At 42.8% G+C, this 47,636-nt stretch carries 48 protein-coding genes and 1 other annotated feature; of the genes, 31 read left to right on the top strand and 17 right to left on the bottom strand.

The window, feature by feature from the left end; all coding sequences use genetic code 11:
* Window positions 1-175 precede the first annotated feature (175 nt).
* On the bottom strand, window positions 176-1,054 hold the full coding sequence (gene htpX, locus EV213_RS08800) for a protease HtpX (RefSeq protein WP_133580157.1): 879 nt from the start codon (window positions 1,052-1,054) through the stop codon (window positions 176-178).
* Window positions 1,055-1,192: 138 nt separating this feature from the next.
* Between htpX and EV213_RS08795 the strand changes: the two genes are divergently transcribed.
* Window positions 1,193-1,843: a DUF1836 domain-containing protein gene (locus EV213_RS08795; RefSeq protein ID WP_166639226.1), complete on the top strand. Its 651-nt coding sequence runs from the start codon at window positions 1,193-1,195 to the stop codon at window positions 1,841-1,843.
* A gap of 159 nt (window positions 1,844-2,002) precedes the next feature.
* Here EV213_RS08795 and vrrA read toward each other — a convergent pair whose 3' ends face one another.
* From vrrA to EV213_RS08770, 5 genes are all read right to left on the bottom strand, one after another.
* On the bottom strand, window positions 2,003-2,542 hold the full coding sequence (gene vrrA, locus EV213_RS08790; protein ID WP_133580155.1) for a VrrA/YqfQ family protein: 540 nt from the start codon (window positions 2,540-2,542) through the stop codon (window positions 2,003-2,005).
* A gap of 188 nt (window positions 2,543-2,730) precedes the next feature.
* A complete protein-coding gene (locus EV213_RS08785; protein WP_133580154.1) occupies window positions 2,731-2,988 on the bottom strand; it encodes a stage VI sporulation protein F in 258 nt (85 codons plus the stop codon).
* A 134-nt stretch (window positions 2,989-3,122) separates the two neighbouring features.
* Window positions 3,123-3,740 (bottom strand): YpmS family protein, encoded by a 618-nt coding sequence (locus EV213_RS08780; RefSeq protein WP_133580153.1) that lies wholly within the window; start codon window positions 3,738-3,740, stop codon window positions 3,123-3,125.
* Between the two features lie 26 nt (window positions 3,741-3,766).
* Window positions 3,767-4,603 (bottom strand): SGNH/GDSL hydrolase family protein, encoded by an 837-nt coding sequence (locus EV213_RS08775; protein ID WP_133580152.1) that lies wholly within the window; start codon window positions 4,601-4,603, stop codon window positions 3,767-3,769.
* Window positions 4,604-4,820: 217 nt separating this feature from the next.
* Complete coding sequence (locus EV213_RS08770; RefSeq protein WP_133580303.1) at window positions 4,821-6,671, bottom strand: monovalent cation:proton antiporter family protein; 1,851 nt, start codon at window positions 6,669-6,671, stop codon at window positions 4,821-4,823.
* A 1,032-nt stretch (window positions 6,672-7,703) separates the two neighbouring features.
* On the opposite strand from EV213_RS08770, the gene EV213_RS08765 reads away from it, so the two are divergent.
* From EV213_RS08765 to EV213_RS08715, 12 genes are all read left to right on the top strand, one after another.
* Window positions 7,704-8,522, top strand: coding sequence for an ABC transporter ATP-binding protein (locus EV213_RS08765; protein WP_133580151.1), 819 nt, complete (start codon window positions 7,704-7,706; stop codon window positions 8,520-8,522).
* Between the two features lie 9 nt (window positions 8,523-8,531).
* Window positions 8,532-8,894: a YmaF family protein gene (locus EV213_RS08760; RefSeq protein WP_133580150.1), complete on the top strand. Its 363-nt coding sequence runs from the start codon at window positions 8,532-8,534 to the stop codon at window positions 8,892-8,894.
* A gap of 832 nt (window positions 8,895-9,726) precedes the next feature.
* Entirely contained in the window at window positions 9,727-10,152 is a 426-nt protein-coding gene (locus EV213_RS08755) for a hypothetical protein (protein WP_133580149.1), read from the top strand.
* 28 nt (window positions 10,153-10,180) lie between these two features.
* The gene (spoVAC, locus tag EV213_RS08750; RefSeq protein ID WP_133580148.1) at window positions 10,181-10,654 is read left to right on the top strand and encodes a stage V sporulation protein AC; all 474 of its coding nucleotides are present in this window, start codon (window positions 10,181-10,183) and stop codon (window positions 10,652-10,654) included.
* On the top strand, window positions 10,651-11,664 hold the full coding sequence (gene spoVAD / locus EV213_RS08745; RefSeq protein WP_166639225.1) for a stage V sporulation protein AD: 1,014 nt from the start codon (window positions 10,651-10,653) through the stop codon (window positions 11,662-11,664). Before spoVAC ends, spoVAD begins: the two co-directional genes overlap by 4 nt.
* 9 nt (window positions 11,665-11,673) lie before the next feature.
* Window positions 11,674-12,021 (top strand): stage V sporulation protein AE, encoded by a 348-nt coding sequence (spoVAE, locus tag EV213_RS20695; protein ID WP_166639237.1) that lies wholly within the window; start codon window positions 11,674-11,676, stop codon window positions 12,019-12,021.
* A 65-nt stretch (window positions 12,022-12,086) separates the two neighbouring features.
* On the top strand, window positions 12,087-12,935 hold the full coding sequence (locus tag EV213_RS08740; protein ID WP_133580147.1) for a DUF421 domain-containing protein: 849 nt from the start codon (window positions 12,087-12,089) through the stop codon (window positions 12,933-12,935).
* 103 nt (window positions 12,936-13,038) lie between these two features.
* Complete coding sequence (locus tag EV213_RS08735) at window positions 13,039-14,415, top strand: PAS domain-containing sensor histidine kinase (RefSeq protein WP_133580146.1); 1,377 nt, start codon at window positions 13,039-13,041, stop codon at window positions 14,413-14,415.
* A gap of 162 nt (window positions 14,416-14,577) precedes the next feature.
* Entirely contained in the window at window positions 14,578-15,351 is a 774-nt protein-coding gene (locus EV213_RS08730) for a CAP domain-containing protein (RefSeq protein ID WP_133580145.1), read from the top strand.
* 181 nt (window positions 15,352-15,532) lie between these two features.
* The gene (locus tag EV213_RS08725) at window positions 15,533-15,925 is read left to right on the top strand and encodes a hypothetical protein (RefSeq protein ID WP_133580144.1); all 393 of its coding nucleotides are present in this window, start codon (window positions 15,533-15,535) and stop codon (window positions 15,923-15,925) included.
* 157 nt (window positions 15,926-16,082) lie between these two features.
* Window positions 16,083-18,143, top strand: a complete 2,061-nt coding sequence (locus EV213_RS08720; protein WP_133580143.1) for a sensor domain-containing protein — start codon at window positions 16,083-16,085, stop codon at window positions 18,141-18,143.
* 1,309 nt (window positions 18,144-19,452) lie between these two features.
* Window positions 19,453-19,860 carry a hypothetical protein gene (locus EV213_RS08715; protein WP_133580142.1) on the top strand — a complete coding sequence of 136 codons (408 nt, stop codon included), beginning with the start codon at window positions 19,453-19,455 and terminating at the stop codon, window positions 19,858-19,860.
* Between the two features lie 158 nt (window positions 19,861-20,018).
* Here the strand turns inward: EV213_RS08715 and ppc are convergent, their stop codons facing one another.
* On the bottom strand, window positions 20,019-22,793 hold the full coding sequence (gene ppc / locus EV213_RS08710; protein ID WP_133580141.1) for a phosphoenolpyruvate carboxylase: 2,775 nt from the start codon (window positions 22,791-22,793) through the stop codon (window positions 20,019-20,021).
* A gap of 242 nt (window positions 22,794-23,035) precedes the next feature.
* On the opposite strand from ppc, the gene EV213_RS08705 reads away from it, so the two are divergent.
* From EV213_RS08705 to EV213_RS08690, 4 genes are all read left to right on the top strand, one after another.
* Window positions 23,036-24,106 (top strand): AI-2E family transporter, encoded by a 1,071-nt coding sequence (locus EV213_RS08705; protein WP_166639224.1) that lies wholly within the window; start codon window positions 23,036-23,038, stop codon window positions 24,104-24,106.
* A gap of 108 nt (window positions 24,107-24,214) precedes the next feature.
* Window positions 24,215-24,523, top strand: a complete 309-nt coding sequence (locus EV213_RS08700; protein WP_133580139.1) for a hypothetical protein — start codon at window positions 24,215-24,217, stop codon at window positions 24,521-24,523.
* Window positions 24,524-24,770: 247 nt separating this feature from the next.
* Window positions 24,771-25,400 (top strand): peroxiredoxin family protein, encoded by a 630-nt coding sequence (locus tag EV213_RS08695; protein WP_133580138.1) that lies wholly within the window; start codon window positions 24,771-24,773, stop codon window positions 25,398-25,400.
* Window positions 25,401-25,449: 49 nt separating this feature from the next.
* Window positions 25,450-25,983, top strand: a complete 534-nt coding sequence (locus tag EV213_RS08690; RefSeq protein ID WP_133580137.1) for a TraR/DksA C4-type zinc finger protein — start codon at window positions 25,450-25,452, stop codon at window positions 25,981-25,983.
* Window positions 25,984-26,038: 55 nt separating this feature from the next.
* Here the strand turns inward: EV213_RS08690 and EV213_RS08685 are convergent, their stop codons facing one another.
* The 4 genes from EV213_RS08685 to EV213_RS08670 all read right to left on the bottom strand — a co-directional run bounded on the left by EV213_RS08685 (window position 26,039) and on the right by EV213_RS08670 (window position 29,387).
* Entirely contained in the window at window positions 26,039-27,028 is a 990-nt protein-coding gene (locus EV213_RS08685) for a class I SAM-dependent methyltransferase (protein ID WP_243740044.1), read from the bottom strand.
* A 184-nt stretch (window positions 27,029-27,212) separates the two neighbouring features.
* On the bottom strand, window positions 27,213-27,878 hold the full coding sequence (locus tag EV213_RS08680) for a TraR/DksA C4-type zinc finger protein (RefSeq protein WP_133580135.1): 666 nt from the start codon (window positions 27,876-27,878) through the stop codon (window positions 27,213-27,215).
* 56 nt (window positions 27,879-27,934) lie between these two features.
* Window positions 27,935-28,309, bottom strand: a complete 375-nt coding sequence (locus EV213_RS08675; RefSeq protein WP_133580134.1) for a hotdog fold thioesterase — start codon at window positions 28,307-28,309, stop codon at window positions 27,935-27,937.
* Window positions 28,310-28,454: 145 nt separating this feature from the next.
* The gene (locus tag EV213_RS08670) at window positions 28,455-29,387 is read right to left on the bottom strand and encodes a 1,4-dihydroxy-2-naphthoate polyprenyltransferase (RefSeq protein ID WP_133580133.1); all 933 of its coding nucleotides are present in this window, start codon (window positions 29,385-29,387) and stop codon (window positions 28,455-28,457) included.
* Between the two features lie 339 nt (window positions 29,388-29,726).
* Here EV213_RS08670 and EV213_RS08665 point away from each other — a divergent pair, with 339 nt between their 5' ends.
* From EV213_RS08665 to menE, 5 genes are read left to right on the top strand one after another with little or no spacing between them, the layout of a single operon-like run.
* Window positions 29,727-31,118, top strand: a complete 1,392-nt coding sequence (locus EV213_RS08665; protein ID WP_133580132.1) for an isochorismate synthase — start codon at window positions 29,727-29,729, stop codon at window positions 31,116-31,118.
* Window positions 31,115-32,842, top strand: a complete 1,728-nt coding sequence (menD, locus tag EV213_RS08660) for a 2-succinyl-5-enolpyruvyl-6-hydroxy-3-cyclohexene-1-carboxylic-acid synthase (protein WP_133580131.1) — start codon at window positions 31,115-31,117, stop codon at window positions 32,840-32,842. Before EV213_RS08665 ends, menD begins: the two co-directional genes overlap by 4 nt.
* Before the next feature lie 5 nt (window positions 32,843-32,847).
* Window positions 32,848-33,714, top strand: a complete 867-nt coding sequence (gene menH / locus EV213_RS08655) for a 2-succinyl-6-hydroxy-2,4-cyclohexadiene-1-carboxylate synthase (RefSeq protein ID WP_243740043.1) — start codon at window positions 32,848-32,850, stop codon at window positions 33,712-33,714.
* The gene (gene menB / locus EV213_RS08650) at window positions 33,678-34,490 is read left to right on the top strand and encodes a 1,4-dihydroxy-2-naphthoyl-CoA synthase (protein ID WP_133580129.1); all 813 of its coding nucleotides are present in this window, start codon (window positions 33,678-33,680) and stop codon (window positions 34,488-34,490) included. Before menH ends, menB begins: the two co-directional genes overlap by 37 nt.
* Window positions 34,491-34,508: 18 nt before the next feature.
* Window positions 34,509-35,984, top strand: coding sequence for an o-succinylbenzoate--CoA ligase (gene menE / locus EV213_RS08645; protein WP_133580128.1), 1,476 nt, complete (start codon window positions 34,509-34,511; stop codon window positions 35,982-35,984).
* Window positions 35,985-36,177: 193 nt separating this feature from the next.
* On the opposite strand, the gene ytzI is transcribed toward menE, so the two are convergent.
* Window positions 36,178-36,336 (bottom strand): YtzI protein, encoded by a 159-nt coding sequence (gene ytzI / locus EV213_RS08640; RefSeq protein WP_133580127.1) that lies wholly within the window; start codon window positions 36,334-36,336, stop codon window positions 36,178-36,180.
* Between the two features lie 279 nt (window positions 36,337-36,615).
* On the opposite strand from ytzI, the gene EV213_RS08635 reads away from it, so the two are divergent.
* Window positions 36,616-36,927, top strand: a complete 312-nt coding sequence (locus EV213_RS08635) for a hydrolase (RefSeq protein ID WP_133580126.1) — start codon at window positions 36,616-36,618, stop codon at window positions 36,925-36,927.
* 120 nt (window positions 36,928-37,047) lie between these two features.
* On the opposite strand, the gene EV213_RS08630 is transcribed toward EV213_RS08635, so the two are convergent.
* A complete protein-coding gene (locus EV213_RS08630; protein ID WP_133580125.1) occupies window positions 37,048-37,911 on the bottom strand; it encodes a DUF6612 family protein in 864 nt (287 codons plus the stop codon).
* 199 nt (window positions 37,912-38,110) lie between these two features.
* Between EV213_RS08630 and EV213_RS08625 the strand changes: the two genes are divergently transcribed.
* The 5 genes from EV213_RS08625 to EV213_RS08605 all read left to right on the top strand — a co-directional run bounded on the left by EV213_RS08625 (window position 38,111) and on the right by EV213_RS08605 (window position 42,293).
* Window positions 38,111-38,686, top strand: coding sequence for a hypothetical protein (locus tag EV213_RS08625; protein WP_133580124.1), 576 nt, complete (start codon window positions 38,111-38,113; stop codon window positions 38,684-38,686).
* 20 nt (window positions 38,687-38,706) lie between these two features.
* Entirely contained in the window at window positions 38,707-39,180 is a 474-nt protein-coding gene (ytkD, locus tag EV213_RS08620) for an RNA deprotection pyrophosphohydrolase (RefSeq protein WP_133580123.1), read from the top strand.
* Between the two features lie 152 nt (window positions 39,181-39,332).
* Window positions 39,333-40,523: a methionine adenosyltransferase gene (gene metK, locus EV213_RS08615; RefSeq protein ID WP_133580122.1), complete on the top strand. Its 1,191-nt coding sequence runs from the start codon at window positions 39,333-39,335 to the stop codon at window positions 40,521-40,523.
* A 286-nt stretch (window positions 40,524-40,809) separates the two neighbouring features.
* Entirely contained in the window at window positions 40,810-41,421 is a 612-nt protein-coding gene (locus tag EV213_RS08610) for a ThuA domain-containing protein (protein WP_133580121.1), read from the top strand.
* Window positions 41,422-41,438: 17 nt separating this feature from the next.
* On the top strand, window positions 41,439-42,293 hold the full coding sequence (locus EV213_RS08605) for a MurR/RpiR family transcriptional regulator (protein ID WP_133580120.1): 855 nt from the start codon (window positions 41,439-41,441) through the stop codon (window positions 42,291-42,293).
* Window position 42,294: 1 nt separating this feature from the next.
* On the opposite strand, the gene EV213_RS08600 is transcribed toward EV213_RS08605, so the two are convergent.
* Window positions 42,295-42,807, bottom strand: a complete 513-nt coding sequence (locus EV213_RS08600) for a gamma carbonic anhydrase (RefSeq protein ID WP_133580119.1) — start codon at window positions 42,805-42,807, stop codon at window positions 42,295-42,297.
* A 115-nt stretch (window positions 42,808-42,922) separates the two neighbouring features.
* Between EV213_RS08600 and EV213_RS08595 the strand changes: the two genes are divergently transcribed.
* On the top strand, window positions 42,923-43,729 hold the full coding sequence (locus tag EV213_RS08595) for an alpha/beta hydrolase (protein ID WP_133580118.1): 807 nt from the start codon (window positions 42,923-42,925) through the stop codon (window positions 43,727-43,729).
* 25 nt (window positions 43,730-43,754) lie between these two features.
* The gene (locus EV213_RS08590; RefSeq protein ID WP_133580117.1) at window positions 43,755-44,837 is read left to right on the top strand and encodes a tetraprenyl-beta-curcumene synthase family protein; all 1,083 of its coding nucleotides are present in this window, start codon (window positions 43,755-43,757) and stop codon (window positions 44,835-44,837) included.
* A 114-nt stretch (window positions 44,838-44,951) separates the two neighbouring features.
* On the opposite strand, the gene mnmM is transcribed toward EV213_RS08590, so the two are convergent.
* Both mnmM and mnmL read right to left on the bottom strand, forming a co-directional pair.
* On the bottom strand, window positions 44,952-45,512 hold the full coding sequence (gene mnmM, locus EV213_RS08585) for a tRNA 5-(aminomethyl)-2-thiouridylate-methyltransferase MnmM (protein WP_133580116.1): 561 nt from the start codon (window positions 45,510-45,512) through the stop codon (window positions 44,952-44,954).
* Window positions 45,512-46,486, bottom strand: coding sequence for a tRNA modification radical SAM protein MnmL/YtqA (gene mnmL / locus EV213_RS08580; protein WP_133580115.1), 975 nt, complete (start codon window positions 46,484-46,486; stop codon window positions 45,512-45,514). Before mnmL ends, mnmM begins: the two co-directional genes overlap by 1 nt.
* Before the next feature lie 162 nt (window positions 46,487-46,648).
* Between mnmL and EV213_RS08575 the strand changes: the two genes are divergently transcribed.
* Entirely contained in the window at window positions 46,649-46,912 is a 264-nt protein-coding gene (locus EV213_RS08575) for a DUF2524 family protein (protein WP_133580114.1), read from the top strand.
* A gap of 105 nt (window positions 46,913-47,017) precedes the next feature.
* Window positions 47,018-47,245 (top strand) — a binding site (T-box leader).
* On the opposite strand, the gene EV213_RS20965 is transcribed toward EV213_RS08575, so the two are convergent.
* Window positions 47,221-47,636 (bottom strand): hypothetical protein (locus tag EV213_RS20965; protein WP_208112733.1); only part of this gene is annotated, 416 nt, incomplete at its 5' end. Its footprint overlaps the feature before it by 25 nt.

Raw genomic sequence — 47,636 nt, 5'->3', positions numbered from 1 at the left:
ATGAGCACCGGACAAGTCAAAGCAACGAAGAAAGCGAGCGTTTCTCATCAGCCTGAAAAGCTGCTTTGTACGTCTTTAACAAGACCAAAGCAGCTTTTTTTCTATGCAACATCCTAATACAAAAACAAGGGAAGCTCATCTGAGGATGGCTTCCCTTGTTTAACATACTTTTTTCTTAACGTTCTTCGAGGCGTTGAATACGTTCCTCAAGTGGAGGGTGACTAGAAAAGAGCTTCATGGCACCTTTGCCGTTAATTTTTAATGTCGCAACAGACGTGTCTTCTGAACGAACACGATCCGAGTAAGCTTGTAGTGAACGCAGGGCATGAACCATTTTGTCTTTGCCCGCAAGATCTGCGCCACCTTTGTCTGCATGGTACTCACGATAACGAGAGTACGCAAGAACGACAATGCTGCCAAGAATCGAGAACAAAATTTGAAACACAATAATCGCAATGAAGTGGATTATCGGTGAAAATTCTTCGCGAATTTGAGACACTGCCCAAGCAGCCACTCTTGCCAAAAAGACGACAAAGGTGTTCACAACCCCCTGGAGGAGTGTCATGGTGACCATATCACCGTTTGAAATATGAGCCACTTCATGTGCAAGGACGCCTTCAACGGCGTTGTCATCCAATTCATAAAGCAATCCAGCTGATACTGCCACAAGGGAGCGATTTTTAGAAGGCCCGGTTGCGAACGCATTGACTTCTGGTGAGTCGTAAATGCCGACCTGTGGCATTTTTGAAATACCTGCCGTTTGCGCCAAGCGATGCACGCGCTCGACAAGATCTCGTTCCTGAGCACTAAGGTTTGGATCTTCTGGTTTAAGAACACGTACGCGCATAGCGAATTTCGCCATCCATCTTGAGATGGCAAGAGAAATAAAAGCCCCGGTAAAGCCTACAATAGCACTGAAAATTAACAATGTCGTGAGATTCAGACTGCCATCCATATTGATATAGCTGCCTACACCTAATACATTAAGCACGACAGAGATGGTCACGATAACAAGAATATTCGTGAGAACGAAAAGCATAATTCGCTTAAACATCTTTGATTGTTGAGCCTCCCTAGTTTATAATGGCATTACTAATTTCAGGTTCATTTGAACCTTTATGTTACTTAGTCCTATTATAATCATTATAGGTTTACAATTCAATCATTATCCATTAAGAAAGAGGTTTTTTATGTGCATGTTTGGTCTAGAAAAACAGTTGCAGCTTTACTCATCGGGGACGTCGAAACATATAAAGCCAGTAGACAAGGGAAATATGATGACCTTCCCCAGCTTGCATCGCTGCTTAAGAAACTAGAAGAAAAAAAAGTAAATTCTGTCGGCTTGTCCCTAAAAGAAATTGTCATGTTAGGCAATATGGTACATGACGTCGACATGAAGGAAACCTCAGTTCGAAATTGGTTAAAGCGGGATGCGAAGGAGCTTATTGGTACTCCGTGGCTTGGACGAAAATACTCAGGAGATCAAGCCGTTCTTCTCCTTTTGATTGAAGATTTACGTGGTGCTTTAGACTTTGCATCCATTCGAAAGGTGCTTGAGAAGGTGTTTAACCGCTTAGATAATCGCAACGATGACCTCGTGCCTCCTGTCGATTTTTATCTCATATATGCAGAGGTGTTCAGAAAAGCTGCGACCCTCCAAGAAGGATCTGATTTGCTTCAGCAAGCGTTTAATCAAAGAATTACAACACTTAGTAAACATTCTTGCCACATGTTCGATGAACCTGTTCAGCCTGTGATATGTTCCTCGTTGGAAGTGATGATTCATGCGTGTTTGGCAAGTCATTTTAAACATTCTGCCAGAATTCTTGCAGAACAGCTTTAACGTATGGTCGTGATTGCTAAAGGCCATGAGTCTCTTCATTTGTCGCAAGACTATACTTCCCAGCAAATGAGATTGAAGATGTCATTTCTTTAAAAAACACTTAAGAAAGAAAATCGTTATGGAGGGACCAACCCGACTTCTCTCAGTAAGTGAGTATAATTATACGTAAAGCTTTGGTGTCGATGGCTTTTCTACCTCTTTGCTATACTCCTCTTCATAGGAGAATTGTGAGACTGATTCGTTGTCACTATTTGAAAGAGGCTCTTTCGTTTTTTTAGCAGTAGTAGCTGATACTGACGGTTCTTGATTACCTGATTCTTCAGTAGCCGTCTCATCACCGCTGCCTTTCATGTCAGTAAATGCCTTCATCATTTTAAACATCGCAGGCAAGTTTTTAAGCATTGGCCCATATTGCTGTGCTTGCTTGACAATCGGTGCTGCTGATTCTGCGAGCTTTAACATGTTTTGCATATTTCCCATGGCGCCTTCAATTCCACCACCGCCACTTACATTGCTGATCAAGCTTTGCAAAAATCCACCGCCGGCCGCAGCGGGAGGTGCTTGAACAGGTGGTGGAAATGGCATTCCTCGATTGGCCATAGGAGGCATAAAGGATTGCGGAGAAAAGCCAGGTCCACGATGAGAGGGTGGTTGAAAGGGAGGACGCACATTAGGATGATTGGGGGGGTAACGGAACATTTTAACCCATCTCCTTCATCTCGAATACCCATTGCTGAGGTCGTTGTATTGTATGCGGAGCGATAAGGGAATGTGTCTATGGGTTGGTTGTGTGACCGAATCTCCGTCTAGAGGGTAGGAGGGCATGAAGAAATCCACAGTAAGAACGGATCAAAAAACGGCAAAGAGCTATCTCTGCCGTTTTTCGTTTACTTTTTATCCATCATTTTTGAAAGTGATGAAAAGTCCAATGGGACATTGTCTTTAAGGATGGCCTGGACGAGCTTATCTTCTTTTTGTTTGGAAACAGGTTTGTTCGCGATTAAAGAAACTTGTTGAATCACCTGGCGAACGGTTTTTTCATCTCTCAAGTTTGCGTGTTGCAGGGAATCTGCCAGTTTTAAAAGATCATTCATTTTGACACCAGTTTTCTTCTCGACGGAATCAAAGAACGGATTTTGAGCCATAAGTCTTCCTCCCGTTGTTCATAGTTAGATGGATGCCGGAGCATCACATTTATCCTATGTGCAGGAAGGAAGGAGTGTGCGCCACAACACTATCAAAACGGTTGAATGTGTATACGCACGCTGGCATTCGACAATTATGACTGTTCTTGAATGAGCTTACGAGGCACTTTAATTTCGATTTTGATTTGGTTGTTTGGGAGGTCGAAATTTTTCACTTCAAATGAGACGCCACCAGTAGAAGTGAATTCGGTCAGCTCAACGGTAACAACTTTATCCTTGGGACGAATCGTTACCCAATCAGGAAGTGCATAATGTCGCTGCACATATTCCAATACCGTTTTTACTGGCAAAGGAAGCTCTCCTACTTGCAGCCGCGATTGATGGAGCTCTAAATCGCCATTTGGAAGTACTTTAGGAGTGAATGCCAACAATAAATCGACGTCTTGACCAAACGCTTTAATCGATCCGTAAAGTCTGACATCCTTTTCCTCTAACCGAATTGTATATGGAATAATTGCATTTTTTGTTTGCTCTTCAAGAAATGTGTCAATGACTTCGTTTAAGTCTGTTTTTGATGCCTCAATGGTAAATGGATAACTATCTCGTTCTGCAACTGGAGAGGCTGAGGTATCATGCGGAACGGTAATCGGTCCAAATATAGCCCATATGAGAAAAGCAACAATGGCAACATTAACACCAGCCAAAGCGATAAAGAGCCATTTCCAGAGCGATTTTTTGTTGAGAGATTTCATACGCAAAGACCCCTTCTGTCGATTTACTACTCGTCTGATGTATCTAGTGCTTGTTCTACGTACGTATCGACGCGGGTCGCAATTCGCTTATAGCCATCCACATTCGGGTGAAAATTATCTTCGTATAAGAGATTGTCAGAGGTATCTAGGAAGATGTCTCTGATCGGGATAAAGGTAATATTATCAAACTGTTGAACAATTGAACGGCTTTCCGAGTCCCACGTTTTCACAATTGTGTTCATTTCATCGATATCCTTAAAGAATTTGGAGAACGGATTGTACATTCCAATTAAGAAAATAGGTGCAGCTTTATTTATTTTACGTGTTTCTTTTAAGATCGTCTCAATTCGCTTCCCGTAAGGCTCTGTTTCAGCCATAAATGGTGTAATTGTAAGGGACATAATATTATTGTACATAATTTTCACGAGATCATTGCCGCCGATTGTAATGTAAATTTGATCAGCAGACGTTAATGCCTCTCTGTATTTCTCGCGGTCCAAGCGCTTAATTAACTCGTCGGAGCGTAACCCTGTGACACCAAGGTTCGTGATATTAATTGAATTGAAATTCCCAGAATGTAATAAGTCCTTTTTTAAAAACCGTAAATAACCGCCACGACCAGTTGGGTCTCCAACTCCCTTCGTTAAAGAATCCCCCATTGCAACGATTTTAATGTCGTCTGCAAAAAGATTAAGCACAGGTGGGTCAAGCAGTGGTTGATGAACTTCCCTGACCTGTGCTTTTTGTACTTGGTTTACGTTGTCAACAGGAGTGGAGGGCTGTGTATAAACCAATGCACTGCTGATCGCAATGGCTAGGAAGACAATTAAAATGGAAACAATCATGCTTTTTTTGTTTTTCATATGCCACCCTCCTGCCTTCAGATCAATTTAACTATACTATGGTCAATGCAAGTAGTGCGAATACATCAATTGAGCACTTGTTCTTAGGCCATTGACCTCGTATCTATACTGTACTCATTATACAAGCAAATGTTGATATATAGGATTTAATTACAATAAAAGGTAACAAAAAAGAAAACAGCCTGTATGTGTAATACAGACTGATTTCCCTAATTTATTATGTCAAAACCTCTCTTAGATCATCGACACTATCCTCAGAACCGGTCACGATGAGACGATCTCCTCTTCTAAGCTTCGTATCGCCATGGGGGACAATCGATTCTTCACCTCTAAAAATTCGAACGACGATCGTATCACCGAAAAACGGGAATTTTCGTAGCTCAACGTCATTAAAAGCTTCGTTTTGCAGATGTATCTCAGTAAGACCTTCTTCAGTTGTCGTAAATATGCTTGCTGCATGAGGCGCAACAATTAATGCACGTAGCATTGTCTTTGTGGAAAAATACGAGGAAAATACTTTTGCCCCTTGGTTAATAAGTTCATCGCTTTTGGCAGGCTCCTCAATACGTGCCACCACATGGTCAATGCCCGCAGAAAGTGCTCGTTGCGCAATCTCCATGTTCACATCGTCTCTTCCCGTTGCGGCAACAACAATGTGACTGTCGTACATATCAATGTCTTCCAATGTGTTGTGCTCATAATCTTTTATAAAGTGAACCTTGAAGTGAGATTTGGCCATCTTCTCAGCTTCTTGGCGCTGCTGCGACTGCTCGGTATGATACAAATGAACGTCATACAAGCTTTCCTCTAGCTCTAAGGACAACGGCAGAGTGAGCTGGTTCGCACCGAACACAGAAACGCGTTTTTTTTGTTGCATCTCATGCTGCTTCGGAAACACCTTGTTAAACAAAATTGGTGACAAAATACATGCAATGACAGCAAGAAGAATTAAGGCAGATGACATTTGTGTCGTAATCACACCAATTTCCTCCCCAATCGTGGCCGCTGCGACGACGAGTGAAAGGGTAGAGGTTAAAAGGAAACCAGAGCCTAAAACAGTTTTCATGTCATACCATTTTTTCATCACAAGCACAGGAATGATTTTTGAAATAAGCAAGGCTAAAAGCAGCATTGGAATTAGTATAAACACGCTCGGATCGGAGAACAGCTCGATTAAATCCAATTTCACACCGACCATCACAAAGAAGATGGGGATGAGAAAACCATAGCCAAAAGAATCAAGTTGACGAACCATTTCCCGATTAGGAGACAGCAACGAGACGAGCACACCAGCGAGAAAAGCGCCTAGGATGTTTTCTGCTCCAACGCTTTCTGATAAGCCAACCAAGACGATAATGAGCGTAAATACAGCCCTTGTTCCAATTTGAATCGTACCCGTAGATAAGGTTTCGAAAAATGTACGGTGACGAAAAAATTTGCCGACAAAGTAAAGCAAAATGCCTGCTGCAAACAAAATTAATAGCAAAAAGATGTTGCCACCTTCTTGATAAAAGGAAACGAAGACAGCGAGGAAAATCATTGTCACAAGATCAGCAATAACAGCAACGAGCAGGATGATCTGGCCAATGCTATCCTTCATAATCCCCGTTTCTTTTAATGTAGGAACAACTACACCTAATGAGATGGTTGAAATAACGAGCGTCATAAAGAAGGCATTGTCTGTAAATCCGAACCAAACAAGCATCAGTGATAGCAAATAAGAAATACCGAAAATAAAGACGAAAACAATTGTCGCCACTTTGAAAGTGTTTGGTTCTTCTTTTCCACTCGGCAGCTTTTTTGGTTTCTTTTTCTTAAGGAAAATAGAGAAATCTATTTCAACACCACTCAGGAACATTAAAAAGATGAACCCTAGTGTTGATAATATTTCAATCCACTGATCTTGCTGTACCAAGTCAAAGCCGCTTTGTCCGATAATTAAACCGATAATGATTTCAGCGACAACGATTGGAATGATCGTTAATTTGAATTTCTTTAAAAGGATTGGCGTGATAAAGGCAGCTAAAACGACGATGATTAATGAGGTGACTGATGGATCATGATTCATAATGATGAACTGAGCTTGAAGAAACTGTGGTCTCCATGCAACAGTAAATGTCACTTCCTTTCTTTGATATAGTTGTAAATATTGCTCTAGGCTAAAAAGAGTATAAAGAGGTCATGTCGACAATGCAATCATTAACCATCAAAATGTTTGTTTTAATAAATTTGGCAACTTCCGCAGTGCAAAAATCAGATCCATTCGATCTTATGATGCACTTATGGAGGTGAAAAGAAATCACGACCGCTTCGTCAAAATACTTCGCTTTCACCCTAAAGGGTACAAGTGCATCATCGACTCAAAAAGACTTCGTCGTGATTTCTTTGCCGCAGGAGTCTGCGTATTTTGACTACGCTGATGTTTGTTTCTGCGTAAATTGTTTTTTGTCTCGGTCTCGTATAACGAGTAAGAAAGCATGTTAATGCGTGATTGCTTACCAGACAAGACAAGTAAGTGCATCGTTTCATGCAAAGTTACATCACCTTGTGCAGTATTGATGAAACAGTGGACTTATGTTTAGATAACTTGGGTAGTGCGAAATCAACTTCAACGCGGGTTGTGTTTGAGTGCACGCTAGGTGAAATAGATCAATTGACATCTTGAGAACAATTCCTGCTGTATTCAATAATTATTAAGGTGTCAATGCTCGCAATACTGTTTCCCAAAAGATCGCCTTTACGTAAGTAAGCGGATCTCTACGTTCTGAATAAATAGATTAGTCCTTTTTAATTCATGTCACAAAAAAATGAGTTTATCATGAAAAGCCTGCCACTAGCGAGACTCCTACGGGAAAAGCGAGCTAAGCGAGACCCCACAGAGAGCGCATGCGATCGAGGAGGCTCGCAGTTCGCCCGTGGAAAGTGAGCGTATGGCAGCTTGTATAAAAAGCAACCAAAACAATGACCTTCAGGTTTAACAAGTTTTATCTAAGTGTGTCTGCCTAATGTAAGGTGCGTAAGTTGAGTAATTAGTGAAGGAAACAGGCTAGTTTTAGGGAAGTAGTTAAGAAATTCAGCAAAGTAAAGGCAGGAGACAAAGATGAGCATATTTTCATTAGACACGATTAACTGGCAACGTAACGGACGTCAAATTCTTAAAGACGTATCTTGGAGAGTTGAGAAGGGTGAAAAGTGGGTCGTTTTTGGAAAGAATGGATCGGGTAAAACAGCCCTGTTAAATATTATTAGCGGGAATATGTTCCCTTCATCCGGAGACGTTAAGGTGTTCGGCGAGACATTCGGTAAATTCCCCCTTTGGGAAATTCGCAAGCGAGTAGGCTGGGTAAGCTCTGCATTACAGGAAAGACTCAAGAGCCATGAAAGCTGTCTCGATATTGTAGTAAGTGGGAAATTTGCCTCTATCGGCATATATGAAGAAGTGACGCAGCAAGATAAAGAAAAGGCAACAGCCCTGCTAACGTCATTGTCGATGGAAGCTTTTGCGACACATGCCTACATGACACTGTCACAAGGGGAGAAGCAGCGGATATTACTTGCAAGAGCACTCATGGCAGATCCAGAGCTGTTGATTCTCGATGAACCTTGCACAGGATTAGATATTCCATCACGTGAAAGTTTGCTGCAAGCTGTTGAGGATTTAAGTCGTGAAAGCGACCTAGTCGTATTGTATGTAACACACCACACGGAGGAAGTCTTGCCGTTTTTTGAAAAAGCGTTACTTATGCACAATGGAGAAATACATAAGAAGGGGCAAACCGAGGACGTGTTTACTTCAGGTCACCTTTCAGCTGTGTTGGATTTGCCGGTCGAGGTAACAAAAACCAACGGACGTTACTATACTGTGCTAGAGAAGGCAGAGTTCTCCAGGTCATGGAAGACCGGAAAAACTGACATGTAGGAGGCTTTTATGCTGGCAAAAGCGCATGCCCATTATTTTGGGGTGTACTCGACTGTGGATGCTGGACATTTTCATGGCGTGAATACGTTTGTATTTGAAGCGAATGGCAATGCAGAAGATGGTCATGTTCATACGTATACAGGTGTTACGAGCTTCGCTAACGGACATTTTCACGCCTTTTCAGGAACGACTGGTCCTGCCATTCCTGTTGGCGCAACATCTCATATTCATAAAATTAAGGGCTGCGTGCGTCATACGTTTGCCAATGACAAGGAAGGGATGTTTGGGGGCATTGTGTATAGCAACCAACCAAAGCTTGTTCATCGCCACTGCTACGAGGGTTATACAGGCTATCCATTAGGGGAAAGATAACCCACAATGTAAAAGACATAACTCAACTTCCGAACATTACATTTGGCAGACAGGACTAGATATAACTGAGGAAACAAGAAATTCATTGTTGTGGTTGCTTTCTATACAAACAGCCATATGCTCGCTTGTACCATAAAGGGTAGACCAGCGCGAGCTGAAGATCCCGGAGGAAAGCCGCTTTTTGATTTCTGAGGAAGCTGAAGCCGTGCCCGTGGAAAGCAAAGTATTTTGACGAAGCGGTCCTGATTTTCTTGCCCCCTAAAAGGCATAAGGGCAACATCAATGCGAAGCTTTCTTCCATTCAGGGACGGGGGATTTATGTACTGCGAAAGTTGTTTTCATAAGCAATAACCCTAACGCTACGAGCATCGTGTAGCGTTTTTTTATTTGGAAAGATTGAAGTCCTTTAGGTACTAGGGCGTGTCTGAGAACTCAGAAGGGAGCAGATGTTGCCGAATTTTTGTTCCACGCAAGGCGCTTTTTCGCAGGCGTACCGGACGTACGTCAAGAAAAAGGAACGCAGCAGGGGACGAAAAGGCGGTGACAGATGCCTCTTAGCGAGTTTTAAGACACGCCCTAAAATTGAGCGCGAAACAAAAATAGTAAAGTGACAAAAAGAGGCGTGTTCAAGCTAGTGAGAGAAGGCAATGATACGTGTTCGATAGAGCCTCAAAAATGATATAGACCTTTACAATATCCTGCATGTAAAAAATGTCAGTTTAAGGTTTGCTTGATCCACACAAAATAACCTCATCTTAGTAGAAAGAACGCTGATCCATTCAAAATTTGTTAAGAGGAGGTATGAATAGTGGTCTTCAGGATTGTTGTTCTCATGTTTTTAATCGTCGTATTAGGTGCTTGTCAAGGAGGAAACCAAGCACAGGATACAGATCGTCTGCTCCATCTAAGCAGCGAAGCATCAACTGCGGTGACTCAACAAGTGTCACATGACATTGAGGAATGGTTAAAGAAAAATCCTGAAATTAAGGCTGTTGAGGCGGTAAATGGTGAAAAAGAAATGGTGCTTGCGTACGATGTTCACCATGAAAAGCGATTCCAAATGAGCGAAATTGAATCAAAGCTCAAAAAGCAATTGAGTGAAAAAAAATCATCTTTAGAAGTGACCATGTCAAGCGACAAAAAGATACTCTCTGAAGTCATGGAATTAAAAAAAGACATGGTGAAAAAAAATCTTACTAAAAAAGAAATAAATCATCGCGTCAAAAAAATCATTTCATTAAGTTATGAAACCGCATGAAAAATGATTGGAAAAAGGAGTGAAAGAGATGGCGAAGAACGAGGTTTCACCTCAACAAAAAGCGTATCAGGCATACGAAAAAGACCGTGAGCTTAAGCGACCAGTAGTAGCGAATTGTTTAAAGGCTTTCTTCTTTGGAGGATTAATTTGTCTTATCGGTCAAGCCATTAGCCTCTTTTTTGTAACGTACTTTGATTTTACGGAACAGACCGTTGGAAATCCAACTGTGGCTGTCCTTATCTTTATCTCAATGCTTCTTACAGGATTCGGTGTGTATGATCGCATCGCTCAAGTGGCCGGAGCAGGTTCAGCCGTTCCAGTGACGGGATTTGGGAACGCTATGATTTCCGCAGCAATCGAACATCGCACAGAAGGGTATGTACTTGGCGTTGGTGGCAACATGTTTAAGCTTGCTGGATCAGTCATCGTTTTTGGGGTTTTCTCAGCCTTTGTCATTTCCATCATAAAAACGATACTTATCACGTTGGGAGTGATTGGATGAGGCAGGGACAGTACACCATTTCCTTTAATCATCCACCTGTCATCCATTCGACTGGTGTGGCTGGAGGTCCGTTTGAAGCAAGAGGCAATCTCGTTGATGCTTTCGATTATCTATATGAAGATTTGTATATTGGCGAGTCTTCTTTTGAAAAAGCACAAAAAAAATTGCTGCAAACATCCTTTGAAATCGCGATTGAAAAAGGCGGGTTAGTGAAAGAAGATATCCAGCATATCGTTTGTGGAGATTTACTTAATCAAATTACATCGAGCAGCTTTGCGACACTTGCTATGGATAGGCCATACATTGGTGTGTTTGGGGCGTGTTCAACCTCAATTGAAGCGCTGGGACTTGCAGCAATGTTTATTGATGGTGGATACGCGGATACTGTCCTCACAGGCACAGCAAGCCATAATGCAGCGGTTGAGAAGCAATTTAGGTACCCAACAGAATATGGTGGTCAAAAACCTCCTACAGCACAATGGACGGTCACCGGAGCAGGGTCTGCTGTCCTGAAATCACAAGGGAATGGGCCAAGAGTTACCTCTGTCACCTTCGGTCGTGTCGTTGATATGGGTTTAAAGGATCCGTTTAATATGGGTGGGGCAATGGCTCCAGCAGCTGTGGATACGATTCAACGACACCTCGCGGACACCGGACGTACACCTGCGGATTATGATCTTATTGTGACAGGCGATCTGGGGCAGATTGGTCGGGCGACCTCACTCGATTTACTAAGAGATCAAGGGCTAGAGCTGATGGATGAAACGTATGTCGATTGTGGACTGCTTATGTATAGCAAAGATCAAAAGGTGCAGGCAGGCGGAAGTGGCTGTGGATGCTCTGCCGTTGGTATTTATGGTCATTTTATCAATGAAATGAACCAAGGCAGGCTACAGAGAATTTTAGCAGTGGCCACAGGCGCGTTGCTTTCCCCACTTTCATATCAGCAAAAAGAATCGATTCCATGTATAGCACATGCAGTCACCATTGAGCGACAGGGGGTGCAATAAGGAATGGAAATGTTTTTTTGGGCGTTTTTAATTGGGGGATTAATTTGTGTCGTGGGCCAGCTGCTCATGGATGTGGGCAGGCTAACACCTGCGCATACATTAAGTTTGCTAGTTGTCGTAGGTGCGATTCTTTCAGCATTTGGTCTATATGATCGTTTAATTGATTTTGCAGGAGCTGGAGCTACTGTCCCCATTATGAGCTTCGGAAATTCGCTCGTAAAGGGAGCGATGGAAGAATCTGCACAGCATGGGATTGTCGGGGTCATTAGTGGGATGTTTGAAGTGACAAGCGCTGGTATCTCAGCCGCAATCATTTTTGCATTTATCGGCTCCTTACTATTTAAAGCCAAAGGATAAGATTCGTTGGGGCGTGGTTATGCCGCGTTCCAATCCTACTGTGTAACAAAAAGGAGCGCTAAAGCATGCCTGATTGGTTAACGATCATACTCCGCTCTGTATTGATCTTGCTGGGGCTGTTTATGACAACAAAGTTGTTAGGGAAAAAACAACTATCGAAGCTCTCTTATTTTGAATATATCGTAGGCATCACGCTTGGTGATATTGCTGGAAGTCTCAGCATGGATAGCGGAATTCAAATACAAGACGGCATTTCTGCATTTATTATTTGGGCTTTTGTCCCATTATTAATGGATAGATTGGCACTTAAAAGCCAAACCTTCCGTGATTTTGCCGATGGTAAACCTTCTTACTTCATAGACCATGGTGTTTTGCTGGAGGAACAATTGAAAAAGGAAAAATACACAACAAATGAATTGCTTGAGCAATTACGTAAGAAAAATATATTCGACTTAAACCAAGTAGAAACAGCGATTTTAGAACCATCAGGTGACTTAAGCGTTCAGCTAAAAGAATTGGATCAGCCATACACCAAGCGTGATGCAAACCGACATTCTGAAAAAACCGGCTCACCTATAACCATTATTAGTGATGGTCATATTCAGCAAAGAGCATTAGCGAAACTGCATCTCACTGAGGACTGGGTTCATCGCGAATTAAGAAATAAAGGAACAAACCCAAAAGATGTTTTTTTAGCACAGCTTAGCGATGATAGGAGCTGGTATATAGATTTTTATAAAGACAGCCAATCACACCAGGCCCAGTTTTTACACAGATCTATTCAACAAGCTATTATCGAACTCGAGCGATATACTAGCGAGAATTCGCAACCCTCTCATTATCATGACACAATTCAACGATTAAAAAGGATGGAAGCAGAAATCGCCCACTCCAAGTATAGTGAAAGAGAATGACCGTAAAAATTATGATACAATAGGAAAAAAAGGGGAAGCGGACTTTTACTGTGAAAAAGTCCATACTTTTCTATATGTTTTCAGTTTAAGGGGGAATGGCATCTTGGATCAATCGTACATTCCGTATACAATACCTGACACTCAAGAAATATTACGCAATCTTGAAGGGATGCTGTATGTTGTAAAAAAGCAAGCGGATGGCAAATTCGTATACTTACTAGCAAAAGGTAAACTGACAGAAAAAAAAGAGTTTTTGCAGCATATGGCAAACAAAACAGTAGACGAGGTTGTTCCTAAATCCATGCTGCCAACATTAATAAAGCACTATCATACGGCATTTATGGGTCATAAAATCACGTTTTCTACAGAGATCGATAATGAAACCTTTGTGACTACACTTAGACCGAAAGAAGGAAGCACAGATTCAATCATCATCGGAACCGTATTTATGGAAACTAAAGATGCCCCAGATGATGTAACTTCCGGGTTGCTTGATTACGCTTTAGACGCGGTGGTTGTTCTGGACGCTTCATCATTAAAAATACATAGTGCAAATCATAAAGCATGTAAACTCCTAGGACAATCGCTCGATGAGCTTACAGTCTCCTATTTAATGGATTATTTTCCGAGCGATATGCGTGATACGTACACTTCATTTTTTGAAGATTTTCAATCAGAAGAGTTCGAAGGTGAATTAACGATTTTTAATAAGGGAGAACAGATGCTGATTACGTATCGGTTGACACCGTTTGAAAAGGTTGGTCTCTATGCAGTAACGTTTCGTGACTTGAACGAAACAGAGGCGTTGCGGCAAAAGCTTGAAAAAGCAGAAAGTATGCAGCTCATAGGAGAACTTGCTGCAGGAATTGCCCACGAAATCAAAAACCCCATTGCTTCATTGCAAGGGTTTTTAAAGCTTCTTCAGCCAACAGTAAAAAAAGAGCAGGCGCATTACATTGAGATTATGAATGAAGAGTTAAAATCCTTAGAGCAATTCTCTACCGAATTACTCGAGCTCGGTAAACAAAAAAACATCTTAAAAAGACATATCCATCCACAATCAATGCTGGACATGGCCATTAGTCTAATGCGTGGCCAGGCTAGAGAAAAAAATGTTCGCTTAAAAACAAAGCTAGAAGCCGCTGATATTATGACGTATGGAGATGAAAAGCAACTCAAGCAAGTATTTATTAACCTTATAAAAAATGCGATTGAAGCTACGCCAGAAGGTGAAAATGTAAGTATTTACTCGACCTTTGATCAAAATAATTTTTCAGTATTTATCAATGATGAGGGAGAGGGTATGTCAGAGCATACGATTAAAAACCTTGGTCAGCCTTTCTACACGACAAAAACTGCAGGTAGTGGTCTTGGCTTAATGGTCGTGTTTAATATCGTGAAAACACATGGAGGGACGATTAAAATTACTAGTGACCAAGGGATCGGTACGCAAATTTCTCTGACGTTCCCAATAGAGTGATGAAGACATCCACGAAAGATCAAGAATTGCGGTTTCGAAGGGTTAGAATGACGAAGGAATAATTTCCATAAATGTGGTATTTATTACCGAGACAAAAACCGACATGAATCCACCTCCAACCTCCGAAACATATCAGTGAAAATACTTTGGAGGTGGACGAGCATGAAAAGTTTGGTTATTGCATCACTTTGTACATCATTATTTGGCGCAACAGCACCAGGGAATGACGCTCCTCAGCAGGATCCTAATCAGGTATCCGCAAACATTCAATCCATTTTAGAGGAAAAAGGATTTTCCAATATTCAAACAAATGGAATTGATGTTGAAAAGCTCCTACAAGAGTTGAACATCAATATGAATACAAAAGGCAATCCGCCTGAGTCAGACGAAAAGGCTCCTGAACAACAGGGTGTACAAGAGCAGCCAGGTAAAGCAGAACAAGCCGAAAAACCTGAAGCAGCTCCAGCAGAGGAGCAGCAACCTACTGTAAAAGCTCCTGAAAAAAATGATGAATCACAATCATCAGATGATAAACAATCATCAGAAGACAACGGGCTACAGGCACAAGAGCAACAAATGCTTGATCTTGTGAATAACGCTCGTGCTGAACAGGGACTTGAGCCACTTCAAGCAGACCCAGAATTAACAAAGCTTGCACGATTGAAAGCACAAGATATGATTGATAACAGCTATTTTTCCCATCAGTCTCCTACGTATGGTTCTCCATTTGATATGATGAATCAATTTGGTGTTGAGTATCAAACTGCAGGGGAAAACCTTGCTGGAAACCAAACTGTTGAAAAAGCTCATGAGGCACTAATGAACTCTCAAGGTCACCGTGAAAACATCTTGAAGAGCGACTATACGAATGTTGGTATTGGCGTCGTTGAAGGCGGTCCTTACGGGACAATGTACGTTCAGCTTTTCAAAGGATAAAAGTATAAACCTCAGGCATCTGCCTGGGGTTTTTATTATTTAGGCGTCTCCATTGAATTGAATCGAATGACCCCCTATACTTGTGAAAGTGTGTCATTGTTCAAGGGGGAAGGTATTTATTTTTTATTGCAAGGATGAACATGTAAGTTGGGACAAGTATCTTGAACCAGTCATTGATCGAGTGGCTGATAGAGCAAACGCCGATATTTCGATTACTATTGAGGATCATCATCCAAAAAGTTTTTGTATTGGTGGCATGTATGATGAGACGAACCACCACATCACGTTATATAAAGAAGGCATTAAAGAACAGTGCACGCAGACGTTTAAAAGTTTAGATTGGTTTTTAAAATATGCAGCTGTCATTTGTGCTCATGAATTAGGTCATGCGACAGATCCGATGCTACAGTCACTAGTGCATGAATACGATAGTACAGAGAATGAGCATGTGAGAAAACAAATTCTTCATAAAATTGAATGCAACGCTTGGGATTTTGCTCAAACGATCCTGACTGACATTCATCCTCAGATCATCAGGGATATTCGTTTACAATCACTTGCTATGTTTAATTGATACCAAGATGATCTTTAAAGCGATTAAGCGCTTTTAAAAGAAACATTTTTCATTTTTTGCATAAAAACGTATGATGGGTAATCTTGTGGAAGATGTGCCTTTATACCTAGCTAAAAGTAGGCTATACTGAAGGCATGTCAAAAATAGAGGTGCTCTGATGACGAACGAAGAGTATATCGTCCTTCAAGATATATTGGACAGCGTTCTTTTTCAAAAAACAAATCAAGGAATGATGATTACGACACTGCAAGGTGAGATTCTTGCTGTTAATCGTCTGTTTGAGGCGCTAACTGGATATCGAGAAGAAGAAATCATCGGTAAAAAGGCGGCTATTTTCAAAACCGAAAAAAACCACAATTTTTGGAAGCAAGTGAAGGAAACCGGGAGCTGGGATGGGAAGCTCATAAGCTATAAAAAAAATGGGACATCCTATGAAAAAGGCCTTAGTATCCGCACGATTTATACGCAAAAGGAAAAGCCTTTGTATTATATAGGGATGTTCTCTGATGTAACCAAAGAAAGTCGAGCAGAAAAACGCCTTCACTTGCAAGCGAAGGTGATTGAACAAACCGTTGAAGGCGTCATGATCACTGATCATAAGTTGCGGATCCTTTCAATTAATCCTGCTTTTACTAGAGTAACGGGATATACGGAAAATGAAGTGTTAGGAAAAACGCCTCGTTTTCTTCAATCAGGAAAACAGGAAAAGTGGTTTTATGAGCGCATGTGTCAGTCTCTTAAAGAAAATGGTGAATGGCAAGGGGAAGTCTGGAATAAAAGCAAAAATGGTACGATTTATCCTGAGTGGTTGTCTGTTAGCGTTGTCACTGACGAGAATGGGAAGCCAACTCATTATGTATCGATTTATTCAGACATTAGTCATCGTAAACAGGCGGAAGACCGCCTTTATAAGCTAGCACACTATGACATGCTGACGGACCTACCGAATAGGCGAACGTTTGAGAACCGACTCAGTCAGGCTATTCAACTTGCCTCACAAGAAAAAACACGTGTTGCTTTGGTATTTATTGATTTGGATCGGTTTAAGCAAATTAATGATACATTTGGTCACGCTGCTGGAGATGAACTACTGCGTCAAGTCGGTCAGAGAATGGAAAAAACAGTTCGCCCGGATGACGTTGTAAGCCGATGGGGTGGTGATGAGTTTACAATTATACTGGAGAACTATGATCACCTTCATCAAATTACGGCGATGGCAGAGGCGATTCATTCAAGCATGTCAGAACCTTTTCACATTCAAGGTGGGGAAACCCTAGTCACACCAAGCATTGGAATCTCAGTGTATCCTGAGGACGGTCAAGATACTGAAATGTTGTTAAAAAAAGCAGATACAGCGATGTACATGGCCAAAAAAGAAAAAAATACATACAAATATTTTACGCAGGAAATGCAAAGTTTGGATGCGCAGCTTAGTGATACGCGCCAAAGAATTCGTACAGCAATGGAAAACAATGAGTTTTTCTTAATGTATCAACCTCAGATCGCCTTAGCTACAGGGAAGCTGTCTGGACTGGAAGCATTGCTCCGATGGAATAATGAAGAGAATGGTTTTATATCGCCTGCCGTCTTTATTCCCCTTGCAGAGGAAACTGGTCAAATCGTTGAATTAGGGCTATGGGTCATTCAAACCGCTTGTGAACAGATTCAAGAATGGTCAATTTCAACAGGTTTATCCTACCCAGTGTCAATTAATATTTCAGCTCTTCAATTGGAGGAAAAGGATTTTGTACATAAGGTAAAGGAAATTATTTCGATGACAGGTGTCGATGCTGCCTTCTTGCGGTTTGAGTTGACAGAAAGCATTTTTATTAAAGACTGCTCGAGTACCATTCAGAGTTTACAGCATTTTAAAGAGATGGGTATACAGCTTGCTGTCGATGATTTTGGAACGGGCTATTCCTCTCTATCTTATCTTAAACGATTGCCCGTCAATGAATTGAAAATTGACCAATCGTTTTTGAGAGATGTACTTATTGATGGAAGCAACGCAACAATTGTAACGGCCCTCATTGATATCGCTCATTCATTGGGTATCCGTGTCGTTGCCGAGGGAATTGAATTGCAAGACCAAGAGTCTTTTCTCAAGAAACGCAATTGTGATATTGGACAGGGCTATTTATATAGCCGACCGGTGTTAGGAGTTGACGTAACGAACCAATGGTTGAAAAAAGAGAACAGCCGAATCTTATCAAAATAAGTGAGGCTCAATCCAGACTATAGTTTCCTTCCAGACAACTTTCGCAGTGCGAAAATCACCTCCATCGCTGGCATGTGCCAAAGTGGAAACAAGGTGAGATAGATCAATTGACGAATCGATGATGCACTTGTGCCCTTCAGGGTGAAGAGTAAATACGACCGCTTCGTCAAAATACTTCGCTTTCCGCGGGCACGGCTTCAGCTTCCTCGGAAAGCAAGCTTTCCTGCGGGATCTTCAGCTCGCGCTGTTCCCGCAGGAGTCTACGTATTTTGACTACGCTGATGTTGGTTTCTGCGTAAATTGTTTTTATTTTGTCCAGGTCTCTACAACGGAGAGATTGAAAATCGAGTTGACCCAGTTGCTTTCGTAAACGAGAAAAGTAAGCGCATCGTTACATGCAAAGTTATATCACCTAATGAAGATTCAGCGGTGGACTTCAGGTTTGTTTGTATTCTGACAACTTGTGCAGTGCAACAATCACCTTCAACGCTGGCTGTGCTTGAGTAGAAGCAAGGTGAGATAATTTGATTAAACTCTTGTGTATTTAGGAAATTCAAGTTGCTCGTGCTCACAATCCTATATTTTCTAAAAGCTCACCTTTTAGTAACTAAGAGCGGATTTCTACACTCTAGTCGCACAAAAAAATGAGTATATTTTAGCAGCCACTAGCGAGACTCCAGCGGCAAAAAAATCACGACGAAGCGTACTTGTGAGTCGATGTTGCCCTAAGGTTGAAAGCGAGCGATGGTTCATTGTATAAATATCCAACCCTAACAATAAATTGCAGGTTTACACAGTTATATCTAAGCGTGTCTGTCAAATGTAAGGTGCGAAAGTTGAGCATTTAAGACAAACAAGGCCAAGGACAGACTGTTCTTAAAACAGAGAACGCATGAATCCCCTCAGTTCATGAATGGAAGCTCACTTTAGCTGAGCGTTTAATAATGAGTTTCGGACAGTAAAAGTGAGCTTCAACATGACTTACTAAGAGGCGTTTGTTCATTAATAAAACAAGGCCACAATGTGAGATTTGGATGGTTTAACTTTAAATGAGGTATTGTAAACTCATCTCAAACTTGTTTTTTTATAAAAAAATTATTGTTTTTTATGTGAGTGGGATAGGCTCTGCCAAGGGGTTTATCCCGTTTTTTTACGAGGTTGTAAAGAATTGAAAACGAATTGTAATAAAAAAAGAGGATGAATTTCTCGCTATACCGGGTAAAGTTCATATAAGCGGGGCAGAGATACTTAGTTAATAGCGCTCACGCAAAATACATTTATTAATTGGAAATTAAAGGAGGAAATAAAAATGAATAGAAAAAAATGGTTAATGTCAATGGCTTCTTCAGCACTAGCACTAGGTGTTCTTGCAGGGTGCGGTGGCGCAGATGATGCGGAACCAACAGATGACGCTCCTGTGGACGCAACTGAGCCTGCTGACGGTGATACAGGCACAGAAGGTGACATGGGCACAGAAGGTGACATGGGCACAGAAGGTGACATGGACGCTGAAGGCGATATGGGCACAGAAGGTGACATGGACGCTGAAGGCGATATGGGCACAGAAGGTGACATGGGCACTGAGGGCGATATGGGCACAGAAGGTGACATGGGCACTGAGGGCGACATGGGTGACACCGAAGGAACAGATGATATGACTGGTGGTACTGATGATATGACTGGTGACACTGAAGAAGGAACAGACGCTGCAGAATAAACTCTGCGCATTACACGATAGACTAGAAAATCCGAGATCTTGTTATCTCGGATTTTTCTGTGCTCTCATTTCAAGGGTTGGTTTTAGTGTGAACTAAAAAAACGTGCCAGATCGATTTCTCATCGATCGGCACGTTTTTTACTGTAGGAGCAATTGGATCAGCCTGTATTCCGAAGACCCGCTGCAAGACCGTTAATGGTCAGAAGTACTTCTCTTAAAAGTCCATCATCGTCCTTCTCATTTCCTTCATGATTTGCTCTCAGTTGAGAGATAAGTTCAACTTGAAGGAAGTTTAAAGGATCAACATACGGATTTCGAAGAATAATGGACGATTTAATGTTAGGGCTATGGTCAAGCAATTCATCTTGCTCAGTAATTTTCAAAAGAACGTCTTGTGTGAGTTTATACTCTTCACTAATGACCCCGAAAATACGCTCAGCAATGTCTTGGTTTTCAACAAGCTTCATGTATTCCTTCGCTGCAGAAAGATCGGCTTTTTTAAGGGCCATTTGTAGATTCTCAATTGTAGAACGGAAAAATGGCCAATGTTTATACATATCTTGAAGCACTGGCAGATGCCCATTGTTTGCATAGGCTGCGAGACCAGACCCAGCAGCAAACCAAGCAGGCAGAAGCTGGCGGCTTTGCGTCCAAGCAAATACCCAAGGAATGGCACGTAAATCATCAAATTTCGAGCTGTTTTTACGGCTTGTAGGGCGCGAGCCGATGTTCAACTCACCTAACTCTGGCAATGGTGTGGATTGTGTAAAATACTCTACAAAATCATCGTCTCCGAATACTAGTGATTGATAGGTCTTTAATGAGACGTCAGACATATCATCCATTGCCTGAACCCACTCCGGCGCGCGATGGTAGTGTTCCTCTGTTTCCGAAGAGATGTGTGCAGTAGCAGCAAGCAAAGCAGATGCGGCTTGCTCTAAGCTACGATGCGCAATGTCAAATAGGAGATACCGTGAGGACAACACTTCACCCTGCTCGGTGATTTTCACGCCATCACCAAGTGTTTCAGCTGGTTGTGAGAGAATACTGCGGTTTAATGGTCCACCGCCTCTGCCGAGAGAACCACCACGGCCATGGAAAAATTTCAAACCAATTTGATAACCTTTTGCCATTTCATGAATTTCCTGTTGTGCTTTATAGAGCTTCCAGTTCGCCGTCAATGTTCCGCCATCTTTACTTCCATCTGAGTAGCCTAGCATGATTTCTTGCATATCGTTACGTTCTTTGAGGTGCCTACGATAAAAATCAATGTCAAAAAGGGTTTTCATGATGTCAGGTCCAGCGACTAAGTCGTCAATTGTTTCAAGCAAAGGAGCGACAGTGAGATGACTCTCAATGCGACCATCTGCGTGTAAACGGAAGATCCCAGCTTCTTTAGCTAATACAAGCACTTCCAATAAGTCACTTGCGGATTCTGTCATACTAACCAAATAAACTTCAATCGACCGAGGACCGAATTCTTTGTGAGCTGAACGAATTAATTCAAACACACCAAAGATTTTTTGCGTTTCCTCGCTTAACGTTTCCTTGAATGAAATTAATGGGCGAGGGTCTTTTATGACAGACGATAACAGAGCAACTTTCTCTTTTTCAGGAAGTGCAGAATAGTTATCAGCAAGATTGACGCTTTTTAAAATTTCATCAAGAGCGGACGCATGCTCGCCACTATGATTGCGAATGTCGAGAGACGCAAGATGGAAGCCAAATAGTTCAACCTGGCGAATGAGGTGGCGAATTCTCTTGGATTCATGGGCACGCATTTGATGTTTTTCAAAGCTTTTGCGAATAAGATGCAAGTCAGCAAGAAAAGCTTCTGAAGAATCATACCCGAAAGTGCTTTTGCCCGTTTCTTTTAATTTCTTTTTAATAATCGTTAGCTTGTTCCGATAAACCTCATGATTAACGACCCACTTTTCCGAAGCTTGCAATAGGTGGGCTTCCTGTTCAACTGACGCTATGAGTTCCTCGCTAATTTGAACATGTTTTGAAGAGTGACTTAAAAAGCGGTGAAGATACTCCGTAGCCTCTATATATTTTTTTATAGCAAGTTCCCGGTGACTTTCAAGTGTTGACCAAGTTATCTCAGGAGTCACATTTGGGTTCCCGTCCCGGTCGCCACCAATCCATGAGCCGAAGCGGAGAAAATTTGGGACACTCCATGATGTTTCTGGATAATGCTTGTTCAAAGAGTCCTCAAGTTCTTGGTGAATTTGAGGGAGGATTTCAAATAGGGTTTTGTCGAAATAATATAGACCGTTAGATACTTCGTCCATAACGGTTGGCTTGCGGTCTCTAAGCTCTTCTGTTTGCCAAAGTGTCATGACTTCATCAAACAAGGCTTCATCAAGCTCTTCCTGTTCACGAGCTGTCAATATAGGGACATCTTTTTTAATCAATAATTCGGCAATTCGTCCATGAATTTGGAGGACCGTCCGACGGGTTGCTTCTGTAGGATGGGCGGTGATAATAAGCTCAAGGTTTAGCTTATGTAGGACCTCTGAGATGACCTCTTGAGAGATATCCTTTTCTTTCATTTTCACAACTGTATTTTCGAGCGATCCTGGCTGCATGACATTTTCAGCTTCACGCTGGTATGCTTTGCGTCGACGAATGCGATGTGTCTGCTCTGCAATATTAACTAAATGGAAATAAATCGCAAATGCACGGATAACCTGTCCCCGTTGTGGAGGTTTTAGAGCAGAAATATCTTTTTTGAGCTGCTGATCACTTGACGTACGATCAGAGTCATTACGAAGCTCCTTTGTTTTTTCACGGATGCGCTCTACCGTGTCTAACAAGGATTGCCCTCCTTGGAGAAGAAGTACATCTCCGAGCATGTTGCCGAGCATTTTCACATCTTTGCGCAGCGGGGCGCTTGTATCATGAGTTTGTTCTGTGTTCTGTGTAGTCATAAAGTATCTCACCCTTTTGCTTTGAAATGGTTCATACTAAAATGTCATGAATAGGTATTCGTCAATATTCCAATCAGAGGAATCGCGCTCAGGACAAGATTTCAAACTCAAAAAAATAAGTATAATTTTTTCTCATACTACCATAGAAACGAAAAAAATTCACGCAAAGATAGAGCGTCGATGTGTTTACTTGAGATTGTGATAGAATAAATTGTAAACTTTTTTAAGAAGAGGTGATGCTTGTGTGGTATCAAAAAGCTTGGTTCAAATATTTGGTAGGCGCAGTCCTTTTACTGTTGGCCATCAAGTTATACGGTGAAGTTCAGTTTTTTATAGAACCTTTATTAACGTTTTTGACGACAATGCTTACGCCAATACTTCTAGCTGGAATTCTTTATTACATATTACGTCCAGTTGTGAGGTGGCTGTCTCAATACATATGGCGTTCATTGTCCATTTTAATCATCTTTGTTGTAATCGTAGGGGCGATGGCTTTTGCGATCACCGGAGTAGGAGGTTTTTTAACTGCTCAGTTCCAAGATTTAGTAAATCAATGGCCAATTATTCTTGCAGCTGGTGAAGAACAATTTAATAATTTGCTTGCGATGGTTGATTTTAATAGTGCACCGGTGACGGAAATTCGTGATAACGTCCTCAATTTCCTGCAAAACTCCTTAGGAACCATAGGAAATAATGTGTTTAGTATCGCTGGTGCTGTGACGAGCGCCATTACAGTCGCTGTTGTTATTCCATTTATTCTTTTCTACCTTCTTAAGGATGATCATAAAGTGTATCCATCATTGCTAAAGTGGTCCCCAAGAAAGTATGAAAATCAAGTCGGGGACGCCCTACGCGAGATGGATGGAACCGTGCAAGCTTACGTGCTCGGTCAAATGCTTGTCGCAACGGTCATTGGTGTCCTTATGTTTTGTGGGTATTTGTTGATAGGCCTCCCTTTCGCAGCAGTGCTTGCTTTATTTGCATTAGTCACATCGTTTATCCCATTCCTAGGTCCTTTTTTAGGGATTCTCCCAGCGATTGTGATCGCCATACCAGATGGTACCTTTATGATCGTAAAGGTGTTGATCGTCTTTGTTATTGTTCAGCAGTCTGAAGGGAATCTCGTTTCTCCGAAAATTTTAGGGGACCGACTTAATATTCACCCAGTGACTGTCATCTTGATCATTCTTGCGATGGGCTCAGTCTTCGGTTTCATCGGTATTCTCCTCGCTGTGCCTTTATACGCTGTTATTAAAGTCGCTGTAAATGCGATAATCTCTGGTATTCGTGAGGCGCGTAACGAAAACGGTTAGAAGGAATAGGGTTCGGGTATACCTCCTAATAACCAAGCATTTCTAGGAAGGACGCCAAGGATTTAGTCCACCGAAAATGCGGATGATAAAATCAGGAGTGATCCAAGGATGGGAAAACAAACCTTTTTCGTAAATGTGCAAACGGGTGAAATGCAAACGGTAGACGTCCCTGACAATGAAGTGACGTATGAGGTTCACGCAAATGAAGAGGAACGTGCAAAGCTTGAACGATATCTGGACGAGACGAAGGAGCATCAATTTGATGCGAAAGCTTTCTTTCTCACACCACTTGATGAATCCTACTCACGAGAAGAACAAAAGCAACATGATCGTTCGTTTGTTCACTTATTCAAATTTCTCCATGAGCTAGGCACAACCGAAACAAAAACAAAGATTGAATCGCTAGGGATTTTATAATGAAAAACGTGCCAATTCGGCACGTTTTTTTATGCTTGCCCCTTATTTCTATACTGTCTAATAATCGTTATTTCCACGCATTGTAGTCTTATGGATTAACTTGTTCAATAAGTGAACGCAGTTAAAATTTGCCCCTTGCTGAAACTCTTCACGGTATCGTAACAAAGGCAACAACTTTTCTGTATGAACATTTCATGGTTTGGCGTACAATAAGGTGGAAATCAGGTTGAAATGAGGTGCGAGGCGAATGTCTAGAACACTTTGGCGGAGAGTCTTTGTATCGCTGTTCCTTGTTGGCCTTGTCGTTTGGGGCGTTATCGATTGGGCAAAGAACAACGAAGTACAAGCAAGTGCTGTCATGTCGTCCATGTTTTTTTGGATAGACAAGGACAACGACAATAATAGCTCTGAACCTGTCCTGTTGACAGGGCCAGACGCTGAACAAATAAAATCAACACTTAAAGTGGGGGAGCTTGCCCCGGATTTCTCCTTGAAAAATGCAGACGGTGAGACAGTTCGCCTGTCAGATTATCGAGGGAAACCAGTGTTGCTTAACTTTTGGGCATCATGGTGTGAACCATGCAAGGAAGAAATGCCCGTGTTCCAAGACTATTACGAATCTGAAAACCCGAGCGTTCAATTATTAACAGTGAACGCTACGACGACAGAGCGGAGCAAAAAGGATGCCGTCAATTTTGTACGTGCAAATGGGTTTACGTTCCCCGTCGTGTATGACACAAAATCAGAAGTGATACCGGATTACAGGGCCTATTACTTGCCAGTCACATTTATGATCGATGCAGACGGAAAACTAACGTATGAGCGTCGTGGCCCCCTTACTGAAAAAATGCTCACTGAACTACTCCCAACATCCTGATGTTTGTTACGTCTCAAACTGAGGAATAGTTGATTAGGAGGGATTTAGAATGAGCCATTTGACTGATTCACAACGAAACACACTTAAACAACAACTGCTTGAAATAAAAAACGCTGTTGAAAATCGTCAAGACAAAAGTGGAGTTAAAGACCAATCTCTAGCAGAGAGTTACGGCGATGTGCCAGCAAGTGCAGACAATCATGCTGCAGACATGGCGACTGAGTTATATGATCGTGAAAAGGCCATCGCGCTTGCACAGCATGATGAAGGTATACTTGATGACGTCAATGAAGCATTGCAGCGTCTGGAAGACGGGACATACGGGTACTGTAAAGAGACCAATGAACCAATTCCAGTGGATCGTTTAATGGCAATGCCCTTCGCATTACGGACCGTCGAGGCACAGGAAAAAGTGGAGAAACAATCTCAGCCCGCCACTTCGCAGGAAACGGAAAAGGCGGGGCTGTATGACCCGCGAAATGAGACGATTGATCGTCTTGAGCAAGAGCAGGATGCCTATCAAGATAGACCAACCGACGATGAAGAAGGAAAGATAGATTTCCCTTCATCAACGAAAGAGTAACGATCATACGGAAAAACGCCTACTCATGGAAGCAGAGTAGGCGTTTTTTTATCTCTTATTTTACTGGCACCCGTGTCTGGGTTGTGATTGGCTTCAACATAGCTACTTCTTTCCGTTTGTTTTCCAAAATAAAAACATACCAACCTCCTTCTCGAACGATTGACGTAGAGTTCACTGGCTTTGTATGAGCGGTTTTTGAAAACTGATGAATTTCTTTCGCTGATGGAAGAGGGTATAAGTTTTCAAAGGCGGTGAAAAAGCTGTTAAACGCACTAGAAAAGGGCTTGCCGTGCTTCGGGTTTTTAATTGGTGTCACAATAAAAAGCTGGCCATTAGGTGAGAGAAGCTGTGCTGCTTTTTCAAAAAGCTTTTGTCTCTGTGAAGGGGCGATGTAATGGAACACATTGTTCATCATTACGATATCAAACCGTTCCTCCGTTTGCGGCATAGACATCACATTCTCATTCATGAAGCGAATGTTTTGGTTTGCGTTTCGATGCTTCGCTTCTTCGATAACAGTTTCATTTATATCTATCCCAGTTAGCGATAACTCAGGAAATTTTTCAGCAAGCTTTGATAAGTAGCCTCCATGCCCACAGCCTATATCCAGCACAGACTGACTGTTACGTTTTTTAACCACCTTATAAAGTTTTTTTAGTGCAAGTCCTTCCAAGAGGGAGGACGTTTCTGCGACAATCTCTCCATGCTTGTCTGCATTAAATTCTTGCTTCGATTTCTGTCTCATCAATTCTGGGTAGGAGAGAAGGGTAGGAATATGAAGCTCCATCATCTCTTTTAAAAGAATGCCACTCATGTTCGTTTTGGTTTTCTTTACTGGCATTTTATTGTAGTTTTTTACTTGAATCAGCTGTTGTTTTTCTTTTAAATGCCCAACCGCCAGGCCGACGTCCACCCACCGTGCAAGCAGATCTTGAGATAAATTACGTTGATCTGCCGCTGTTTGAAGAGAAATCGGTTTTTTGAAGGTGGTAAACAAATCAAGCTCATAGCCAACATAGGCGTGCCATGTTGTTAATATAGGCATGTTTTTTTTCATCCACTTTCTTGCGTGTGCCATTTGTTTATATTCACGGAGCTTCATCTTTCACCACTCGCTTTCACGTCTTTCCCTTCTTTACCACTGAGAGCCGTAATGTAAACGATTCGCTTTTTATAAAAAAAGCGTTCCTGATCAGTCACTGATCTAGAACGCTGCTAAAGTACTACTATTAATCGGAATGGTTGTCATCAATGGATTGTTCATACGCCTCATGACTTCTGGAAGGAACAGCTCTTTTGCCTGATCCGTCTATTGATTTGCTTGCAGTGAAGGTTTCGTACGCCTCAACCGCACCTTCTTGTTCATCCTGGTACAAGGTCATACTGTCGTAATCATAAATATCCGGATCAAAAAGGTCAGCTGGTGTATCGGATGTTCCATAGGCCTCAACCACTTGCCAAGCGTCTTCACCGTCATGTTGAGGAAAATACGTTCGAGATGGTGACAAATTGTCTTCTTCAACCGGCCGATCTGAAGCAGGTTGGTTGTGCTTCTCTGCGTCTCTAATAGTGGTTGCCGTCGGGATTGCTTGTAAGCGTTCAAAGGGAATGGCTTTCCCGCTGATTTCACATCGTCCATACTGCCCTGTTTCTATCCGTTGTAAAGCAGTGAGGATGTCGTTTTTTTCTTTTTCCAAATGCGTGTGTAAGGCCATGTCCTTTTCGCGTTCAAAAAGTTCAGTTCCAGAATCCGCTGGATGATTATCGTAGGTTGATAATTCGGTTCGGGCATTCTGGTCATGTTGTTTCTCATTCCGTTGTTCTGCTTCAATTTCATCAAGTCTATCCAACAAACTTTGGTGCAGTTCTTTTTGCTGATCGTTTGTAAGCATCATCTACCCTCACTTTTTTCAACAGTCGTTTGGGGTAGTATGGACATTTACAAGCTTAATCATGCACGAGGTGCCTTCAGAGCAATTGTGCATCGCGACAGACAAATAAGGGCATGAGTTTCTTTTGTCGTTAACTTTATCTCCCACACCATCGTTGTTTTTCCTTTGTGCACGGGAGTTGCTTTTGCGACCAATATTCCTTCCTTCATAGGACGTATGTGGTTGGCATTGATCTCTAACCCAACAGGGAGTAGTCCCTGTTCACAATGTTCAAGAGCCCCGAGACTCGCTGCTGTTTCGGCAAGAAAAACAGAGGCCCCACCATGGAGATAGCCCATTGGTTGATGTACGTTTTCGTTGACAGGCATTTCTAAAATGACTTCCTCTGCGCTAACGCTAACTTTCTTCACCTGCAATAATTCAAGCATGCTCATTTAAGGCCACTGCCTTTCAATGTGAAATGAAACCCTCATTTTTTTGTTGAGTTTGCTCTACTGGCAACCGTGCCTTTCAATGGTCCTTATTTACACTCTAAAAAGACGGTCTTTTATGACCGCCTTTATTCCAAGTATACATCGATTACCCAACTAAATGGCTAATCAAGAGCCCGGCTGATAAAAGAAATCCAAACATTGTATTCGTTTGTGCCGTCGCCTTCATTGCAGGCATCATTTGAATCGGCATCGTTTTTCCTTTAAACCCTTTTGATGCTTCAAAAGCCTTCGGTGTGCTGAATAAAACAAGCAATGACCAGACGGGAGTCATCCCAACAACAACAAGCGTAATGATCCAGCAGTAGGATAATATAAACAGCGTAGTCAGCAAAATGATGGCGTTTTTTCGACCAATTAAAATAGCAAGTGTTTTTCGTCCATTTTCTTTATCTCCGTCCAGGTCACGGATGTTGTTAGACAATAAAATAGCTCCGATAAGGAGGGACACAGGGATGGAAAGTAAAATACTTAAATAGCTAATGGTTTCTGTTTGCACATAAAAGGAGATCATAATAATGACAAAGCCCATAAAAAAGCCTGAAACGATTTCTCCGAAGGGTGTGTAGGCAATTGGGTATGGACCGCCTGTATAGAAGTAGCCAGCAGCCATGCAAACAATACCCACGAGTGCAATCCACCATGTTGTTTCGAGACAGATGTAAACACCTATAAGTGCAGAGCATGCAAATAAACTAAAGGCAACCTTCAGCACCGTTTTAGGTATAACCCCTTCTCGTACAATGCCTCCACCTATTCCAACGGAGCGGTCATTGTCCAGACCACGTTTGAAATCAAAGTATTCATTAAACATGTTTGTCGCAGCTTGAATCATGATACACGAAAGCATCATGGCGAAAAATAAAGGCCAGTGTAAAGATGAAACATTTAAGGAAAGCGCAGTTCCTAGAGCGACAGGTACAAAGGATGCCGTCAATGTATGGGGGCGAAGCATGTGCCACCATATGCCAGTTTGCCGCTTTGTTGAAACCACCTTTTTTTGATCAAAGTTGTCTTGCATGTATGCCGACGTCCTTTCTTAAATCGATCAGACCAATTGTATAGCAGACCGATTCTCCATTACCTATATAATTGAGTGACACGAATCGTTCATATTTAAGTTTAGGAAAATGCGCGATTGGTGTCAATCGAAAGTATAGCTTGTTATTGACACTTCTCTGACACGAGGTGTATCTTAGAAGGGTTCTCACACTGCCACATCGTAGATTACAATGCGTGAAATGGCGTATGAGAAAAATTGAATGGCTCACATTAATTACATGATATGATTGCTGTACTAACTATAACAGACAAAAAGGGGATGAACCCCTATGACTTGGATTAGAAGGGGGACTTACAATTGATTGACAAAAGCCAACGGAGCTTAACAGAGCTGCTGGCTGATGGAATAGTTCTTACGCATGAAAAGAATACCCCCATACTGATAAGCTGGACGGAAGAAATAGAACCAATCGACATGTTTCATTTTTATCAATTAGAAGATGGAATCGAACGTGCATTTTGGCGTGATGATGACCATATGTCTATTGGATATAGTGGGGTCTGTGAGTCATTTGAGGCAGATTCCCATGACCTTGAAGCAATTGAGAGGGCATGGCATAAGCGCCTTGATTTGAGTGTTCAATCGAATGCAAAGGAAAAAGGGACAGGTCCCTTGCTTTTTGGTGGAATGTCTTATCATAAAAATGCAAAACGTGATGCATTCTGGACGGATTTTCCTACCGTCCGCTTTGTGTTGCCTTCTCTTATGGTGTCTTCGAAGAGCGGCAGAGCTTGGGTGACAATGAATAGAATCATTGCAAAAGAGGAAGACGTAAAGCAAGTGCTGCAATTTTATTCAAAGGTGCGGAAAAAACTTCGATCTATCACGCCTTTAGGTGCTAACCTAGCAGAGATCACATGGAATCCTGAAACCGATCAGCATATTGACGCATGGAAGAATGCCATTTCGTCGCTGACGTCGGAAATGAAAGAAGGCTTATTACAAAAGGTTGTCCTTGCGCGACGTAAAATATTGCGTGCCAACCAAACTGTTGATCCGACAATGGTGTTGAAACAATTGGATAGCAATCACCCACAAGGATACATTTTTGCGTTGAATTATGGGGAGAGCACATTTCTCGGTGCAACACCAGAACAACTCGTCCGAAAAATGGGGAATTCCTTGGAGTCTTCAAGTGTGGCTGGTACGATCCAACGAGGGCACACAACAAAAGAAGACGACCGTCTTGGAGAGGAATTGCTCCAAGACGCAAAAAACCGTTCGGAGCATGACTTTGTTGTAGAATCTATTGCTCAGATGTTCAATGAGTTTTGTTTAGATGTGAGTGTGCAAAAAACACCATCATTGCTGAAGGCGGGGAAGGTGCAACATTTGCATACACCTGTGAAAGGTATCACAAAAGAAGGCGTGTCATTATTTGACATGATCTCACGGCTGCATCCAACCCCAGCAATGGGAGGGAAGCCGAGGTCAGTGGCAGTAGAGAAAATTGCTCACCATGAAACTTTTGATCGTGGCTGGTATGCTGCACCGATTGGCTGGATCGATCAAGAAGGTGACGGTGAGTTTGCCGTCGCTATCCGGTCAGGAGTGCTCCAAGGAAAAACCGCCTCACTGTATGCAGGATGTGGGATTGTCGAAGCATCAGATCCAGCATCTGAAGTGGAAGAAACGGAATTGAAATTTGCACCTATGCTTCATGCGTTAAAAGGGGAGACACATGCATGATGGAATTGGCTGCGTCAAATGCACTGGCAGGATTTATCGATGAACTAAGTAAGGCAGGGGTAAAGCATGTGGTCATTTGCCCAGGCTCACGCTCCACGCCTCTTGCGCTATTATTTACTGATCATCCGGGCATCCAAGAGTGGGTGCTTTTAGATGAGCGATCCGCAGGCTTTTTTGCGCTTGGGATTGCGAAAAAACGACAAGAAGCTGTTGTTTTGCTGTGTACGTCTGGAACAGCTGCATCGAATTATTTGCCAGCAGTGACTGAAGCGTTTTATAGCAATGTCCCGCTCGTCGTATTGACAGCTGATCGCCCGCCAGAGCTCCGTGACGTTGGGGCGCCGCAAGCGATTAATCAGCCAAATATGTTTGCGAATTTCATACGTTGGCAAACAGATTTGCCTGTCCCTGATGAGGAAAGCGCACTCTTTTTTCGTGTCTCAGCGTCACGGGCCATTCATGTCGCACAACATAAAGAAGGGCCTGTACACATCAATGTGCCATTAAGAGAGCCTTTAATTCCGCATGAGAATTATACATTTACATCAGCTCATCAATCGGAACGGCAGCTTCAATACATTCGAACCAATACAGAGCTTCATTCAGATGAGGCCGATGCTATGATGCGCAAATTGTCTTCACAAAGGACGCTCGTTATTTGGGGACCTGATCAAGGAAATAGACCTAATGACGCATTCTTTAAGACGGCAGAAGCATTGAACTGGCCCGTTTTAGCGGATCCATTGTCACAGCTTCGTCACGGTGGGCATGAGAAGAACGTGATTATTGATCAATTCGATAATGTCTTGAGAACAGAACAGATGGTGGAACGATTGCAGCCTGATGTAATCATCCGCTTAGGGGTTCATCCTGTATCAAAGGCACTCCAGAAAAGCATTGTCCATTGGAAACGCCAAGGGGCACAATACATTGTCTGGGACCAGCATTCATTTAATGACCCGACATTATCGGCATCCCATATTGTCGAAGCGTCGTCAAAGGCGTTTGTTCACTTTGTAAACAACCATCATACACGTATCCAAGCTTCTGAAGAAGAATGGATTAAGAGATGGAAACAGCTGCAGCTTGACGCAAGGCGTAGGCTGTGCCAGTATCGGCTTGCTGAGCCTTTGCAGGAAGATGAAGTCTTCCCGGCCATTTATGACGTTCTTGATACGATGGATGACTTATTCGTTGGAAACAGTATGCCAATTCGGGACTGTGACAGTTTTTTACCAGCACACCATCATGCCATAAACATCTGGGCCAATCGTGGTGCTAACGGGATTGATGGTGTCATTTCTACCGCATTAGGTGTGTCAGCTGCGGGTGGAAACGTATTACTGGTCATTGGAGATATTTCCACATACCACGATCTAAACGGCTTGCTTGCTGGGAAGAAATACGCTCTTTCGATGACGATACTAATTGTGCATAATGATGGAGGAGGAATTTTTTCGTTTTTGCCTCAAAAAACGAGGGCTTCCCACTATCAGCTTCTATTTGAAACGCCACATGGCCTCGACTTTTCCCATGCTGCTGCTCTTTATGGGGCTAGCTATCAACTCGTACATAACGCCTCTGAGCTGCAAGCGACCTTAAGAGAACAGCCTACTGGCATGCGAATCGTCGTCGTAAATACCGATCAGGAAACAGGTCTGGTTCGTCGAAGAGAGAAATGGCGTACGCTCCATATGACCTACCGAGAAGGGGAAGGGCGGTAGTTCGCGTGTATTTTCAAGCGAAAGATATTTCATACCATTATCATGATCAAGGCTCAAAAGGAGGGCAGACGCTCCTGCTTCTTCATGGATTTACTGCGAGTCTGGAAGCCTGGGAGCCTTTCGTTTCTTTATGGTCCCAGCATGCGCGAGTTGTATCTGTTGATCTTCCGGGACATGGGAAGACGATGGTGCCTGCTGACCCGTCAAGAGTTCAGGTTCAATCAATTGCAGAGGACCTTTGCGCCCTACTGGATGCTCTAGATATTCAAGAGGCGATCATTTTAGGGTACTCAATGGGAGGACGTGTGGCCTTAGCCTTTGGCTCCATGTTTCCTGAAAAAACAACGAGGCTAGTGTTGGAAAGTGCTTCGCCTGGCTTAAGAACAGAGTCGGAAAGAGAGCAGCGTAAGACACAAGACAATCAGCTTGCAGAGAAAATTAAACAGTCTGGCATGCCTGCCTTTGTCGCCTACTGGCGAAATATCGAACTGTTTGCCTCTCAAAAAAATCTGCCTCAATCCGTCCGAGAACATTTAGATCAACAAAGACTTCAAAATAGTGTTAATGGACTTGCTGTGAGCTTGCAAGGTATGGGCACTGGCGCTCAGGACAGCTATTGGGAAGCGCTCTCTTTCATGAAAATGCCAGTCATCCTCGTCGTAGGCGAACTTGATCATAAGTTTAGGGCCATCGCTGAAGAGATGCATGCTATACTGCCGAACGCCACGTTGCAAGTCTGTCAGAATGCTGGTCATGCAATTCATTTAGAATCTCCAGCATGGTTTGCTACAATAGTAATGGACATGATCCACCAACAAAGAAAGGATGAAGACCATTGTCATGGGAAGTCATCAAGTCATATGACGAAATAAAGTATGAAAGACAGCATGCGATTGCTAAGATAACGATTAATCGTCCTGAAGTTCACAATGCGTTTACACCAAAAACAGTAACAGAGCTTATCGATGCGTTCGCAAGAGCGAGAGATGATGCATCGATTGGTGTCATTATTTTAACAGGGGCTGGGGAAAAAGCGTTTTGTTCTGGTGGAGATCAGAAAGTGCGCGGCCACGGTGGATACGTTGGAGAAGACGAGATTCCGCGTCTCAACGTGCTTGATCTGCAACGCCTCATTCGCACCATCCCTAAACCCGTCATTGCGATGGTCGCAGGGTACGCCATTGGCGGAGGACATGTGCTTCACGTGATCTGTGATCTTACGATTGCTGCAGAGAACGCTGTGTTCGGACAAACGGGTCCAAAAGTCGGCAGCTTTGATGCTGGTTATGGTGCAGGGTACTTGGCTCGTATTGTCGGTCATAAGAAGGCGAAAGAGATTTGGTTCCTTTGTCGACAATACAGTGCGCAAGAAGCGCAAGAGATGGGACTAGTCAATACGGTTGTCCCGCTTGATCAGCTTGAGAAGGAAACGTTGCAATGGGCAAATGAAATGCTTGAAAAGTCTCCGACAGCGTTGCGATTCCTCAAAGCTTCTTTCAACGCAGACACAGATGGACTTGCAGGGTTGCAACAATTTGCTGGTGACGCCACATTGTTATATTATACGACCGATGAAGCTAAAGAAGGTCGTGACGCGTTTAAAGAAAAACGTCGTCCGGACTTTGATCAATACCCTAGATTCCCGTAAATAAGTGAGGTATACACTATGGAAATACCATCCTTTTTGCCTAAACGAGCGGCGCTGACTCCAGCGTCGCTTGCTTTAGTCACTGAGACCGTTTCTTGGACGTTTAAAACGTTGCACGATAGAGCTGCTAAAATAGCAAGTGCTCTCCATGTTCTTCGAGAAGGAAAGGGGACGCGAGTGGCATGCCTAGTTGAAAATGTTCCTGAAACGGTTCCGTTTATTCACGCCTGCCAATATACCGAAACGGTAGCAGTTCTGTTAAATACAAGATTGTCAGAACGAGAATTACAGTGGCAAATCAATGAAGCAAATTGTTGTATGATTGTGTACACAGAAGGATTAGCCGATGTGGCCATACGTATCAGTAAGGCAATAAAACTCGAAGCTAAGTGCATTGATCAATTAGCAAATGAGGAAGATGCGTCGTCTTTTTTTTCACCGAGAGCCATTGACTTAAAGACCCCGGCAACAATTATGTTCACGTCGGGCACGACCGGCTCTCCAAAAGGCGTGCTTCTGACGTGGAGGAACCATTACTTTAGTGCCATCAATGCGTCCTTTCAAGCCCCATTATCATCGGCACATACATGGCTGACGAGCCTTCCGTTGTACCATGTGAGCGGCTTTTCCTCGCTTATCAAGAGTGCGCTGTTTGGCAATGCAATCTACCTCTCGAAACGTTTTGATTCTGAAGCGGTTTGGCGGCTTATCCAAACGAAGGAGATTTCGCATATATCGGTTGTCACCAAAATGCTGTCTGACCTATTGTCACACAGCGAGGGAGAAAAAGTGCCTTCTTCACTTCTGCATGTGCTTCTAGGAGGCGGTCCGGTTTCCGCTTCTGTATTGCAAAAAGCAGAGAAGCTTGGTTGGCCTATTAGTGTAAGCTATGGCCTCACCGAAACCGCATCACAGGCGGTTTCATCTGCGATTGCTGACGGACCGCCCCAAGGGTCTTCAGGCAAAGCCATGTCGATGAACGAGCTTTATATTTTAAATAACGATGGAAAAGAAGCAAGTGTTCTAGAACCCGGCGAAATTTTCATTAAAGGCCCAACGGTGACAGAAGGGTACATAAACAGCTCCGTTGTCATTGACAATCGCTTCGGGTTTCCTACTGGGGATATCGGCTATTTAGACGAAAAACAGTTTTTGTTTGTGCTCGACCGACGAAGTGATCTGTTAATCTCAGGAGGCGAAAATGTCTATCCAGCTGAAATCGAGCATGTGTTGGAGGATCATCCAGACGTGGTATCTTGCGGCGTCACTAAGAAAAGCGACGACAAATGGGGAGAAGTTCCTGTTGCCTATATTGTTTTTCTCGAAGGGAAGACTGTGCGATCTTCAAAGCTGAGGGATTGGTGTGGCCTTTCATTGGCAACGTACAAAATCCCAAAGGAGTTTCGGGAGATAAAAGACCTTCCACGAAACAGCACTGGAAAACTGCAACGTCATCGTTTGGTTGGTTTGCCTAGCAAAGAGCTTGAGGATTGACGACGAGGAAAAAAGGCAGTGGGTCTTAGGCAAGACTGAAATGCACACAAGCAAATGAAGGATGGCGTAGAGTGATTTCTCGACTATTTCGTCTAAAGGCGCCCTACTCCCAATTGAAAAGCCCCAAACAAAGGAAGCACTGTTTCGAAGTGGTCCCTTTGTTTGGGGTGCAGTTCGTTAGACATGTAACGGTCTATTTATGAGGTGCCTGGTTTTCATCTTTAAGAACATCTTCATTGAGAGGATCGACCGTATGCTTGTACTTGTATCCTGTTGATATACTAATCACACTTAAAACCAAGACAACTAGAACAATAAGCACACAAACGACAACCCATAGCCAAATTGGCATTATAAGCGACACCTTTCTTTACCATATTTCACAGTGAGCCTTTGCCAAAAAAAAGCAAAAAACGAGCTGCTATTCAATGTTTTCAGAGGATGGAAAAGTGGATACGCAACAAGAGGCGCACAATGTAAACCTCGTTCATCACTATCCCCATTCATTACTCATAGTGTATGTAACTTGACGTTCTATTTCAAGTCATTCTGAATAACTCGTCCCTCTTTTGCGCAAAAGAAGGGGGATAGATGAACGGCTAAATTAGTACAGAAAGAAAGGTGTTTTGCGATGGAAAAGCAGGTATATACCGTATCTGTGGCGAAGCGAGAAATCAATGCAAACGAATCCAACAGTCCTTTTGAGTTTCGAGTGGTCGCAACAGAAGAAGAAATTGACATACTGCGAGAGATGTTTCACCTGCTTGATTCACACACCTTCGATACGTTTGTTCGTGCACATGTGCCATTTCTCCAATACCATGAGGATCGTGAAAATGACCAGTATGACCGTCAGATGATTCATATTTATGGGTACATTGAGCAGATTGGTGATGAGCGGACTAGGGAACATATTCACTCCATGAACCTCTCAGGCGGATGAGAAACGCTCGCTTTCGTCGTTGCATCGCCTTGTCCGGTGCTCATTGTTCGAATGGAAATGAGCGCCTAGAAGGCTAAGTTGTCGAGACGCCATGTCTGAGTTCACATTTGTGGCGCAACTTTAAGATGCGGGAAATGAGTTCACTGGCTGGGCGGTTTTAATGACGTCGTCTGGAATCACGATAGAATCAATGTCGCCAAACGAGCTATACGTGGCTAAAAGTTCATGTTGTAAGGCAAGGTCTTCGCCTGACGAAATATCAAATGCCATCTGACGCGTTTGTGGTTGAAGCGTGTCTGTCGCTAGGGTCAATTTATACGTAAATGAAGTGACTTCAAGCTCTTCATAATTGATCCCGAGATTCCCTACACTGTCAGCAGGCATAGAATGCTTAAGAAACCGTTCGATAAAGGCTTTCTTTTTGTCTTCAGGCATATCAAATGAAACAATGAATGTATCTTCTTTTTCAGTAAGTAAGAACGCACTTTCTGTCAACTGATCAGTAAACCACGACAGTTCATCAGAGAGATTATATTGTATCTTGTACAGGGACAGCGTATGCTCATAATTTTCTTCGGGAATTTGTATCCAGGCTTGCTGGATTGGATCGTACGTGAACATCCCCTGGTCACTAAAATAAGTCTCTGAAGCAACGCCTTCTGCAACTTCAGGATATTCTGTGTTTTGCTCTATGTGAAAGGCAGTGTCAGGCTGTTGAACCAGATCAATGGCAAGGGAAGAATCAATGGTTTGATTTTGCGTTTGTGAATCTACTGCAAACGTAACTGTTTGGTTTGAAGAAACATCAATATGGAGACTTTTCAATGCGTTAAATTCGTCGATGCTTTGATTGATGATTGATGTGGCAGTTGGTTCATCCTTTTGCTCTTGCTCTTGCGTGTTGTCCATGTTCGTAGAGCAAGCAGAGAGTGTTAGCATTATGAGAAGGGTGAATGTGATGTAAGTCCATAACTTTTTTCTCATGATTTTGTCCTCCTTCGTCCACTTTGAAGTGGTCTTCTTTACCTTTACCCTTAAGTATTGCCTTTTTATGCCTTCTTTTTCAATTTCTTTGTGTTTTTTCCGCTTGCTTTTCGACTTCAGGTTTTAATTGAAATCAAAGATGGGAAGATAATAAAGAACAGATGATGCACATGATTTGTGATTAAGGGGAGGGATAGTTATGATGAGGAATGTTCGCAAAGTCACTATAGGATTAGTATCTCTTATGGTCATGGTGGCTCTTGCCAGCCATTATTATACACCTACAGATATGGATCCGAATCTGCGGATTGTAGATCCAAATGTCAATGAAGTGACAACGGTTAGCCGAGCAATAAATCAACCTTCTCATGAGCAAGACTCCATGAATGAATCATCATTACGCCCAATTGTGGAGCAACTCACTTCAGACTTTATGAATACACTCAAGCAAAATGCTAACAGTGACTTCATTGTAGAAAATATACACAACAAAGAAGATCTTTATGAAGCGTTTGAGCCGATCGCTGAGAGAGATGCAGTAAAACCGTACATTGATTTTTTCTTTCATGAAGAAGATGGCCACCTGTATATTGTGCCTACGGAATTGCCGCCATGGTTTAATCCGAATCATGACTTTGACTTAACTGTAAAGTCTCCGCAATCGTTTTTTATTACTCAACATACTTCTAATGAGTTGTATGGCGACTATTCAATCGAAATTTGGTTTACAAATAAAGCAGGATCATGGAAGATAGAAGAGATTGTTCACAAGTAATCCAAATTGGAGCTAAGACGATGTATACATTTCAAGACTATTACCATAATCATGTGAAATTGTCCTTTAAGGACAATCCTTTTACAGACAAACCAGGGCATGTGCTCATCCTATGCCGCTACAAAGGACAGTGGCTTTTTACAAAACATCCGCGCAGAGGAATCGAATTTCCTGGAGGCAAGGTTGAAGCAGGGGAACTACCAAGGGAAGCTGCGGTTCGTGAAGTATTTGAGGAGACTGGCGGTACTCTCTCCTCGCTGTCTTATATCGGTCAATACAAGGTTGAGGGGCGCCATGAAACGATTGAGAAAAGTATTTATTACGGAACAATTGCTGGATTGGAAAAGCAAAAGCACTATCATGAAACCGAAGGGCCTGTGCTTTTCAAGCAGCTTCCAAAAAAACTAAAAGAGGATAGCCGCTTCAGCTTTCACATGCGTGACGAGGTTGTTGAAATGAGCATTCAGCATATTAAGGCGCTCTTTACAATTTGAGCTTTTCGCAACGTAATGTCGTTGACACTTAAGTAGCCATAAGCTACAATTGAATGGGCTTAAGTCAAAAAGCACAACCTTCCAATTGGGAGGTTTTTTTTCACATTATAAAAGCGTGAATGCTTTATCAATGAAGGAGGCATATGAAACCTTTGACTAAAATTCGACGTTTGTTTACCTCTGAATCTGTTACTGAAGGTCATCCCGACAAAATTTGTGATCAGATCTCAGACGCTATTCTCGATGCCATTATTGCTGAAGATCCCAATGCTCGTGTCGCTTGCGAAACGGCTGTAAATACAGGGCTCGTTCTTGTCACTGGAGAAATTACGACAACGACTTATGCAGATATTCCTAAAATTGTACGTGAGGCGATTCATGACATCGGTTATAATCGTGCTAAGTACGGCTTTGATGCGGAAACATGTGCAGTGTTAACGTCTATTGATGAGCAATCTCCGGACATCGCTCAAGGTGTAAACCAAGCACTAGAGGCAAGAGAAGGCACAATGACGGATGCTGAAATAGATGCTATTGGTGCTGGTGATCAAGGGCTCATGTTTGGCTACGCATGCAATGAGACGAAAGAAATGATGCCAATGCCAATCGCTCTTGCACATCGTCTTGCTCGCCGCTTAGCCAATGTACGAAAGGATGAAACGATTTCCTATTTACGTCCTGATGGCAAAACGCAGGTCACTGTTGAATACGATGAAAACGGTATTCCAGTGCGTATTGATACGATTGTCATTTCGACACAACATCATCCGGAAGTTACACTTGAGCAGATTAAGGAAGACATTAAAAAGCATGTCATCGCTCCCGTAGTTCCTGAAGGTTTTATCGATAATGAAACAAAATATTTTATTAACCCTACCGGCCGTTTTGTCATTGGCGGACCTCAAGGGGATGCTGGTTTAACAGGTCGTAAAATTATCGTCGATACATACGGAGGTTATGCTCGTCATGGTGGAGGCGCATTTTCCGGAAAAGATCCGACGAAGGTAGACCGTTCAGCAGCGTATGCAGCTAGATATGTTGCCAAAAATATTGTTGCCGCAAAACTTGCTGACAAATGCGAAGTGCAACTGGCCTATGCCATTGGCGTTGCCCAACCCGTATCGATTTCAATAGATACATTTGGCACAGGCACCATTTCTGAAGAAGCCCTTGTCAACCTGATTCGCGAACATTTTGATCTTCGTCCAGCAGGAATTATTAAGATGCTAAACCTTCGTCAGCCGATTTATAAGCAAACCGCTGCGTATGGTCATTTTGGACGAAATGATTTGAATGTGCCTTGGGAGCAGCTCGATAAAGTAGATGTGTTGAAACAGAAATAATAATAAAAAGCTGATTCTGAGTGTTCTCAGATCAGCTTTTTTGAGCGTATGGCAGCTTGTATAGAAAGCAATCACAACAATGGATTGCAGGTTTATCCAATTAAATCTAAGCGTGCCTACTAACTCTAGCATGCGAGAGTTAAGATTCAGTCGCATCAATGAAGCGTTTCGTATTTCTCGGCTTCAGCAAGAACTGATCCCGCTAAAAATTATTGCGTATGTAATGACCCTTTATTCAGAAAGAGGTATACTTGGGGTAATTGTTCATAGGAGGAGAGAGCTGAATATGAAAAAGGCATTAATCGTTTATGGTGGTTGGGATGGTCATTTCCCAAAGGAAACCGCGGAACAGATGGCAAGCTATCTAGAGGAAGTTCATTTTCAAGTTCAATTGTCTAATTCAACTACAGATTTTAATGATTCTGCGTCTTATGATCTGCTAATCCCCCATATTTCGATGGGAACGATTGAAAAAGAGTCTCTTGCTGCGTTGTTGGAAGCGGTTAAAAATGGTGTCGGCCTTGCTGGCATCCATGGAGGACTTGGCGATTCATTTCGCAATGAAGCAGAATATCAATTTATGGTAGGTGGTCAATTTGTTGCACATCCAGGGAATATTCGACCGTATACCGTTGACATCGTTGATGGGAACCATGAGCTCACTAAGGGTTTAGACGCCTTTGATGTCACTACAGAACAATACAATATGCATGTTGATCCAAGAGTTACTGTTTTAGCAACAACAGAAGTTGAAGGTGGAACAATGCCAGTTGCTTGGACGAAAATGTATGGAGAGGGCAAAGTATATTATAATGCTTTAGGCCATTCTCCAGATATTGTAGAATTGCCGCAAGTAAAAGCGATGATTCAGAAAGGCTTTTCCTGGGCAGTAAAATAACAAGAGGGGTTCGGTCTATGTCCACATTACGCGGTGGTCTCACAATGCTTGGAAGCATGCTCAACAAGCTTCCAATGTCAGAGCATAAAATTGCTTCGTATATCATTAAGCATCCAGAAAAAGCCGTGCAGTGCACCGCAAGCGAGCTCGGTACGTTGAGCAACACGAGCAGTGCGGCTGTCATAAGACTTTGCAAATCCCTTGGCTTAAAAGGGTTTCAAGACTTGAAACTACGTGTAGCAGGAGATTTGCAAAAAAATCCAGCGCAAGGTTTTCGGGACATACGACCTGGAGAAACGACTGAAGAAGTCATTGCAAAGTTAACGAGCAATACGATTGCAAGTCTTTCTGAAACAGCCGAAGTCCTTCAGGGGAGTGAAATGAAAAAAGCGGTTGATGCGATTCAAAATGCCGGTAGCGTGCATTTGTTTGGTATAGGCGCGTCCAGTATTGTTGCATCGGATCTTCAACAAAAGTTACTCAGAATTGGCAAGCATGCGACAGCTTTTGAGGATCGTCATGTTGTAGCGATGCTGGCGTCTACTTGTAAGCCTGGTGATGTTGTGATGGGCATCTCTTTTTCTGGGTCCACGCGAGAAGTGAAGGAATTTTTGAAGCTTGGCAAAACGGCAGGCGCGACATGCATTTGCCTGACTAGCTTTGGACAATCACCGGTGGCAGATTTAGCCGATATACGTCTTGCCACATCACCAACGAGAGAAGCTACATTCCGAAGCGGAGCAACTTCATCTAGAATCTCACAGCTTCATGTCATTGATGTGTTGTTTATGTGTTTATGCACATCTGATTATGATAACGCCATTCAACATTTAGATGTAACAAGAAGTGTCGTGCAAGATTTAAATAAATAACCTATGAAGTCATTTGTTTGTACACCTTTCCTTTTTTTACATAGTCCTCACAGATTCGCTTCATATCGTCAATCTCTGCTTGAGTGAGAGCACGGATGGGTTTTGCCGGGCTCCCCAAAGCGAGTGTATAGGGTGGGATTGTTTTACCACCTGTTAGAAGGCTGCCTGCCCCGAGCATGGCGCCTTCTTGTAGTTCAGCGCCATCAAGCATTGTCGCCCCCATGCCGACAAGGGCGCCTTTTCTGACGATTGCACTGTGGAGTAAAGCTTGATGACCAACAGTAACGTCCTCTTCAATAATGACTGGCAACCCAGGTGATTGATGCAGCACAGCACCATCTTGAATATTTGAACGTTTGCCAATAATAACAGGAGCAACGTCGCCGCGAATGACTGCTTGAAACCAAACGGACGTTTCCTCTAATAGCGTAACGTGACCAGTCACCGTTGCATTCGCCGCAATAAAAGATGACGCATCGATCTTTGGGGTATAATGAAGATAAGGATAAATCAATGAATTGCCTCCTTAATAATTTGTATGTTTTTTTTCTACAAGGATAATTTAATGAACACATGGCAAATGTACAACAACTCATGCAAGAATTACAATAGTTTTGGAGGTGTCGGCTGTGTGGGTTTTTGAAACAGAAGCCCCCGTTAAAGGGGTTGTAGTTATCGTGCATGGTGCAGTAGAGCATCATGGTCGTTATATGTGGGTCAAAGAGCAGTGGTTAGCTGATGGCTTTCATGTTATTATGGGTGATCTTCCTGGTCAAGGCTTATCAAAGCGCAAACGCGGGCATATTCTTCATTTCGAAGAATACATAGAGGAAGTGTTGCGGTGGCTTGAAGAAGCTCAGCGTTTTTTGTTGCCTATTTTTCTTTTAGGTCATTCTATGGGCGGATTAACTGCTGTTCGATTGCTTCAAAAGCATACAATTCCTCTTGCGGGAGTGATTTTATCATCGCCAGCATTAGGGTTGAAAATAGGACCAAGCGCCCCGCTTGATGCACTTTCAAAAGGATTGAACCTCATTATTCCCCAGCTGCAAATGAGTCCAGGCATTACCCCGCAAATCGCGACCCGAAATCGTGACATTTGTGAATCAGATGTGAATGATTCATTAATGCTGACAAAGGTCTCGGTTCGTTGGTACCGTGAGCTTGCAAGAAGTATTCAGCTTTCGTTCAAGGAATTGTTAGATTTTCCCGACCTTCCTCTTTTGATCATGCAAGGTGGAAACGATAAAATAGTAGAGAAAAGTAGTGTGATGCGCTGGTTCAATGCGTTGCCATCCACAGAAAAAATGTACAAAGAGTGGCCAGGCTTATACCATGAAATTTTCAATGAACCAGAGAGAGAGCAGGTGTACCGCTTTGCGCAACAATTTGCAAGCATGCACTTGCCCATTGAAATCCAGTCTTCACCTTCTTAATGCTTAGAAGCAGGAGTTGTTTCCATTGAAAACACCAACGACGACGATAACGCTAATGAAAGACATGTATAAAACGGTTTTCCCGTTCGTACGTATGCATCTTGGAGAATGGAAGAAAAAAGCGGAGGGCATTGAAAATAGGGAGCTACGCGAGCAAGCGTTGGCAAGTATTGAGCATAAAGCGTTTCACTGTGAAGGGGGATCTGTTTATGCGCTCCTGGCAGGTAGAGAGAATGTGAGTGAATGCGTTCGATTTATCATTGCCTATCAAACCATCAGTGATTATCTCGACAATCTTTGTGATCGCAGCACTTCTCAGGATCCTAATGATTTTGAAGCATTACACGAGTCAATGGCTGACGCTTTAACCCCCGGGGCGCCAGCGAGAAATTACTATCGCTTCCGTGAAGATCAAAACGATAACGGCTATTTAAACGCTCTTGTGACTACGTGTCAGGATGTACTGCAGAAATTGCCCGCTTATGAGATGATTGCCCCAAGCTTGCTAGAGCTTGAAAGTTACTATGCAGATTTGCAAGTACATAAGCATGTGGCTTTGGCAGAACGAGAACCACGATTAATCAACTGGTTTGAAGTGCATCAGGCGAAGCTCCCTGAAATGACCTGGTTTGAGTTTTCTGCCTGCGCAGGCTCAACGCTCGGAATCTTTTGCTTAACGTCATATGCTTTTCAACCGTCCTTCTCCAAAGAAGATACACTAAAAGTCAAAGAAGGGTACTTCCCTTATGTTCAAGGCTTGCATATTCTTCTCGATTATTTTATTGATCAGGAAGAGGACCTTGCTGAAGGGGATTTGAATTTCTGTACGTACTACGAGGATCAGCAAGCGATGGTTGATCGTTTTGCCCATTTTGTTTCAAAGGCAGAACAACACCTAAAAGGACTCCCCAATGAGAAATTTCATCGCCTTGTAAACCGCGGGTTGTTAGGTCTCTATTTATCTGATGACAAAGTGAATGAAGCGAAACCAATACGGAAAATCGCGAAAAACATCCGCCGCCTTGGCGGATTTGCCTCATTCTTTTTTTACATCAATGCGCGAGCATACCGCTCGTTACAGAGAAACAATCAGTCGCTGCAGGTGTAAGCAGAAACAAACACAGATGAATGCAATCATAGTGGTTGCGTAGGAAGATAAAAAGAGGGTTGCCCTAAAAGTCATATGATGACTGCTGGGGCAACCCTTATTCGTGTGATTTTACTACCTTGGAAATATTGTAAATACATTCGGGGCTTTTTCTTGATTCACGTGCCCATAGTGCATAGATCTCCAGTGCTCGGAAGGCAAGGATGCACAGAAATCCATAACGTTCTCTTTCTCTTCTTTGCCACCTTCGTGCCCTGGATAAGCAACAATAATGATGAGTGCCTGTTTCGCATAGGTTGTCAGCAACTGTAATGCCATCCGCGTGCTATCACTACGAGTAATTACGGTTTTATCTCCACCTGGTAAGTAACCTAGATTAAACACTGCTGCAGTGATTGTCCCCAATGCTTCCGGAGTGAAGTGAGTGAGAAGTTCATGGTGACTGTCATGAATGAGTTGAGCACTGTAGCCGCTCTCAGCAAGTCGGTGCTTGGTTGCGTCCAATGCATTTTTTTGAATGTCAAAGGCGTGTACGTTTCCGCTATCCCCAACGAGTGAGGCTAGCTTGAGGGTGTCGTGGCCATTCCCTGCCGTCATGTCAATGACACTGTCCCCTTGCTTCACATGCTGGTCAAGCAGTAAATGAGTAAAGCCAAGAATGGTAGGGGTCGCCATCAGGTATTCCCCTTCATGACACGACTGCCTTGGAAAGAGCCGCGCTTCTCAAGCTCCTTATCGATGGCATTTAAAACTTCCCATTTGTTAAAGCTCCACATTGGACCGATCATTAAATCAGGCGGGCCGTCCCCGGTAATACGATGAATAATCATTTCAGGAGGCAATAGTTCTAATTGATTCGCCACAAGCTCCACGTATTCACCGAATTGCAGAAACTCCAACTGTCCTTTTTCGTATTGTTTGACCATCGGCGTACCTTTTAACAAATGCAGCAAGTGAATCTTGATCCCTTGAACGTCAAGCTTTGCCACTTCCTGTGCAGTTTCCATCATCATGTCATGCGTTTCCATAGGTAGTCCATTAATAATGTGACTGCACACACGGATGCCGTGCTTGCGAAGCTTCTCGACACCCTCTACATAGGTGGTGTAGTCGTGGGCACGATTGATAAGGTCGGCTGTAGATTGATGTACCGTTTGCAAGCCTAGCTCGACCCACAAATACGTACGTTCATTTAAATCGGCAAGATACTCAACGACATCGTCTGGTAAACAATCTGGTCTTGTGGCGATGGAAAGACCGACAACGCCTTCTTGTGAAAGAATTGGTTCAAACGTATCTTTTAATACGTCGACGGGCGCATGGGTATTCGTAAACGCTTGAAAATAGCCAATGTATTTGCCGTTTTTCCACTTCTTGTGCATTCTGTCTTTAATTTTATGAAATTGAACGGTGACATCCTCTGCCCGGTTTCCAGCAAAATCACCTGAACCAGCAGCACTACAAAATGTACAGCCCCCGTGAGCAACTGTTCCATCTCGATTTGGACAATCAAATCCTCCGTCAATCGGGACTTTAAAGATTTTTTCACCAAAACGCTCACGCAAATGGTAGTTCCAAGTGTGATAACGTTTCGGGTTCTCAGCGTCAGCGTTCGTATATAAAAATGGATGGGGTTCGCGTTCGCCCATACAGCATCGCTCCTTACATATAATCAACTGTCGTTCTATTGCTTTGCTATTGTAGCATAGGGTCCGTCGCCTTTGCGAACAATCAAGGTATAAAAACCTGTACTGCAACCAACCCTTTAATAGACAGTAAAAGCGTTTATGAATGAAGTGGAGGGATGAATAATGGCTACAAGAGATTCGGTGGATCAATTGCTTCACGAGGTGGAAGCTGCCCTGCAGTCCGCTGAAGGGATGTACATGGTTCACAGCAAGCAGTCGAGCTGGGAGGACGTTTCTTTCCAACAAACACAGCAGCAGCTTCAAGAAATGTCGGAGAAGGTTGCGAAGATGGTCACTTCAGCAGATGATATGCAAAAAGAAGCATTGAATCGTGCGCAAATTAGAATTGAACGAATGCAACAAAAAATGCTCATTACCGATCTATAAAAAGGAACCCTTTTGCTCCATACAGAGAGCAAGAGGTTCTTCATCTCATTCCTTAGGGAAAACTTGACACAGCGGTAAAATCCGTTAGAATGGGAATACATACGTTTAAAAATGACCATTAAGGACTAGTAGGTTGATGTATCGGCTTCAGAGAGATGACGGTTTGCTGCAAGTCATTGCCGAACGCAATGCGAACTCACCTTATAGTTGTGAGGGCTTTTTTGATAGCTTTTGCCGTTTTCCGCGTTAAGGATTAGAGATGATACGTGTACTATAACGTATAATTTTGGGTGGTACCGCGGGTGCTTTTAACAATAAACTCTCGTCCCAGATTTGGGGCGGGGGTTTTTCTGTTTATTCCATAAATCTAAATCAAAGTGTAGACAAAGCAAAAAGAAGAACAGAATTTGACTATACAAGGCTTCAAAATGAAAACGTTCGGTTTTTAAGCGCAACGTTCTAGAAGGCGCGTAGTTGCCACAAGGGCAATGAGAACAATGCCAAAGCAACGAAGAAAGCGAGCGTTTGTCAACAACCCAAAACAGGCTGAATGAAAACGTTTGTCTTTCGAGGCGCAAAGTCTTGGGAGGCGCGGAGTTGCCATCAGGGCAATGAGCACCGGACAAGACAAAGCAACGAAGAAAGCGAGCGTTTGTCAACAACCCAAAACAGGCTGAATGAAAACGTTTGTCTTTCGAGGCGCAAAGTCTTGGGAGGCGCGGAG

The organism is Aureibacillus halotolerans (genome assembly GCF_004363045.1).
GTDB lineage: Bacteria > Bacillota > Bacilli > Bacillales > DSM-28697 > Aureibacillus > Aureibacillus halotolerans.
This window is presented reverse-complemented; position numbering and strand designations above follow the sequence as displayed.

Bases quoted from the DNA above. Each gene is read 5' to 3' on its own strand.
- htpX (WP_133580157.1), bottom strand. From the start codon at position 1,054: ATGTTTAAGCGAATTATGCTTTTCGTTCTCACGAATATTCTTGTTATC.
- vrrA (WP_133580155.1), bottom strand. From the start codon at position 2,542: ATGTTCCGTTACCCCCCCAATCATCCTAATGTGCGTCCTCCCTTTCAA.
- EV213_RS08785 (WP_133580154.1), bottom strand. From the start codon at position 2,988: ATGGCTCAAAATCCGTTCTTTGATTCCGTCGAGAAGAAAACTGGTGTC.
- EV213_RS08780 (WP_133580153.1), bottom strand. From the start codon at position 3,740: ATGAAATCTCTCAACAAAAAATCGCTCTGGAAATGGCTCTTTATCGCT.
- EV213_RS08775 (WP_133580152.1), bottom strand. From the start codon at position 4,603: ATGAAAAACAAAAAAAGCATGATTGTTTCCATTTTAATTGTCTTCCTA.
- EV213_RS08770 (WP_133580303.1), bottom strand. From the start codon at position 6,671: ATGAATCATGATCCATCAGTCACCTCATTAATCATCGTCGTTTTAGCT.
- EV213_RS08765 (WP_133580151.1), top strand. From the start codon at position 7,704: ATGAGCATATTTTCATTAGACACGATTAACTGGCAACGTAACGGACGT.
- EV213_RS08760 (WP_133580150.1), top strand. From the start codon at position 8,532: ATGCTGGCAAAAGCGCATGCCCATTATTTTGGGGTGTACTCGACTGTG.
- EV213_RS08755 (WP_133580149.1), top strand. From the start codon at position 9,727: ATGTTTTTAATCGTCGTATTAGGTGCTTGTCAAGGAGGAAACCAAGCA.
- spoVAC (WP_133580148.1), top strand. From the start codon at position 10,181: ATGGCGAAGAACGAGGTTTCACCTCAACAAAAAGCGTATCAGGCATAC.
- spoVAD (WP_166639225.1), top strand. From the start codon at position 10,651: ATGAGGCAGGGACAGTACACCATTTCCTTTAATCATCCACCTGTCATC.
- spoVAE (WP_166639237.1), top strand. From the start codon at position 11,674: ATGTTTTTTTGGGCGTTTTTAATTGGGGGATTAATTTGTGTCGTGGGC.
- EV213_RS08740 (WP_133580147.1), top strand. From the start codon at position 12,087: ATGCCTGATTGGTTAACGATCATACTCCGCTCTGTATTGATCTTGCTG.
- EV213_RS08730 (WP_133580145.1), top strand. From the start codon at position 14,578: ATGAAAAGTTTGGTTATTGCATCACTTTGTACATCATTATTTGGCGCA.
- EV213_RS08720 (WP_133580143.1), top strand. From the start codon at position 16,083: ATGACGAACGAAGAGTATATCGTCCTTCAAGATATATTGGACAGCGTT.
- EV213_RS08715 (WP_133580142.1), top strand. From the start codon at position 19,453: ATGAATAGAAAAAAATGGTTAATGTCAATGGCTTCTTCAGCACTAGCA.
- ppc (WP_133580141.1), bottom strand. From the start codon at position 22,793: ATGACTACACAGAACACAGAACAAACTCATGATACAAGCGCCCCGCTG.
- EV213_RS08700 (WP_133580139.1), top strand. From the start codon at position 24,215: ATGGGAAAACAAACCTTTTTCGTAAATGTGCAAACGGGTGAAATGCAA.
- EV213_RS08695 (WP_133580138.1), top strand. From the start codon at position 24,771: ATGTCTAGAACACTTTGGCGGAGAGTCTTTGTATCGCTGTTCCTTGTT.
- EV213_RS08690 (WP_133580137.1), top strand. From the start codon at position 25,450: ATGAGCCATTTGACTGATTCACAACGAAACACACTTAAACAACAACTG.
- EV213_RS08685 (WP_243740044.1), bottom strand. From the start codon at position 27,028: ATGCCTATATTAACAACATGGCACGCCTATGTTGGCTATGAGCTTGAT.
- EV213_RS08680 (WP_133580135.1), bottom strand. From the start codon at position 27,878: ATGATGCTTACAAACGATCAGCAAAAAGAACTGCACCAAAGTTTGTTG.
- EV213_RS08675 (WP_133580134.1), bottom strand. From the start codon at position 28,309: ATGAGCATGCTTGAATTATTGCAGGTGAAGAAAGTTAGCGTTAGCGCA.
- EV213_RS08670 (WP_133580133.1), bottom strand. From the start codon at position 29,387: ATGCAAGACAACTTTGATCAAAAAAAGGTGGTTTCAACAAAGCGGCAA.
- menD (WP_133580131.1), top strand. From the start codon at position 31,115: ATGATGGAATTGGCTGCGTCAAATGCACTGGCAGGATTTATCGATGAA.
- menE (WP_133580128.1), top strand. From the start codon at position 34,509: ATGGAAATACCATCCTTTTTGCCTAAACGAGCGGCGCTGACTCCAGCG.
- ytzI (WP_133580127.1), bottom strand. From the start codon at position 36,336: ATGCCAATTTGGCTATGGGTTGTCGTTTGTGTGCTTATTGTTCTAGTT.
- EV213_RS08635 (WP_133580126.1), top strand. From the start codon at position 36,616: ATGGAAAAGCAGGTATATACCGTATCTGTGGCGAAGCGAGAAATCAAT.
- EV213_RS08630 (WP_133580125.1), bottom strand. From the start codon at position 37,911: ATGAGAAAAAAGTTATGGACTTACATCACATTCACCCTTCTCATAATG.
- EV213_RS08625 (WP_133580124.1), top strand. From the start codon at position 38,111: ATGATGAGGAATGTTCGCAAAGTCACTATAGGATTAGTATCTCTTATG.
- ytkD (WP_133580123.1), top strand. From the start codon at position 38,707: ATGTATACATTTCAAGACTATTACCATAATCATGTGAAATTGTCCTTT.
- EV213_RS08610 (WP_133580121.1), top strand. From the start codon at position 40,810: ATGAAAAAGGCATTAATCGTTTATGGTGGTTGGGATGGTCATTTCCCA.
- EV213_RS08605 (WP_133580120.1), top strand. From the start codon at position 41,439: ATGTCCACATTACGCGGTGGTCTCACAATGCTTGGAAGCATGCTCAAC.
- mnmM (WP_133580116.1), bottom strand. From the start codon at position 45,512: ATGGCGACCCCTACCATTCTTGGCTTTACTCATTTACTGCTTGACCAG.
- mnmL (WP_133580115.1), bottom strand. From the start codon at position 46,486: ATGGGCGAACGCGAACCCCATCCATTTTTATATACGAACGCTGACGCT.
- EV213_RS08575 (WP_133580114.1), top strand. From the start codon at position 46,649: ATGGCTACAAGAGATTCGGTGGATCAATTGCTTCACGAGGTGGAAGCT.